The following is a 57,671-nucleotide window of genomic DNA, read 5'->3' on the forward strand; positions in this document are numbered from 1 at the left end:
ACATATATCCTCATCCTCTCTTTTCACAAATGGCTGTCATGCCTTCGATCTTGATCAACTTTAATTCCGGATTCGACTTAGCTAAATAACGCTCAATGTATTTCCGGAATAACCGGGGGCGGTCGTTCGCCCCATCGGTCATCCAGACGTAATGATGTGGTAATATGATCTTTATTTCGCGTCTCATTCAATCACCGATCAAAAGGGTAAATCATCTTCATTTACTTCTTCTCCTCCGCCTGCGAAGGGGTCGTCAGTCGCTTCTGCATTAGATGATGACTTATTGTTCCCTAACATGCCTTTAAGATCGTCACCGTCCGTCTCATTAAAGAGAGTGATCATGTCGCTTGCTTGCTGTTTAGTTAGTTTTGTTATCGAATCGACACGATGTAATTGCATTGCTAGTGCCTTCACTTCATCCTCAGACAACCCTTTTCGTTTACCGTTACTGAAAATGGCTTTTCGTTGCGCCTCAGTGCTTTCTCCGTTCATCGGACGACTGTTCCTATTGTTTTGTTGATTGCGTTGATTGTTATTTTGATAGTTACCACGATTATTGTTCTGTTGACGTCCTAAATCCATGTCCTCAGTGTCTTGTGTAAAGAGGCCGGATGCTCCTGTAGCTTGCAATGTAGCACCCACAAGCGCCCGTTTGATCGCCATCTTCTGAATTGTGTTCACTAACATATAAGCATCTTGATTTCTGTACCGCTTTTCTTTCGTATTCGCAGACCCTTCACATTCGCTCAGGATAGCTTCCTGTCCACCTTCTAGGATGCGATGGACTGTTACCTTATAGGAGAAGTAGAAAAAACCGTTGTCCCAATCCTTGACCTGCTCAATAGAGTGAATACGGTGCCCGAGACCGTAGAATCTGAGTAAGTTCTCAGCCCCAGACTTTAGTAAAGAGGGTTTTGGCGTACCTGGTACTGTTCCGTAATCAACATCCTTGACCAATACTTCCTTTGTTATCTCTTTCAGCGATCGGTAAGCCTCTAAAGCTTGTTGTGGTGTTACTTGTACCTTTGCAATGTAATTCTGTTGCTGATCAACTACTTGAAGTTGATTTTCTGCCATAGCCATCTACTCCACCTCCACTTTGAACGCATCATCACGGTATTCAATTGACACACCTTCAAGGACTTCGCCTGTATCGGGGTCAATGACTTTATCATCATGAACAGCAAATTTTTTCTTGACCTCCGCCTTGATCGGGTCTTCTTTTACCTTGATTAAATCTTCGTAACCTGCTTCTTTTAGAGCTTGTACAACTTTGTCGTTGTCGTAGTTCCATTTAGGCTGCTGTTTTCGAAATGCTAGTTTGCCGTTTGGTAGTTTAAGGGTCTTGAATTTAGGATCTTCCATACGCTTATTGAATGCATACTGAGCGAGCATAGATTGAAAGTAATCGCGGTTATTGTCCGCTTGCTTATTGACTTGTTCCATCCATGATTCGATTTTGTCAATTTCTGCTTGTGCAAGCGCCAAGTCCTCCATGCGCTTATCCTCAATCTGCTTCATCTTACGAAGCACCCAATTTGCCTTTTCATCATTATCCACGGTAAACCGATCTTGATTGACCCCTTCTTCTTGATCTAAATACTCATGTAGGTTTGGTAAATCATTCTGCATCATTGCCATTTTAAAATTCCTCCTTATTTGGATTAGATTTATGGTATAGAGTAACTAGCTCCGATTGATTTAATGGGCGAAACCTCATATAATAGAGATAGTTAGTTATTTATGAGATTCGCCTTTTCCGATCTGCCCCTCTGCAGGTCGGATTTTATTTTTCTTCATGAATAGAATCCTTTCGATAAATCACCATGATGTTGTCGTCATATTCGGTGGCAGAATACTTCATATCAAGGACCTCAACTTCTGGATATGCACTCAACCACGCTCGGATCATTCCTTCAGTACCGATATAAAAGTCAACATTTCCCGCTATTTCTTCAACCATTTTCCTCCCCCTATCTTCTTTTCGTGCAGAGCGTGAATAGCAATCCAAATGACCTCTTCTTTCGTCCATTCGTTTCCGTGCGATTTTGTAAGTGAGTCAACCAATTCGTTTAGCAATTCTTCTGCAAGTCCGGACACCGTAACTTCTACTTTTTCCATTGATTAAGTCTCCTTTCGTGGTTTATAAAAACAACAACCCATACCCTAACCCGATCAAAAACATCCAGAGTAACAAACCGCCTAGCACTTCCTGTTTTAAACTCATTGCGAGTCACCCATCGTGACAACAACCGTTTTCCCGGTTGCTAGATTCAACTCGCGCGCTTTCTTCATGAGCGATCTAACGCATCTTTCAACCTCATTTCGTTTGGTGTGTAGATCTCCCATGTCCCGCAGGGCCTTTTGAAGTTCGTTATGCTCTTTTAAGATGCGTTCGTCCATCTCGCGCATAAAATCATAGTTAAGATTGATCACTGCGTTATGTGCTGCTAATTCTAGGTGAGCAATAACGGAGCGCTGTTCGACGATGTAATCGTGCAATTTTTCCGCTAAGTATTGATCTTTTTCTAAAACTTGAAATTTCTGTTTCATCCTCTTAACCCCCTAACTGATGAATGGTGAAATGACTTCAATAACCTTCTGGATCACGACTGGATCGATACCGATCAAGGTGGCAATCATGATGTCTTGTGCGTTGGTGTGCTTTGCCCACTGTATGAATGTCGGTACATCCACTTTTAACTTGTCATTTTCCATTTTCGAGATAGCGCTCATTGAACAATGAAGTTTATCTGCTAATTCTTCTTGAGATATGCCTTTTCGTTTCCTCGCCATCCTTAAAACGGAACCGATTCCCATACCTTTCACCACCTTTCTGATATGGAAAGTTTTCTGGATCGGAAACCTTTCCGATATGGAAGAGATTTCTTGTTTTTACATCGTTATAATAAAATTAGATCGCTTGTTCCTTGACTGACTTTCGTTTCACCTTTTTAGGTGGAACCGCTTTGTGAGCTTGTTTCTCTTTCTCCGCTTCCTCGGCTAAGATGCGAGGTACAGAGGTTCGCATGAAGAAGTCAACAATGCCCTGTTGTGTGCGTTTGGGTATTTCTTTGGTCATACAAGAACACCCCATTCTTTCAACAGTTTGTTTATAAAGTAAGACTGACCCTTCCCGGTTACTTTGGGTGTGTACTTAGTTTTTGTATCACCATTGTCAGAAGTATGAATGTGAGTCTTGACTTCAAATAACTCCATGTCCATCGCCCTTTGAGTAGGTTTGTTGTAATAAGAACCTTTGGAGCAAAGGTACCCATTCTCTCGCATCCAGGCGAACAAGCGATTTTGACCAATGTCTACTCCTTTTTGCTTCAATAAGGTTGCAAGCTCTTTGACTAAAATAGCGTTCTTACTAATTTGGATCGCTTCGGCTAAGAACACTTTCGGTTTTTGATCTTCAATGGTTGTTTCTAATTCGATGATTCTCTTATCCGCAAATTCAAGTGCACGTTTCATAATCATTTCTGGACTGTTCCAAAACTTTTCGATTTTGAGGAAATACTGACGAGCTTGTTTACCTCGACTAGTGCGTTGAATCATAGAAATTTCTTTTGCCATGTCAAGTTTCAAATGGTGATCAGTAATATTCTGGAGTCCCCCAAGGGTCGGACTTTTTTGGGTCACCCTTACGAAATCAGTATTTTCGTCAAATCCATAAGCCGTCATTCTGCTAAACCATTTTTTATATTCAGTGGCCACTTCTAAAAATTCATGAAGCTCACGGCCGCTTACGATTACATCACCATCATTGTTTTGAGTTGTCTTGATTAATTCGTTCATGTTTGTTGCCTCCCTTATCCAGAAATTGAATGTCCATGTTAATTTCATCCGCTAATTTAATAAGATCGTTCACCGCATCTTCTCGTGTGTAGTGCTCGTCATCGTCCAGATTATGAGCGATCGCAAGCACTTGATGTTGGTATCCGGACAGTTGAAGAAGATCGGTTAGGTTCAGTTAGCTCACCTCCCAAGCGCTATTGTTTTGCATTCTTATGATAACGGATTCCGTTAGTTTGTTGTCAAAAAAAACTGCTGGTTCTTCTCCTAAAGATTGTGCAATTACTTTTAATCTTTCTGCATCCAGTCTTGTTTCTCCACTTTCGAGATATCGGTATCCTTGCAAGGACATCCCTAGTTTGTTAGCTAAATATGTTTTAGTTACGCCCTTTGACTTGCGTATTCTTTCAACGTTTTTGTGAATCAATGAAGTCACCCCCTGAACTAACGTTTTCCGTTAATTACATATTAATAACGAATACCGTTAATGTCAACAGTTTTTCATAAATAATTCTCAAAATCCGTTAATAATGTATCGAATTCCGTTATTAACTGTTAAAATAACCTTGTTCAAAGGAGGGTTGACCGTGGAAATCGGCAAAAGAATTAAACAAAAAAGAAATGAAGCTAATTTGAAACAAGCTGACTTAGCGAAGAAAGTCAATGTGTCTCCACAGGTCATTTCCAACTGGGAAAGAGGTTATACACACCCCAATCATGCTGATGTATCTAGACTGTCTGATGCACTGAACTGTTCAACAGAATACTTACACGGGAAAACGAAAAAACAAGATTACATAAAAGAAGAAAAGGACAACTACGATCCTCTCGAAGATCTCAAACAATACATGATAGAAAATAATCTTCAAGATATGGACTTCGGGTTTTATGACATCGAAAAGTGGAAGAAGCTTTCAAAAGAGGATATAGAGGAAATTAAACGTCACTTTGATTGGGTTGTTGCAAGAGCTGAACAAATGGAGAAAGAGGATAAAGAGTAACCTCTTTTCTTTTTTTACTTTTCACTGTTGAATTTTGTAATTGTAAGATATATTTACAGTTTTACGGTGATATTTGACATCTAAAATACAAGATGGTTTTGATAAAAAAGAATGAGTAAACACTTAATGATGGGGAGTGAGCATAATTAGCAGACAAAGTGATCTATTAGAATTTATGTATTTAGATATGGAGTTTGTTAACTCAATTTCTGCTCAATTTTTTCAGGGTAATATCCTTGAAATGTACCTTAAAGAAGAGTTAGGAATGGGACAAGAAGTAGTAGATCAGTACGGGACTAATCAAACTAAGAAATCGGGATACTCCTCGGGTATAAACTTAGCTGTTACTGGTAAACATGAGGGTTCAGAAGAATCAGGTTCACATGAATCAAAATCATTAAAAGAGCAAGAAACTCAAAATACATCAGAGTCAATGAAAATTGCAATTAATGAATATGCATATAACAATGTGGTTAAAAAAATGAGGGAAAATGATTTAATTAAAACATCAAAAATCTCCGAAAAATATGACTATTTAGAGACTGCAAAGACTTTTAAATATATCGATTTTAAAGCACATAGCAATATATATAATTTTGAAAAAATGATTGAGCTTGTAATGTATAATCATGAACACGGTTTTCTTCCTTTTGATAAAATAAGAGACCATATTAATCATGCAAAAGGGATGGTTAAAAAGAGAGCTAAAAAAGTAAAAGGGACAACAATTATACCAGACGAAAATGCAGCGCACTCATTCCTGGATCAGTTTAACAGTATGGCTATTTTTGAAACAATTGAAAAACTTTCAAACTATATGAATGATATCTTTAGTGATCATTTCATATTATTGTCGGAAGATAATGAATTAGTAATTTGCAAAAAACAAAATTTAAAAGTGCCTTCAATTACATTGACTTTATCAGGTGAAGTTGAAGTTAAAGTTTTTGGGAAAGTTTTAAATGAAAATACAAATGAAGTAGAAGTGGAGGACATTAATAGTCTGATTAAAAATGATTCATCAGAAGAACTCCTTTCAAAAGGAGCTGGATTTTTCATATCAATTTACTTAACATACATGTATGGATTAAAACCTAATAAACCTTTTAGTTTAGTACACCCTATGGGGATTCAATTTGAACGGTAATTATCCATTCTGCTCTTTATGCGATCCATTTTTTTAGAAATGTTACTGGTTGATTCCGCGCCATTTACTTTCTTCCCACGATCTTTAAAACGTCGACTATGGATGGTTTGCTTTTCTTTATTTTCTTTATCAATTCGACGTAAATTATTTTTAGTTTCTTTCATGAAAATCATTTTGCTCATTAAATTATCCATTATTCATCCTCCTTTCGTTAAGTATATATTAATCATATTGAATTAAAAAGGGATGTATAACTATTATTATCAATAAATTATTTAAATAAAACCGGCAATCAAGAATAAAATTCTTCTTTTTTTACCATCGAGGAAGTGGTGAATAGTTTTTATCCATCGACTCCATAAGTTCATCAAATTTAACAGCGATCTCTTTTTCATCTTCGTCCAAGTCCCATTCCGCATATAAACAATTTATGGCACTTGTTATTAACAATAAATCTTCTTTAGTCAGTTCAACATTAACTTTACTCATAATCATCACCTCTATCTATAGTCTAAAACATTTTATTCATAATATGTAGTTTTATTAAGTCCTGACAAGGGCTTTTCTTTTCAAACTCAAAAAGAACAAATGTTCTATATTTAGGAGGGAGGGGTAAAAAGATGGACAATAAAACAGAATGGATTAAGTTATCAGATTATAAATGCCACAACGTGGATGAAAACCATACAGCTATACCACTCTTTAACTCAATTAAACAATTTGACGGCGAATTATATGGAGAACTGGTTGAATATATAACAACACCGAATTTTCTTATCGAACCAGAGGAGTGATCATATGAATTATGTACATTCACACCGTGAAGAGTGGGTTCTCCGATTCTATGAAAGAATGAATATTTTCTTTCCTTCAGATATTGATATCCATTCTATAGCATATCATCATCGGATTTATATAAAATTTTGGGATAAACCTTCTAATTACAAACGTCTCGGGAGATTTCAAGCAATCTACCTGCAGTACGGTCTATCACCAGAAGAAGAAAGAATACAGTTTTTCCATGAACTCGGTCATCTGTTGAGACACTCCGGCAGTCAATTTTTTATGACTAGTAGCTTTGCTGAATTGCAGGAATGGGATGCTAATTTGTTTGCTTTTTATGCTGCGCTACCTTGGCATATGCTAAAACAGTATGACTTAAACAATTGTAATACAATCACACAGGTCAGCCAGGAATTTTGCGTGCCTATTGAATTCGTGGATAAGCGCATGCTATTTATAAAACAGAAAATAAAAGATTATGAGGTGGTTACATGACTGTAGGTATTTATGTAAGGGTATCAACAATCGAGCAGGCGAAAGAGGGGTATTCGATCTCCGCACAGCGCGAGCGGTTAAAGGCTTACTGTACCGTGCAGGGTTGGGACGACTATAAATTTTACGTAGATGAGGGCATATCGGCAAAAGACACCAACCGCCCGCAACTACAAGCGATGTTGAAGCACGTCGAGGAAGGAATCATTGACACGGTACTAGTCTACAGGCTTGATAGGATCACGCGTTCGGTCGTTGACCTGCATACACTCTTACAAATGTTTGAAAAACATAACTGTAATTTTAAAAGCGCTACTGAAATTTACGATACCACAACTGCAATGGGCAGACTATTGATCACAATTGTAGGTTCCTTCGCGCAGTTTGAGCGAGAGAACACCGGCGAAAGGGTGCGCATGGGGCAGATCGAAAAAGCCCGGCAAGGTCAATTCAGCGCCCCTGCCCCTTTTGGATTTAGGAAAAAAGATTATACACTTGTCGTGCATGAGGAAGAAAAAGAAGTCATTCTAGACATTGTTAACAGAGTCAATAAAGGAACATCGATCCGCCAGATTGCTAATTATCTAAACGGAAAGGGCTTGCAACCGATACGCGGCTATCAGTGGCACATCGGGACTATACTCTCATTACTTAAAAATCCGGCTCTATACGGCGCGCTGAGGTGGCTTGATGAAGTAGTTGAAGGTACACACGAACCAATCATATCGAAAGAAGAGTTTGAGCATATCGGAAAAATTCTACACAGTCGTCAGAACTTCAAAAAGCGCGAAACAGAAAATATCTTTATTTATCAGATGAAAATTACCTGCCCACAATGCGGTAATCGCCTTTCCTGTCAACGACAATACTATTATAGAAAATCAGAGGACCGTAAAGTGATTAACAATAGTTACCGATGCCAAGCATGTGCATTAAACAATAAAACAGGTTTAACGGTGAGTGAAATTAAAATCGATAAAGCTTTTACTGATTACATGAAGGACCATACGCTAGATGCTGCTCCTTCTCCCGAACAAAAGAAAGAAGAAGATGAAAAAGAGCGAATCCTCACCTCAATTGCAAAAATTGAAAAACAACGAGAAAAATATCAGCGCGGCTGGTCAAATGAACTTATAACAGACGAAGAATTTTCCGAGCGCATGCAAGAGACGAAAGTGATGATTGATGAATTAGAAAACGAGCTCGAAAAGATCGAGCCCGTCAAGGAGGTTTTGGACACGGAAAAAGTGAAAGTGATCGTCAAGAACTTCAAAATTAACTGGTTTAAGTTATCGTCTGTAGAAAAGCGGGAATTTATGAGTCAATTTATAGAAGATATTGAGTTCGAGAGAGTTGGATCGACTGTTCGGGTTCTTGACGTTCACTTCATTTAGGGTTTACGTCTAGTACATACAAACGAAATGTTCTTGCATCAAATGGCGCATATCGTCCATCACATAATTAGCCACGTCTTCCGGTGAACGAATGACGTAACGCTCTTCGGTTGGAAACTTATGAATACGTCTCCCTAGCTCAATCGCTGCTTTTAATTGCACCGCTTTAGCACTGCCAATCCCGTGAATATTTTTAAACTCATTGATCGACGCCTCTTTTAAAAGCTTTAATCCGTCAAAATGGCGAATCACCCGTCCCGATAATTGCAGCACCGATTCTTCTTTTGTTCCTGAACCTAAAATGAGAGCGATCAGTTCTTGATTAGACAAGACCGTCGCTCCTTCTTGAAGCATGCGTTCTCTTGGACGTTCACTCTTTGGAACGTCTTTAATCATCATTGCTTCTGCCAATGGATTCACCCTCTCATTTTTACGTGAAGTTGAAAGGTGGCGGCAGCACATCATGATGAAAACGACTTTACGAGGATTATGCTTTTGTTTGCCAATCACCTTCAATTCCGAACCCCTTTAATGCACGAACGGTTTTTGCCAGAGGCAATCCGACGATCGCAAAGTAATCACCTGATATACGTTCGACTAATACAGCGCCCAGGCCTTGTATACCATAGCTGCCTGCTTTATCAAACGGTTCTCCACTTGCAATATACGCATCGATCTCTTCAGCTGAAAGGTTAAAAAACTGGACTTCTGCTTTTTCAGAAAAGCCTATTGTTTTTTCGTCTGAATAAATAAACACACCGGTGAAAACTTCGTGTGTTCGTCCTGATAAGAGCTGGAGCATATTTTTGGCTTCGTCATGATTCTTTGGTTTACCTAACACGAGACCGTCAATCGACACAACCGTATCCGATCCAAGAACCACGTGATCTGGATGATCTTTGTACACGTCATATGCTTTTTGTTGAGCTAAAGAAACAACAAGCTCTTCAGGGCTTAGTGATGGATCTACTTTTTCTTCTACACGACTGGAAATAGTTTGGAAGGGAACCTGTGCTTGTTCAAGCAGTTCCTTCCGGCGAGGTGATTGTGAGGCGAGTATAAATTGTTTCACGAAGATCCCCCTAACAACATGCCAGTTCCTACATTAAGGGTATATTTATCATACCACAGAATTTGGTAACCGGCACGTTTAATTTTGATAATAAGAGAGTCAGGCCCCCTTGACTATTCTACTTTTCCGAATATCAGTTCTGAAGCGGCAATTCCCGGGTTAGTCATTTCTTTTGGGTCAAGAATGCGATCCAGTTCTTCTTTCGTTAATATTCCTCGTTCGATACAAATCTCCCGTACAGAAAGACCTGTCGAGATCGCTTCTTTTGCGATCCGCGCAGCCGTTTCATATCCGACGTGAGGATTGATCGCCGTAATAATCCCGACGCTTGTCTCAACAAGTTCTCTACAACGATCGATGTTTGCGGTAATCCCTTCAATCGCAAATTCACGGAAAACGGAAATTCCGTTTTGCAAAATCGTAAACGACTGTAACAAATTAAATACGAGTACGGGTTCCATGACGTTTAGTTCGAGTTGTCCTGCTTCCGAAGCGAGACTGATTGTATGATCATTTCCAATCACTTGGAAGGAAATTTGATTGATCACCTCACACATGACTGGATTTACTTTTCCAGGCATAATCGATGAACCTGCTTGACGCGGAGGTAAATTAATTTCATTGAGTCCTGTACGAGGACCTGAACTCATTAGCCTTAGATCATTCGAAATTTTCGAGAGGTTGATAGCGAGAATTTTCATAGCACCTGAAAGTTGTGTATACGCATCGGTATTTTGAGTCGCATCCACCAAATCTTCCGCACTGTGAAACGGCATCCCTGTGACTTCAGCCAAATATTCGGTGACTTTTCCGATATATTCCGGCATCGCGTTTAAACCGGACCCAACAGCTGTCGCCCCCATATTAATTTCATACAGCTGATCAACGGAATTCTGAATCCGCTTAAGATCTCTTGTCAACATTCTGCGATAGGAGCCAAATTCCTGACCTAGACGAATCGGGACCGCATCTTGTAAATGAGTACGCCCCATTTTGATCACATCATCAAATTCACGCTCTTTCTTTCTCATCGTCTCTACGAGTTCATTCAACGCAGTAATCAGACCTCTTGATAAATGTAAGCAGGCGATATGTATTGCGGTTGGAAAAGTGTCATTCGTTGATTGTGCCATGTTCACGTGTGTATTCGGGCTCACCATTAAATATTCGCCTTTTTTTCCTCCGAGAATTTCAATGGCACGGTTTGCAATAACTTCATTTGCGTTCATATTAAATGAGGTTCCTGCGCCTCCTTGAATGCTGTCAACAATAAAGTGATCATTGAATTTTCCTTCAATAACTTCCTCTGACGCTTGAACGATCGCATCAGCAATTCGAGGATTTAACACCCCGACCTTGTTGTTAGCACGAGCTGCTGCTTTTTTTACAAATCCAAAAGCACGAATCAATTCTTTGTGGGGGGGATATCCGGTAATCGGAAAGTTTTCTTTTGCTCTTACCGTCTGGATTCCGTAATAGGCACTATTCGGAAGTTCTTTTTCTCCCATTAAATCTCGCTCAATTCGCACATGTTCTGTCATAGATTTTCATCCTTCCGTATTCATTCCTGTTACACTTGTCCCTCCCTCTAGTGAAGGGAAATTTTCTAAAGTAAAAAAATATATCCTTTACTATTGTATAGAAACTTCTGCAGATATGTAAGACGAAGTTATTTTTTTGTATCCTCAAGAATAGTAGTGCGTGTTTAAAAAGGAGGACAAATAAGCCTGCGAAGATCGAGGCAGCGCAGAAGCAAGCTAACGAGCTTCCCCAGGGTGGGGTGATTCCTGCGTTGTCACAGGACGTGGCGGTATTTAGCAGGAGATCCTATTCTTCGACAGCTATTTTCCCCGGACTTTTTGAACATCCTCTAGGAGCGACTTTTATTCAAAGTGGTAAATTAAGGTCTTTCTTATCCTCTCCTAATCACAAAAAAATAGCCGACCTGAGTGGGTCGACCTACATCTATTTCATAAGGGTGGTAAAAACATTAGGATTCATTTAGCTGACTAACTAAATTTTCATAAAGGAGCACACTTTCTAATACGTGATGCTGTACATCCCATCCGGAAACAGAGTCATGCTGAAGTCCCTCTACAGCTTCACCGGTTTTGGCTGTCCACTCGTTAGCAGCAGTCACGACAGACTCTGACTCTGACAGGTCCTCAAGCTGATCTCTCCATGCATACCACTGCTCTGCTAAAGCGACAAGCTGCTCATCGGAAACTTCATTTCCTTGTAAAGTAAGGACAACACCTAGCTGAACGAGTTCATCTACTAATTGTGTACCCGAGTACAGGTATTCAGCTGTTGCTTCTGCTACAGATGATTCGCTTGTAACAATATGGACTTTCGTATACGTATCATAACCGGATTCGGTATACATCTCCGCTAATTGATTACTGTTGGATTGGGAAGGTGCAACACCAATAAAGAGATACATCGGATCTGTCTCTTCTGTTAATACCGCCGGATAACCATCAGACCTTAATTGCTGGATCGCTTCTTTTCCTTTTTCTTGAGTGGAATATGCCCCTCCTTGAACGACATGGACGGTTAATCCCGGGATCCCACCCGTAAACTCATCATCAGTTACTGAGGCAGCCTGCTGTGTGCCTTCTTGAGTGGCATCTACTGTCGCTTCTTCAGGAAGCCCTGCTGCTGAACTTGCTTGGTCAGTTGTACTAGAAGTAAATACGGTAAGCAGCATGAGTCCGAATCCTGAGCCTACTATGATTGCTGACAAGACGATCGCCAGCATTTTTCCTGGAAGCTGCGGCCAAGAAAAATTGTGACGGTTTGGACGCCTCTTCTTTCGTTTTGCTGGTGGTAGCTTTGGGCCTTTGTCCCTTTTACCATCATCCCAAAAAGGTAAGGATAACAAGTTTTTTTCTTTTTTTCGCTTTTGGAAATCCAAAATTTTATTCGATTGTTTATTTTCGCTACCAGAAGACTCTTTCTCAGCTAATACCCATGGAAAGTCAGACTCTCGCTCTTCTTCCCGTTCTTCTGCTGCAGCCACTTCGTCTTCGGACTGGACGTCTTCTTCCCGATAAAACACTTTCTTTTCGCCATTTACCCGAATCGTTATGACATTTTTTTTATCCAACACGTCCAAACTCCTTTCACGGTGATCGTTATAAGGATGTACAAAAAGTCCGGAAAAATAGCAATCACGACGTGGTGACCGGCCTCAATCTATTCGGCTCTTTTTGAACAAGTACTTATACTTTACTCTATTAACTAGCACCGATTGATAGAACTAAAAATTCTTTGAGAGGATGTTCTGGAGTTGTGTGTAAACCTATTGTTCGGCAATTCTAGACTGTTAAATCTCTAATTTCGTGGTAAAGTTCCTAACTACGCGGTTATAGGTTTAGTTTTACGAAAAAACCCTTTCGAGCTTTAAACGAAGATAATGGACTTCTACTATTCAAGGAATGGTTGTTCTCTTTCATCAATGGATGGGTAATCCATTTTCGGTGCTTCGGATTCTAAGTCTACTAACGGCGGATAGTAATAAGATGACGCCACCACTTGAAAATCTAATCGGTCTTCCCCATCGACAATCATTCGTTCTTCATCGTCTTCTTCTTTTTTAAAATAAACATACTCAATGTTAACAACGCGCGTCAGACGGTCGAGCTCGTCTAAGAAATTTACTAGATGTGCGTAAGTATCAACACGGACATCCATCGTAGCTGTTTGTTTATACATCGCTTCTATTTGGTCGCCTCGCCACTCATCCTCAACAAGGTCTCGTTCAGGTCCGATCGTAATCGAAGTGTTTTCATCTGTTCCATCGTCTTCAGCTCCACCCTCGTTTTCCTGATTATCTGTTTGGTCGGCTTCATCTCGTGTCCCTTCCGTCGCCAGTCGTTTATGAACGGCTTCGTCTTTATCCAAAGTCAAGTCCATAATCCGAACGCCGGAAACCTCTTCAGCCATGTTCACATCAAGTAAAAACTGATCTGTAAGTGGAATGACCGGTAATTTACGCTGAAGTGCCGTGGATGTCTCAAGACGACGTTCATTCTCTTCAATCGTAGCCTGTTTTTCTTCTTCCAACTGACTAATCAACTGCTCTTCTTCGTATTTCTGATCTGTTAATACTTGATGCTCCTTTAATCTGGGTTCCAAATAAAACAAATAAGCAACAAGAAATAAGAGCAGTACTGCAACAGTCGACGCTGCGGTATAAAGGAGACGGCGCTTCGTATGGTTCATTTATAGATCGCCTCCGTTCTCGTCGGTTTCATTATCCAATTCAAAATTTATGTCCACTTCATCATCAATCTCTACATCCGCGTCGATATCAAGGTCTAGATCAAAATCTGTATTTAAATCATCTTCAGTATCTTCTTCATTTGCCGGTGGTGCCTCTTCTGTGTCAACAGTCTCACCCGTGTCTTCCTCTTCACCATGAGTCTTTACCGCTTCAGGATTTAACGTAACCGACAATGCTGCGACATAATGAGGAAGGTATTGCTCTTGGTTTTGTTCTGAAGCAAAGGATTCATTGCTTTGTTCCTCTTCTTCCTCATTTTCGGTCATATCTTCGCCTTCAATTTGTAAAAGTGTAACCGAAGCAACTATGTCGGAATCTTCTATAGCTCGCAAATAGTAAGCGATATCTCTTATTTCGTAAAAGCCAGCCTCCAAATAAATTTCAAATGGAAAAGAGTACTCATACTCCAAAAAGTACCCTTCAGGAGGCATAAGAGAGACCATTTCTTGAAGCACTGCGGAACCAGGAATAACTTTCGAATCAAGCTCTTCAATCATTAAATTAAGCTTCACTTTATCCGCATCAGAGAGGCTATCAATCTCATTTTGCAGTTCAGCTGATTCAAGCCGTTTCTCTATTAATTCCTCTTCTACGGCAGCGGACTGCTCTTCGATATGACTTCCGTAAAAACCAACAGAAACTACCGCAAGCAAACTTAAAATTAAAAATCCGCCTAGAAAGTAGAGAATCGTGCGATCTTTTTTTTCTTGTTTTGGCATTAAGTTAATTTCTACAGGCATGGATTGACTACACCTCTTTTTTCAACAAAAGCCCTACCGTTTCGTGAAAACGTTCAGGTATGTTTATGTCTGAGTTTGAAATTCGTAAGTTGGTGCGATCGTATCGTTTTACGGGTATATCAAATTGCCGCCTGCAATCTTCTTCAAAGTGGGCAAGAAACGGGTGGTCGCCATCAATGCAGACTTTCGTTATATCTATTTCACCTTTATGGTAGGATGACTCATAATAATTTCGGAGTTTTCTAACATCAGAATATACAACTTGCCACGCCTGAAGCATGTCTTCTTCACTACCGAACCAAGTATATGTGAGCTCTCTCTCATTCGTCTCTAGCTGCCAAAGCTGCTCATCCGTTTCCCATTTAATATTTCTAGTAACGACAGGGTAGTCACCGTTAAAAACGGTTAATAAAACATGACTAGGATAGCATTGCACAGCGAGCAGGTGTTCATTGGCTTCTGGATAACGAGCTTCATGGTAAAAACGATAATAGGCTAACGGTGAGATATCAGCAGCCACAGGCTTCAATTTACAAGTCTCAAATAACGTTGTATACTCTGTAACAATTTCTTCTGGTGCTGCGACTAACAATAGGCGACGCTGGTTTCCTTCACTCTTCACTTCCTGCCAATCAAAGGCTGGTTCTTCAAACGGAAGTTGGAGCTTATCGCCTAGTTCTAAGTAGAGATGTCCGGTCGTTTCTTCGTCTTTCACATCCGATGAAATTATGTGCTCTTTTAGTACAAGTTGCCCATCCGGTACGTTAAACAAAATTTTTTGTTTTTTTAGCTTCCACTCTTCGACGCATTCCTCCAAAATCGTAACGAGGGTATCCCATTCTTGGATGCGCCCGTCTTTAATGACCCCTTTTGGTAAATGTCGTTCTCCAAAATCAGCGATATCATTTAAAGAGCTATTTTTTCCTCGTACATACCGAATTACATGGTCTTTTATTGAAATAGCGGTTAACGATTGTTTTTTTGTTTTTAGCATCGAATATCCTCACTTTCAATGAACAGAGCTGTCATGCTTTATAATCAATCTATTAAAAGAGTGGTCCAGCTTTTTTTCCCCCGGTTCCTTCAAACATCCTTTAAAAAAGGTACAAATACCATTGCCATATACGATCTCCATAAAAATAAACAATAATGGAAGCAGCGGCAATCGAAGGACCAAATGGGAGAGCAGATTTTCGATTTAGACGCTTCGTTAACAACCCTACTCCTCCAGCAATCGCACCAATCATCGAAGCGAGAAAAAGACTCATAAATACTCCTTTAAACCCTAATACAATGCCAATGACAGCGTACAATTTTACATCTCCGCCTCCCATACCGCCACGGGAAATGACCGCAATGAGAAATAACAAACCAAAGCCCGTAAGCATTCCGGCAATTGTCAGCCACCAGGGATCGAACTGAGCAAAGGTTATCCGAAAAAAGAGAAGAGGCACAAAGAAAAACAAGAGTACCTTGTTTAAAATAAGAAATGATGATAAGTCGCTTACCGTGATGATCACGAGCATGGAAACAAAGAGCAGACTGACGATCAACTCAGAGCTCAGCCCCCAATGGAAATAGCTTAGCAGGAACAAACCCGCTGTAATCGACTCGATAATTGGGTAAAGTATAGAAACTTTCGCCGAGCATCCTTTACATTTTCCTTTTAAAAATAAATATGAAAATACCGGGATGAGTTCGAGAGCAGACAATGTACGCTGACACTTCGGACAATGGGATCTCGGTCGGATAATCGACGCTTTTTGCGGCAGCCGTAAACCGACCACATTATAAAACGAACCTAGCATTAATCCTAAAACAGCAATGTATATCCCTATAAGTAGCTCCAAACGTCACCACCGACACTTTCTCTCTCATCTAGAAATCTATGGAATACTTCTATTATAGAAGGTTTCAACGTCGGAATAAACCGAAACTTGGGAGGTTTTGAAAATAAGTGACTGAATTCCTAAAAAATAAACCTAGGATAGAACATCCTAAATGAACGTTCTACCCTAGGGTAATTTTAAATATAATAGTGACATCTTAATCTTTTAATCTGATTTTATCCCACCATCTAACAATTTTATCCGAAACCCGCGGAATCATTGTTTACTAGTACCCTTTTATCGGGTCTCCGTTTTCATCAAGACCACTTTCCCATGGATCTGCATCCGCATCAGTTTCACCGGATTCGTTCGACTCTTTTTCATTTTCCGAGTCCCCGGCTCCCGAGCCCTCTTCATCTTTTTCATCAATACTATCGGAGCCGGTCGATCCAGAATTATTACCGTTATTTTCTCCCCCGGTCCAAGGATTTCCATCATCATTTTCACTTTCTTCGTTATCCCAAGGGTTTTCGTTTTCCTCATCTTCCCATGAGTCATCACCTTCATCAGGATCCCACGGGTCTGGAGTAGTGTCTTCTTCCTCTTCCTTAGCAAACCGTTCCTCGATACTCCATTCTTCCAGACGATGAACCGGTGGATAGTAATCTTCCGAAACAGTTTCTTCAATTCCTTCCTCACCTTCAATAGAGTCAATGGCACGAACAGTTTTTACTTGATAGCCTTGAGAGCCGTTTTCAATCACCTCCCGCTCACCTTCACTTCGTTCTTTTGTATAACGAACTCTCGTTTTCGGTTCGATTTGTGAAACCTGCTCCACATCAACTCGAATCGAATAAGGGAACGGGAGTCCATGAAGCTCAGCACGTAACTCATTATTATCAAAGTGTAATTGAAGTTCGTAGTCATGAGCATTCGGGTTAAAAAATACCAAGTCTTGCTCATCTGGGATCACATGAGCATCATAACCAAGAGGTACTCCATCATAAAGCTGGTGACGCTGAGACCGTTCAATCACTTCAAAGTTAGTTGATAATAAAACTTCATAAATAGCTGAAGCCAAAACTGTCAAAGATTCTCCTTCTACTGGTTGAATCTGGTGTTCATCCAGCGTTTGAAGAAGCGAAAAAGAACCTCCAGCAGGAATTATCACCGTAGATAAGGTTTGCAATAATTGGATAGAATCTTCGGCTTGCGGAATGTTTCGTTGCGCTGATTCCAACATCAAACTCGAAGGCTTTCTTTCTTCATACAAGTAATCGTGAATGTTTTTATCAACATCTTCAGCAGGAAGTTCCGATACACTCACTTCAAGATCTGCGACGAGTTCATCCATGTTCGTTTGCGATTCTACTTGCTCTTCAAAAACAAACAAGTTGAGTAGACGGACGATTTCTTCTCGATTGACAGTGACTTTAATTGCTTCTTCCCGACTTTCTCCTGAAAACATATGCTCTATAGATTGTTCAACTTCAAACGAAAAGGCTTCATTCGGAATCGTCACAGTCTCGTCATACCACTTCAGGTGAACCGAGGCTTCTGATTTCCATTGATTAATTTCAGCTTGTAAGGCAGATTTTGCTTCTTCTTCGCTCATTTCACTTACATCAACGGACGCTATTTGTGTCTCACGCTCTAACCTTTCTTCTTTCCACCACATGTCATACATGAGCGTTCCTGTATAGGAAAAAAGAGAAAGAAAAGCTACACTTCCTACGAGTACAAGTAGTGTTGCTGCAAACCATTCATGAAACCTCATCATTTTTCCTCCTGACTATCCGTTCACGGTGTTGGTCTTCGTCTTTGTATTCGACCGAATCGAACAATTACTGACGTTTTATTAATAATGACTGTTCTCCTATTTTAGTAATCGAATCTTCTTTATGGTACCGGACCTACCTTTTCTTATTGGTCGTTTTTGTATAACTTCTGCTCTGCTGACTTCTTCACCTCTGTTACCCTGTTCTCAGCTTGTACAATAGGATTTAGAAGTCTTTCTCTTTCAACATGTTGGTCTTTTCTCTCGTCTGAATCTCCTTTTTCTTTCCTCCATTCAATCAGTTCATCGTCAATAGCTGGAGAATTGGATTTCGCACCCTTTTCTAAATGGTCTGCTACTTGAAAAGACTCGGCGTTTTGTTTATCTTCTTCCTCATCAACACCTTCAGCGACGATCATTTGCTTGCCGATTAACCATGAAAAAACGAGCATGAAAACAAAAAGGGAAGTCACTGGTACCCACCATGGATAAAGGTGTAGAAGAGCGTATCCTCCAGCTGTCATTAAACCCGCCAATACAATAAGAAAGACTGTGAATGTTTTAGTAAATACTGATGGTAGCAAGATTAGCACTGGAATTAATAGAAGCATTCCTATGAAAACAAATAAATATTCTAGCAAAGTACTTCTCACCTACTTTATCTGAGTTAAGAACCTATTATCAAAATCTAGTTATTATTTTCATTTTATACCAGAGCTTACAACATTAAAAGGCTGCATGTCATCGATTTTTGTAATATTTGCACGATTAAAGGAACTTGCATCCCTTTATCACTAAAGGAAAATTGACTACCAATAACTCTTAGGAAGGTTATTTGACACGACTGATGGCGCCTGGAGCTAGACACCAGAACGTAGATTTTCTTAACTCTTAAAAAAACTGCATCAGCTCGCATGTTTTAAAGTCTCAAGGATGCTTTCCCCTTGAGACGAGCGGCGTGAAGGTAGCTGTCCTCTTATAAGTCTTATAAAATATACGTTTACTATACATATACGTACTACTTTTGAGAGGTTAGTAAGTACAAAAAGAAGCCTCTTATCCCTATTAGGATAAGAGGCTAAGAAAACTGGGCTACGCGGTTTCTTCCCTGTTGCTTTGCCCCAGTATACATGGCGCGATCAGCATTTCGTAACACAGCCATCGCACTTTCACCGGGCTCGGTTTTGCCGGCAACTCCAATGCTTGCTGTAACTTGTATACTTGTTTGTTTCCGTTCCTTTAAATCATCTTCAACAATAAAGATGTGGTTTTCTATAGCTAGTCGTAATGATTCCGCCATACTTTCTACAACGGTTAGATTTGTACCTTCTATTAAGACAACAAACTCTTCTCCTCCATAACGTGCCACCGTTCCGCAATGTCCAACCGTCTCCTCTAACAAATCAGCTACCTGGCAAAGAACTTCATTTCCACTATGGTGCCCGTATGTATCATTGACTCGTTTAAAATGATCAAGGTCGATGAGAATAATCGCCAATTGTCGTTCATTTAATTCACTTTTGCTTTCGTCAAATTTTTCTAACAGTAAATTTTCAAAGTAACGAAAATTATACAAGTTTGTAAGGGCACACCGTTCACTTTCCTGTTTCTTTTGAGCATAGTTTCGTGCATTCTGAATAGCAACACCCAGATAATTTGCCATAAACTCAAGGATCATCACATGCCGTTTCTCAAATGCTCGCTTTCTCTCGGAAGTCAAAGTGATAACTCCAACCGCCTCATGGTTTCGCATGACCGGTACACTAATAATCGAATGGGTGTTTGGATAATTATCATACTGACCCTGAGTCTCCCATTGCCTACGAGCATCATAATGAACTGAGCGGCCTTCATGAACGACCTTTTTACTTACAGCATCGCCATATAAGAGTGTCATTTCACTATAAGAATCTGGATGGAAAGAATCTTTCAATTTTAGTTGATTATCATTTCGCTCATATAAATAGATACGGTCTACTGGAAAAATCGCTTTCACATGCTCGAAAAATAATTCGATAATTCCTCTTACTGGTAAATTTTCGTTTATACGATATCCGTAGGCACTGACTTCCGTTAACAGCTTGTTCGTTTGTTTAGTATTATGAAATTGCTTTAATATGAGTGAAACACAAATAAAGGGGACACTCATTAACAAAATAGCAATAAAGCCGATCTGGTTGTACATCATCGTCAGGATAAGACCGACTGGGACAATCATCACAGCGGAAATTGCTTCCCACCGCAAGTCTTCATCCCAGAAATTGTGTTCTTTCTTTGTCATGTATTTTATCGCAAAATATATAAGGATATGGTTGGAAAAAAAGTATGTAACGGCATAACCAATGATCGGAATTCCATCATTAAAAAATGTCATTCTATCTACATTTCCAGTACTACCGCCTAAAAGGTAAAAAGCACCGGCTGCTAGAGCAGATGTACTTAAAAAGATAAGAGAGTTTAAAGGAATACGAAACAGTTCTTTTTTTGAAAGTTTTATTCTACTAAGTGCTGTGAATAAAGCTAGTTGAGTCACTGCCATTTCTACTATGATTCCAAATTGTAAAAACACGGCTAACGAAATACCGTGAAGTGGAATCAGTGACGTACTTTTAATACGAATCGGAAAGAGTGAAACGAGGAGAATGAGTACCGAAAATGCAATAACAGCAAAAACATTCTCTGTAGAGAACGCGACGATATGTTCATAAAACAAATAGATAAAGATTGGAAATACAAGAAACCAAAGTACCCAAAAGCTTTGCTTATTTTCCTCTGCCACAACTAATCCCCCCACTCCTACTTCCCCTATTAAAATCCTTTATTAGCTACGAAAGTATGATTTTTCCATCTAATCGTATTTTTATTCTATCATACCTCGTTCACTTTTGTTAATTCTATTATCTTAATTTTCAGATAGATAATAAGGTGTCAAGTAAAAAAAAGAGGACTAAACACTCAGTTTCTTTTGAAACAAAATGTGAATAGTCCTCGAAAATAGGTACTTTAGTCTATATCTTTTCTGTCATGCCATGTCGCATTCTCCCTACAAAATCTTGTGAACCGGTTATAATGATCCCATCTTCTTCTGCTAATCCCTGAAGCTTCTCTTCAAACCAATCGAGAGGGGTATCTGTTGTTTCAACGTACAGTGAATTATTCGTCAGTTCTGCTATTGAAGCTGCCCTCTTATGGTCAAATGATGTTACCACCACTTCCACAAAGGCGTCTTTTAACAGAGCGATCATCATTTGGTCATCTTTATCTTTCATTGCTGCAAACAAGACGGTAAATGTAGTGTTAGGGTACATCGTTTTAACTGATTTGACTAATGTTTCCACAGCCATTGGGTTATGTGCAGTATCAAGCAAAACAATTGGTTTTTCCTTTACCCTCTCCAGCCTTCCTGGGACCGCGGTTCTTTCGAGCCCAATTCTGATTGCTTCATCATCAATCATCATTGCATAATATTGTTTCATATAGTCCAATGCCATTAACGCTAAAGTAGCATTGATCACTTGATGGTCACCTAGCATCGTTAGTTTTAAGTTGTCCATTTGTTTGTAAGACGATTTATACTGGAATCTCGTTTCCATTTCCGTTCGGTTTTCGACTAGGTATCGTCCTTGTTTACCAGCTATGTAAAGTTTCGCATGCTTTATTCTAGATTCCTCTTCAATGACCGCAAAGGCCTCACCTTCAGCAGCTGTCATTACAGGTACACCTGATTTAATCACCCCTGCCTTTTCCCGGGAAATATCTCGAACGGTGTCGCCTAGCCATGCTTCATGGTCCTTACCTACGTTTGTGATAATTGTCACAAGAGGGGTAATTACATTAGTAGCATCTAGACGTCCTCCCATTCCAGTTTCAATAATAGCAATGTCTACTGGTTTAATTGTAGAGAAATAATAGAGGGCTGCTGTCGTTATCCGTTCAAATTCTGTTACTTCCGTTTGTAACTCCTGCTCCGTTTCCGTTATAGCTTCTTCGATTTCTTTTAAGCATTTGTGTAATTCTTCTTCTGAAATGTTTTCACCGTTAATCGAAATTTGTTCTGCAGGGGTTTCCCAATAAGGGGAGGTATACGTACCTACAAAGAAATTAGCTTCTTTTAACATTTCGCGTAGAAAAGCCGTCGTTGAACCTTTACCATTCGTTCCGGCAACATGAATCGTTTTCACTCTCCGTTCAGGATGACGGAGCTTTTCCATCAATCGTTCCATTCGTTCTAGTCCCATATTGATTGGCTGTTGTACGTCCATTCGTTCCATCTCCTCTTCATATCATTAAAAACCGTTGTACAGTGAAAGAATAACTTTGGTAAGATGAATACATTATGATACCCCCCTACATATTTTGAATAAACCTTCGACGAATTGCAATCGTTAATCAAAAACTTAAGGAGATCGCTTTCATGTATAATGGTTGGCTCGTTTATAACAGCAGTTTACAAACAGAAAAATTCATGGACTACGCGAGGTGGTTCCAAAAAGCAACGAAACAACTAGGTATGACAATGGATCTAATTCCAAACTGCGAACTACTTGTTACAATAATGAACGGTGAGAGTCAACTTAATGTTCCCCGTCAGTCAACATGGCCTGATTTTATCCACTTTGCAGATAAAGACATACACCTTGCCAAACAGCTAGAGCACGAAGGTATTCCGCTTTTTAACTCAAGTGAAGCCATCGCTCGTTGTGATAACAAAGCACTTATGCACCACTCCCTAGCAGGTCACAATATTCCAATGCCAAAAACAATCATTTCTCCTAAAGTGTTTGAGGGATGTGAACAGGGAAAATTAGACTACCTTCACACTGTAGTTGAGACATTAGGCTTTCCTCTCATTGTTAAAGAAGCCTTCGGATCGTTTGGACAACAAGTCTATAAAGTAGATACAATAGGAACATTAATGGAGCTTGTAAAAACGCTTAGTAGCAAAGAATTCATCTTCCAAGAAATGATTACTGAAAGTACAGGGAGAGATATCCGGTTGAATGTCGTTGGTGACCAAGTGATAACCGCTATGAAACGAACATCAGCAGTAGATTTTCGTGCAAACGTAACCGCGGGTGGTTCAACAACGCCATACAAACCTACACTTGAAGAAGAAGAATTAGCCATTCGCACAGCTAAAGCGATAGGAGCTGATTTTGCAGGTGTTGATCTGTTATTAGGGCAAGATGGACCCCTTCTTTGTGAAATCAATTCAAATCCTCACATCCGTAGTATTTACGAATGTACGGGAGTTGATGTTGCGCCAGCTATGGTTGAGCATATAAAAAATCGACTAACTTAGGACATCCCCCCTTACCTTGAAGAGCCCCAAATGATTACACATTTTGTGGCTCTTCCTTCTTATTTCTACTTGTTTTAACTTTTATTCTACCTTTATCAACCTCATCTGATAAAAACCACGTAGCTGCTTTTTATTAGGCTCTGTTAAAGTATTGTGATTCGCTTTCGGTGAACGCTTTCCGCGAGCACGACTAGAGCCTCCATGGCAGAAAAACACTGCCTGTGGAAAGCGAAGCCATGGAAGCGGCACCCTTTGTATTTGAGTTCTAGAGTTATTCAGCAATCCCTATTTTAATCCTTTAGAAAAGGCAAACTTTCTTAAATTAGAAAATAAGAAGCTGTCTCTATAGAGACAGCTTCTCCTACCAGGACCGTTATCCTTTTAATTCAGTAATACGTGCATCTACTTTATCTCGTTGTTCAAGATAATCTTTTTCTTTTGCACGTTCTGCTTCCACGACTTGATCCGGAGCTTTACTCACAAAGCCTTCATTTGAAAGTTTTTTCTGAACACGAGTAACCTCTTGATCGAGACGTTTCCTTTCATTTTCAAGACGGTCAATCTCTGCATCTAAATCGAGAAGTCCTTCTAGTGGTAAATACAATTCTACACCGGACAAAACAGAGGACATTGATTTTTCAGGTGCTGTTACGTCCACTCCCATCGTCAAGTCACTTGGGCGACAGAAGCGCTCCAAATAGGATTTTCCACGCACAAGTTGGGCTAAAACATCGTCATTGTCTGCTTTGATTTGTAGATCTACTTCCTTACTCATCGGAACATTTAGTTCCGCACGCGTGTTACGAACTGAGCGAATGATACTTTGAAGAAGCTCCATGTCTTTTACCGCTTGCTCATTCATGAGGTCTCTTTGTTTTTCCGGCCATTCTGCAACCGTGATGGACTCGCCTTCGTGTGGAAGGTGCTGCCAGATTTCTTCAGTAATAAATGGCATAAACGGGTGAAGCAGTCTAAGCGTATTATCGAGAACATACGCGAGTACTGAACGAGTGGTATGCTTTGCTTCTTCGTCTTCCCCGTTTAATGGAAGCTTTGCCATTTCAATATACCAATCACAGAAGTCATCCCAAATGAAGTTATAAAGAGCACGACCGACTTCGCCAAACTCATAAGTATCGATATGTTTTGTTACATGTTCCGTAGTCTCTTGTAGTCGCGTTAAAATCCAATCATCTGCAATAGATTTCTTTCCGCTCAAGTCTATGTCTTCATACTTCAAGCCATCCATGTTCATTAACGCAAACCTAGAGGCATTCCAGATTTTATTTCCAAAGTTCCAATTGGCTTCTACCTTTTCCCAATAAAAACGAAGGTCCTGACCTGGTGAACTGCCAGTAGATAGGAAGAAACGCAATGCGTCGGCGCCGTATTTATCGATCACATCCATTGGATCTACACCGTTACCAAGCGACTTACTCATTTTTCGTCCCTCAGCATCACGAACAAGGCCGTGAATGAGGACATCTTTAAATGGACGTTCACCTGTGAATTGAAGTCCTTGGAAAATCATTCTAGCTACCCAGAAATAAATAATGTCATATCCCGTTACAAGAACATCTGTCGTGTAGTAACGCTTAAAATCTGGTGCATTTTCATCTGGCCAGCCCATTGTAGAAAATGGCCACAATGCGGACGAGAACCACGTATCAAGGACGTCTTCGTCTTGCTCCCAGTTTTCAATGTCAGCAGGTGCTGTTTTTCCTACATATAGTTCACCTGTTTCTTTGTGGTACCAAGCAGGAATACGGTGACCCCACCATAATTGGCGTGAGATACACCAGTCGCGAATGTTCTCGATCCAGTGCATGTAGGTCTTTTCAAAACGGTCTGGAACAAAGTTAACTTTATCGTCAGCATTTTGCAACGCGATTGCTTGCTCTGCTAATGGGCCCATTTTAACGAACCATTGCGTAGAAAGGTAAGGTTCAACAACTGCACCGCTTCGCTCAGAATGGCCTACAGAATGCATGTGATCTTCAATTTTGAAAAGGACACCTTCATTTTGTAAGTCATTAACGATTTGTTTGCGGCACTCGAAACGGTCCATCCCTTGATATTTACCGGCATTTTCATTCATTTGTCCGCCTTCGTCCATTACAAGTACGCGTTCTAGGTCGTGACGGTTGCCGATTTCAAAGTCGTTCGGATCGTGAGCAGGAGTAATTTTTACCGCTCCAGAACCAAACTCCATGTCAACATAATCGTCAGCAACGATGTCAATTTCCCGTCCGACAATTGGCAGCTTTACTTTTTTACCAATTAAGTCTTGATATCGCTCATCTTTAGGATGCACAGCAACGGCTGTATCTCCAAGCATTGTCTCTGGGCGCGTGGTCGCTACTTCAATATGTCCGCTACCATCTGCTAGTGGATATTTCATATGATAGAAGCCGCCTTGAACATCTTTGTAAATTACTTCAATGTCAGAGAGCGCTGTTTTCGTTTGCGGGTCCCAGTTAATAATGTATTCACCACGATAAATAAGCCCTTCTTCATAAAGACGTACGAAAACTTCTCTAACCGCATTAGACAAACCTTCGTCTAACGTAAAACGTTCGCGGGAATAATCTAAAGACAAGCCTAATTTTGACCACTGCTGACGGATAAATTCAGCATATTCTCCTTTCCACTCCCAGGACTTCTCTAAGAATTTTTCTCTCCCTAGGTCGTGACGGCTGATGCCTTCCTCTTTAAGCTTTCCTTCAACTTTAGCCTGCGTTGCAATTCCCGCATGATCCATTCCAGGTAGCCACAAAGCATCATAGCCTTGCATTCGTTTTGTACGAGTCAGGATATCTTGAAGCGTCGTATCCCAAGCGTGGCCTAAATGAAGCTTTCCCGTTACGTTTGGCGGGGGAATCACGATTGTATAAGGCTCCTTATTTTCATCACCCGTTGCTTCAAAGAATTTTCCATTCACCCAGTACGGATACCACTTCGCTTCTGTAGCTTTTGGATCGTACTTTGGCGGCATTGAAACATTGTCATTGTTCATTGTTTTTCCTCCTTCATCTTCCTTTAATACACGTACGCTACGCATCTGCTGTTTTTGGAAACACAAAAAGCCCCCTTCGTCAAAGGACGAAGAGAGCTGTAGCTTCTCGCGGTACCACCTTTGTTTATTCTGCAAATGTCAACAAAAGACTCCTACAGAATACACTCAAGTGACGATAACGGCGTCATCCGGCTTTTACTAATAGTAACTTTCATCAAGACGTTCGCAAAAGCAACTCCGGGGCGACCTTCCATTTCTACATCCAAGAAAACCTCTCAGCACTTGGTTTTCCTCTCTTGTGGGCTCAAAATGTACTCTTCCCCTTCAAAGTATGTATACATGTGGTTTATTTTAAGTTAGAGGACGTTCAATAGTTGTCGAATCTATTCATTACGTAGCTACTCAACCCTCTTTTAAAACACATTATTACATCTATACGTTATTTTACTCTTTCTTCGTTTAATGTTCAATAGGCAGATATGGAATCTACCCTTTAAAAACATCTTCACCCTTCTGACGTTTTTTTATACTACTTTGTTGAAGTCTGTCCTACACAAACACACATTAAAGGCTTGCGCATAAAATAACATCACGAACAGTCTATAAGAGTAAAAAAAACGCTATGTAAATTTCTCATTCATCAAAGGAAGGGGGCAGAGTCAGTGAGTAAAAGGTTTAATAGAAATCGTTTGCCACTTTGGGGAAGGCGACTGATTGATGCTTTTTATCAATGCTTATTACCGATTATCTTCTTTCAGTTGATCAGGACCTTACTGTTTCCGAGTACCTTTGATGTCATCCTATTAGCAACGTTGGTTGTATTATACCTCTCTACAGTCCAAGGTTGGTTTAGCTGACATGTGAAATAAGAAGCTTCATGCCATAATATAATACTTTAGTAATTTAGTGACGCTTTATCGTTAGTGTTGCTATTTGTTTTTTGAGCGTTTTGGGCAAGCAAATGCTTGCCCAAAACGCTCAAAAAGCTATAAACAACCACCAGAGTTATTATGAATATTGTTCAGGTTCTTCTTTAAATAATCCACTCATAAGACGATGAATCCGATTCAAAGATAGAATCCGCCTTTCCAGGTGAGTAACGAGTTGAAGCTGCGATCGCTCCTGCTTTTCTTTTACATATAAGTCCACTGAATGAAAGACGCTTTCAGGAAAAGCTAGATAGCTAAGTAAAAGATGACGTTCTTCATCAAATAACGAAAAATGACGTTCATAAAGGTTTAACCAGTGCAGCCCTTCTGTTTCGTCCCATGGTTGGGTTTGAAAATAATGCCTGAATAAAATTGCTAATTCCCTTGCAGGGGTATCAAGGACAGCTTTTTCGAAATTTAAAAAGTAGCCTGAACCATACTGGTCAAATAATACATGCTTCCGGTTCAACTTACCGTGACAAAGAACACTTCTAAACCCTTTCTTTTCTTTGCATATGTCCACCCATGAAGAAAGGTGATTTTCAGCCTCTTCAGCCATTTGTACCATCCGTTGAAAGTGGGTTATAAAAGTTAATTCAAATGGAGACATATACATCTGGGTTTCAATTTGATCTGCAAATCGCTCCATTTCAAGCTTCCTTCGTTCCCACCTGTGCTGCAAAGTATCAAATGAAGCCTGGATGACCTCTTCTGTGTATTCCTGATTTTTTTCAGTTAAACCATGAAGTTTCGCTATCTCTTCAACCACGACATCCTCTTTACTAATAGGATGCTGGAAACGTTCATGACTTTGGTACCAGGGCATCAAATAATAAGCAAAATCCCCACGACGAACGAGGAAATCTCCATACTTGGTCTGCATGATAGGTACGACATAATGAAAACCAATCCGATCAAGTCTGCGCATAACATGGATAAACCAGTCGCCTTGTTCTTTTGACATTCGTGTTTGTTTTAAAGCAAACGTTCCTCTAGGTGTATAAACTTTTTTCACATTTCCGATTGTATCCATTCTCTCAGGATAAAGATCATACTGGAAAAGGACAGACCCTAAATGATCAAACGTTTTTGTTGTCAATTGGCCACCTTCTCTCTTTTCCCGTCTAACCATTGACTAAGGACAGTAACAAAAGCTCTTGACGCTTCCCACTGACGATACATTGCTTCGAGGTAAACATACGATTTTTCTTGGTTAACGGCTTTATTAATTCTGTCAACTGACTCAATAAAGTCCCACGGCATAAGGGCTTCTCGTAAAAGACAGATGGCAGTCTTGTCTCGAAAACCTTCCACTTTTTCTAGGGATGTTAACAACTGCTTAAACGATTTGCTCCCAAGCCTTTGTAAACAATCACTTAAAAAATACGCGAGAGATTTGTATCCTTTTTCCGGCTGAGAACCTTGAAACTCCCAAAACAGTTGACCATAAATCTCTTTACCTGCATCTAATGAAAACAATGGATCAATAACGATAGCTTTTGTTTTGAGAGGCAGCGTAAGCTTTTCTGCTTTTTGAAAACGAGTCACCGCTTCATCTAGCGTTTTTTTCAATATATTAACGACGATAGGATCTTGGTTAGTAGTGCATTCCTTCAGACAGTCTACAATCTTCTCCTCTGTTAAAGTCGGATTATGGGCGCAGCTGTCATCCATCTTCGTTCCAACGTGAAGGATCCCGCGAACAAATTCAGCTAATATCGCTTCTTTGTTTTGATATGAAAAAAGGGAAGTGACCTCATCGTGCAAGGTCAGCCACCCCTCCGAATAAAGAAAAGCCATGTCGCCATCTACAGTACGAATCATCCGGTTCGTTAAGCATACACCTTGATTATCAAACGCTTCACGCCACTGAATATGCCAATTCATCACCTGTTGCTGATCCCAAAAACGGACGATTTTGTTTCCTCTTTCCGTTTTTAACTTTTCTCCTTTTTGAATCCATTCCCCTGTTTCGAAGCCGTACGCTGCATTTAATTTCTCAATCTCGATCATCGAGCAGTCCCCCTATGAAGAGGATTGGGAGGTTTTTCTTGTTGGTATATATAATATTTGCCCCTCGTCAACTCTCTCTTCATTCAATTGGTTCGTTCTCATCAACTGACTTACCGGGATATCATAGCGTTCCGAAATGGTTTCAATTGATTCTCCAGGTTGAATAATACACATTCTCAAACGTGAAAACTCTTCTTCATTATCACGAGCAAGCATTTTTGTTAAATACAGAGCATTTTCTTCTCGTCCCTCATGTTCTTCTTCTTCAGTACTCTCTTCCTCCTCGTATTGATCTTCTACTTCCATTTTCGTTTCTTCTACGTACCTTACTTGTTCCATTCCTTCTTTATGATTTGTTTCAGGCTCTTCAAATTCGGGTTCGTTTTCTTGATTTTCTTCCTCAGTCGAACTTGAAAAATTGACAACCGGCTCATGATGAACTTCTTCGTGTTCCTCTTCTTCTTCCAAGTAATCACTGTTTCGCATTTCAGGCTGCGGCTCTTCTTCCAATGCTGGCCTTACCGATTCATAATGAAAGGACCGTTCCTCCTCCTCTTCTGCTTCTTCCTTTTTTTGCTCAGTTGTATTCGATTGGCTCGGGAACTCCCCTCGCATACCAGTAATGGATACATCCGCCTGAAGCTCAATACAGCCATTACCAGGCAAATCATAGTCAAACCCATCTACATTTACGTAAACGTCATCTAAACTGTGAATCCGATCTCTAGGAATAGTAACATCAATAGGAAACGGATGCTTGATTGTTCCTAAGCCTTCATCAGATATCCTTACTTCTTCAATAGATCTAAAAGACACTTGCTCAGATAAGCTCGCATCCCTTTGTTGTTGCGCTTCATCAACTTCTTTTCCTGGACGGTACTCTCCCGTTAACACGAGGTTTCCTTTTACAGTAACATGATCTTCCGCTTCATGAATTGAGATGTCAGGATCTAAAGATAAAGACAGGACATTTTCAATTTCCTGGCCTCGATTCAACCACACCGCTTCTTGAATCGAAAATGATAAGGTTGACGCCTGTTCATTGGCCACACAATTCTCCTCCTTTTATAAAAAAACTTGCTTTTTTCCGGTCAGTTCTTGATGTGATTATTTGTCCACTATGAAGACCATCTATGCCACTCATACGTTACACTTCTATGAGGTTAAAAAGATAATTATGCCTAGTTTTCAAAACTGGTGGGACGAGTTTATCTTTGGGTGATTTTTTCAGCTTTGAGTGTTTTTCTCACGAATTTAGAGCACTTTCTCACGACTCTGGGGCGCCTTCTTCCACCTTTGCGGGCCTATATCAGCGTAATTGGGACAGGTATCGGTGAAAAATAAAACTAATATCGAGGATTCAACAAAAATCAAGCCTCTCTTCTCCCGACTCTTGACGATACTCCTAACTTTCAGTGCATTTATCATTCCATCGCACAAAAAATATCCCACCTGTTAAAAAAACAGGTAGGATATCTTGATAGAAGGTGACCCGCACGATTATTGTTGGCGAATCTTTGCAAAAGCTTTTTCTGCTGCTTCAATTGTACGGTCTATGTCTTCTTCTGTGTGCTTCGTTGACAGGAACATTCCTTCAAATTGAGAAGGGGCAATGGAGATTCCTTCTTCAAGCATGTGGCGGAAATACTGCGTGAACATCTCCAAATCAGAGGATGATGCTTCATCATAGTTTGTAACCGGCCCGTCATTAAAGAAGAAGCCGACCATTGATCCTGCTCGATTTATCGTACAAGGGATCTCATACTTTTCTGCCGCCTTCGTCAAGCCGTCTTCCAAGCGCTTACCTAGCTGGGCAAACCTTTCATAATCCGCTTCACTTAACTGATCAAGCGTTTCGAAACCTGCTGTCATCGCAAGCGGATTTCCTGATAGTGTCCCCGCTTGATAAATCGGACCTGCTGGTGCTACGTGTTCCATTATTTCTTTTTTACCCCCGTAAGCTCCTACAGGAAGGCCGCCACCAATAACTTTACCTAGACACGTTAAGTCAGGTGTCACACCTAATTCACCTTGAGCACATTGATAGCCGACTCGAAATCCAGTCATGACTTCATCAAAAATCATCAGTGACCCGTAGCTCTCGGTGATTTCTCTTACTCCTTGTAGATAACCTTCCTTAGGTGGTACAACACCCATATTTCCTGCAACTGGCTCTAGAATAACGGCTGCAATGTCGTCACCAAACTCTTCAAACGCGTACTTTAGGCTCTCCATGTCATTGTATGGCACAGTGAGCGTGTTTTTCGCTACTGACTCCGGAACGCCAGGGCTATCTGGTAGACCAAGCGTTGCTACACCCGAGCCTGCCTTAATGAGTAAGGAGTCCCCGTGTCCGTGATAACACCCTTCGAATTTTACAATTTTATTTCTTCCTGTGTATCCTCTTGCAAGACGCAGCGCACTCATCGTTGCTTCGGTACCGGAATTGACCATTCTTACAATTTCAAAAGAAGGTACACGGTCAATAACTAGGTCTGCTAATTTCGTTTCAATTTCACTTGGTGCGCCAAAGCTTGTCCCTTTTTCAGTCATTTCTTTTAAGGATGCGACGACACGTTCATCCGCATGTCCTAATACGAGAGGTCCCCAAGACATGACATAGTCGATATATTCATTACCATCAATATCCCAAATGTGTGAGCCTTGGCCCTTCTCCATAAACACTGGATCCATCTTCACGGATTTAAACGCACGTACCGGGCTGTTTACACCTCCAGGCATGACTTTTTTCGCTTTTTCAAATGCTGCAATTGATTTATCTAGTTTCATATTATTCGCCTCCCTTATGATTCACCCTTTAACCACTTAGCTACGTCTTTTGCGTGGTAAGTTAAAATAAGATCTGCTCCGGCTCGCTTCATACTTAACAGCTTTTCCATGACGACCGCTTTTTCATCAATCCAGCCGTTTTCGGCAGCTGCTTTCACCATCGAATACTCGCCGCTCACATTGTATGCGACCATCGGGTACGGAAAACGTTCTTTCACTTCACGGATAATATCGAGATAGGAAAGCGCAGGTTTTACAATTAAAAAGTCAGCGCCTTCTTCGATATCAGACTCTGCTTCCCGAATTGCTTCTAAACGATTAGCAGGGTCCATTTGGTACGTTTTGCGGTCTCCTGATTTCGGAGAGCTGTGAGCTGCATCACGAAACGGACCATAAAAAGCCGATGCATATTTAACAGCATAACTCATTATTGGAATATCATGAAAGCCTGCTTCGTCTAACCCTTGACGGATCGCAGCAACAAATCCATCCATCATGTTGGAAGGCGCAATAATATCCGCACCTGCTTCCGCTTGAGAAACGGCTGTTTTAGCCAATAAAGTTAATGAATCATCATTAACAATTTCCCCTTCATGTACAACACCACAATGGCCGTGGTCTGTAAATTGACACAAACAAGTATCAGCAATGACCGTTGTTTCTGGGTACCGCTCTTTTATCTGCTGAATGCCACGTTGCACTATGCCATCCTTATCATATGCGGAAGAACCGACGTCATCCTTATCTGCTGGCACTCCGAACACAATAATCGTCTCAATGCCAAGTGCAATCACTTCATCGATCTCTTCATTTAACCGATCAAGAGACCATTGATACACCCCTGGCATAGATGGGACTTCATTTTTAATATCCGATCCCTCTATTACAAAAACCGGATAAATTAAATCTTCTGTATGAATGTGCGTTTCTCTTACAATATTTCGAATGCTGGAAGTACGGCGCAATCGACGGTGACGGTGAAAATCTAATGAATTCATCCTAATATCCTCCTAATCTTTTTTGATATACCTTAAATAGAAGGGCCTCTGTCGTATACTCTTCTGGGATGACCCATTGCTCTACTTGATACGACTCGAGGGCGGCGCTCGTAATTGGCCCAATCACGCTAAAACCATTATAATCTTGTAACTCATTTTTCTCCTGAGCTGATAGTGGTTTAAAAAACGCGTGTACTGATGATGGACTTAAAAAGGGGACGACATCGACTTCTTTTTCCACAATCATTCTATGTAATTCCAATGCCTGTCCTGTATTAAGCTTGGTGTAATACGCGATAGGTGCAATAACCTGAAATCCAGATTCCTTAAGTGTTGACTCTAGGACATCCCGGGCAAGACTGCTTCTTGGAAATAAAATCTTCTCCCCGTTATCAAGCTCATCAATTAAGACTTCAGCTAAATGTTCTGCATCAAAGCGGCGTGGCATAATCTCAGGAAAAAGCCCTTGCTCCTCAAGAAGTTGTTTCGTTTTTACCCCTACACAAGCGATCTTTTTTTGTTGCAGTTGTCGAATCTGACGATCAGATAAATGCCGAATAGTATAAAGGACTGCATTGGCACTTGTAAAAACAACACAATCCGTAGTGTTTAGTTTCTCTAGTTCAAAAGCTTTTGTAAAAGCAGAGTTACTCTCCGCAGGAAGGATCTCAAGCAAGGGAACCTCAACAGGAACACCGCCATGCTTTTCAATCAGACGGGAAAAGGGCTTCGCTTGATGCTTGGCCCTCGTGTTTGCGATCCGTAACCCGTCTAATGAAAAAGCCTCTGATCGTTTCATTAAAGATCGAGCTCCTGTTTAACTTTGTCCAAGACCTCTTTTGCTCCTTCATTCAATAAAAACTCTGCCACACGGTTTCCAAGAGCTACTGGGTCATCGCCAACTTCTGTACGCTTGAAAATCTGTTTTCCATCAGGAGAAGCAATGAGCGCTGTTAATGACACTCTTCCTTCATCTGTTAAAGTCGCATACCCTGCAATTGGTACCTGACACCCACCTTCAACAGTATGAAGAAATGCCCGCTCTGCAGCTACGGTTTTTGAAGTTACATCATCGTTAATCTTGGATAACAGTTCAATAAGTTCGTCATCATCTGCACGACATTCAATACCTAGAGCTCCTTGACCGACAGCTGGCAACGATATTTCAGGGTCTAAAAATTCCGTGACAATCTCTTCTGAACGGCCTACCCGCTCGAGTCCAGCAGCGGCTAAAATAATCGCGTCAAACTTTTCTTCCGTTAGTTTTCTCAGACGCGTATCAATATTGCCGCGAATCCACTGAATTTCTAAGTCTGGCCGTTCTGCAAGAACTTGAGCACTACGGCGCAAACTACTTGTTCCAACAATAGAGCCCGCTGGAAGGTCCTTTAACGTTTTATTGCTGTTCGAAATAAAGGCATCACGAGGATCAACTCGTTTAGGAACAGAAGCGATAGTTAACCCATCGGTTTCTCCAGCAGGTAAGTCTTTCATACTGTGAACAGACATATCGATTTCTTTATCAAACATCGCTTTTTGGATTTCTTTTACGAATAACCCTTTGCCACCGACTTTTGACAGAGTCACATCCAAAATCTTATCTCCCTTTGTCACAATTTCTTTTATCTCAAACTCAAAAGGTAAATTTAGCTTTTCAAGTTCTTGAATTACCCATTTCGTTTGTGTAAGTGCTAAGTTACTTCTTCTTGAACCGAGAACTATTTTTCGCATAAAAACCTCCACTGAACATTCGTATATTGAAACTTACGGGTTAATACCACAAGTGAAACTCTGAAAAAGAGCTGGACAAAAAGTAATTTACGAGCAGAACTAAAAAGGCTGCAATATTAAATAGCGCCAAACCGTACCCCCGTTTCTTTTTGACCACAAATTGAAAAAGGTACACTCCATAAACGATGATGACAACAAAGCTCGACATCACTTTTAAGTCATTCCAAGGAACCGTCCCGAATTCAATCCACGCCCATACAACGCCTAAAATTAACCCGACTACCATTAACGGAAACCCGACGAGTGTGAAAATGTAAGAAAACTTCTCAAGCTTGGCTAAGTCGCCAATTCGAAACATTCGTTTTCCCCATTGCTTTTCTTTTAACATATGGTGCTGAAGCATATACATAAATGAAAAGGCAAAAGAAAGTGTAAACGCCCCGTATGAAATTAAGATAACAGAAACATGTATGGCCAATAGCTCCAAAATCAATAAACTTCTAAGCTGTTCTGAAACATCGCCTGAGGGGGTAAAAACGCTAATTGTCATGATGATAAAGCCGACGATATTGACAAAAAAGATAAGAAAATCCATTCGGAACAGGCGATTAATGACTAAGGAAAAGCTTACCAGTATCCACGCATATAGAAAGAGCCCTTCAAATATGGTCATTAAGGGCAATCGATTAAACTCCAGCATTCTTAATATGAAAAAAACAAACTGAAGCAACCAGACAATAGAAAGCAACCAGAAGGCAATGCGATTCACCTTCTGGTTGTTTTGAATGAAATCAATGAAATAACCTAGGACACTTAATAAATACAATACGATGATCAACATATAAAGCGTGTTTAACAGCATATCCCAGCCCCCCCTTTTCCTCTAAGAGCGGACAAAAGCCTTGGTTGGTTCACGAGTGAGTTCAGCTTTTCTCTTTTGAAGATTCCATTCCCTTTCTGCTTTGTTAATGTAAATATCAAATTGAGGCTGATCACTTTCTTCAAGTTCTTTTTCAACACCAAATAGTTTCGTTACAAGAGCCAGTGATTCTGCGGCATCATCTTCTTCAGGTAATTCTTTTACTGCAGTTATAGGATCTCTTAGAATTTGGTTAATAACGCTTTTCATATGTTTTCTGATGACTTTTTTCTCGCGCTCTGTCAAATCTGTCAGTTTACGCTCTAAGCTCTCCATCGTGTCTGCTTGTATTGATAGTGCCTTCGTTCGGATAGCTGAGATGACCGGAACAACACCTAGTGTGTCTAGCCAATAGCTAAAAGCAATTAAGCCTTCTTCAATCATTAGCTCAATTTTTTCCGCTTCTTTTTGGCGTACTTCCAAGTTAGCAGCAACAATCCCTTGCAAATCATCAATGTCATAGAGGTAGACATTTTCTAAGTCTCCAATTGCCGGGTCAATATCTCTCGGAACCGCAATGTCCACTAAAAAGAGCGGCCGTCCGTTACGATTCTTCACCATATTCAGCATTGAATCCTTAGTAAGTACGTAATCTGAAGATCCAGTGGAACTGATAAGGATGTCTGCGGAACAAAGAGCTTCATCCATTTCATCCATAGAACGAGAGATCCCATTAAACTTTGTCGCGAGATCTGCTGCTTTTTCTTTCGTACGGTTCATGACTGTAATATCATTGACACCGCTCGCATCAAGGTGTTTCGCTGTAAGTTCACTCATCTTCCCAGCACCCAAAACTAAAACATCTTTTTGTTGGAAACCACCGAAAATCTTTTTACCTAACTCTACAGCGGCGTAGCTTACTGACACGGCATTTTCACCAATGCTTGTCTCAGAATGAGCTCTCTTGGCTAACGTAACAGCTTCTTTAAATAAGTGATTAAAAATCGTACCTGTTGTTCCCTGTTGTTGCGCTGTGGAAAAACTATTGCGGATTTGCCCAAGAATCTGAGTCTCTCCGACAACCATAGAATCCAATCCACACGTCACACGATAAAGGTGCTCAACAGCACTATCATCTTCACGGATTTGAAGGTATGGTGTGAACTCTTCTTTTGGCATATCAAACCACTCAGATAGAAATGCCTTTGTATAATAACGGCCGGTATGGAGCTGGTCCACCACCGCATAAATTTCAGTACGGTTACAAGTAGAAACAATCACACATTCCAACATACTTTTAGAGCCTCTGAGTTTATCCAAAGCCCCTTGAAGATCATCTTGGAACGTAAATTTTTCTCGAATTTCTACTGGAGTTGTTTTATAATTCAAACTGACGACAAGGATGTGCATCATTTCACCCCCGATAACGGTGTAAGTCTTTGTAAGCGACGTGCAGTAAAGCTGAATCAATTCGACTTCTTTAATGAACTCGCTAGTGTAATATATAACGAAAACGATCATTCATAATTTTTACACATACCTAAATCATTGTATCATGTAAAAACGGTAAAGTGGAAGGCTCGTTTTACATTCTGTCATTATTATAACATTCAAAAGGACGGTTACAAAAAGAAAGGTTTGAACAGATTATGAAAATTTCTTTGGTATAAAAAAAGCGCAAGGAGGACGCTTTCACCCAGGGCACAAGTGCGACATCCGTTCTGCCTTCACTTCGTTCGGATTCACGGTGTCTTCTTTGCTGCGAGGTCTTCAGCTGCTCCTGCGGTCCTCGTCGCAAAAAACCATTGTTGCTTTTCCCGCTGGAGTCGCCGTCTTCCGCTCTTTCCTTCTATAAATCAAAAATAACAATCTATACGAAAAGAACCCTTTTAAAAAAACGTCAGCTACCGGAGCATATTTTAAAGTCTCAAGGGCGCTTTTCCTTTGAGACGAGCGGCGTGTAAGGAGCTGTCACCTTATCAATTAGTACCTTTCAAACAAAGACAATCTGTAACCTTTGGACAAAATGGGGTCATTCAACATCACCTGGTAAAGTATTATTCCCGGCCCTCCCATTTTTATCCTTTCGCCGTGATTAGGAAAGTATCCACTTTTAACGTTAAAGCGCAACAAACTTTACGAAAACAACCTTTATATAAAAGTCTTTCAGAAAAGAGGTATCTTATGCTATGAAAAGAAATAATCTCATTCCCGGACTAGTTCTCATTGCAATCGGCTTTTATTTTTTCGCTAAACAAATGGACTGGAATATTCCATTTGCACAAGTTGTATTTGCTTGGCCTTCGATTTTAGTCGTAATTGGTTTGATGTTTTGCTTTCAGGCTTTCTCCAATAAAGACGAAAGTCAAACCTTTAGTGGCGTCACACTATTAGGTTTCGGCCTCCATTTTCACGCCGTTCATACGTTCTCACTTTGGTCCCACCATTGGGGTTACTTTACATTCATCCTCGGAGTCGCGTTTCTTGCCAAATATAGTGTTCGAAAAGCCGAGGGATTGCTTCCTGGGATTGTGTTACTTGCCATCTCGATATTGTCTCTCTTTTATCAAGGTGTATTTGACTGGATTAGAGAATCACTCGGTATCTTCCAGCAATACTGGCCTTTGATTTTTATCGTTATTGGAATTTACTTATTATTTTTCAAAAAAAAATAACCGAGCTTGGAATACAACCCAAGCTCAGTTATTTTAAGATTACAGGACTTTACTTAAAAATTCCTGTGTACGCTTTTCTTTTGGATTTTCAAACAACTCTACTGACTCGCCTGTTTCAACGATTCTTCCATCATGCATATAAACCGTATAATCCGCTACTTCTTTCGCAAACCCCATCTCATGAGTAACGACAATCATCGTCATCCCCTCTTTCGCCAGCGCTTTCATTGTTTCTAGCACTTCACCCACGAGTTCAGGGTCAAGAGCAGATGTAGGTTCATCAAAAAGCATGATGTCGGGCTTCATCGCTAACGCACGAGCAATCGCAACACGCTGTTTTTGCCCGCCTGAAAGCTTACCTGGATACACATCGTACTTATCTCCAAGTCCCACTTTGTCCAAAAGCTGTTTTCCTTCATCAGTGGCTTGATTCTTTGCTGTTTTTTTCACCATAATTGGGGCTTCAATAACGTTTTCAAGCACTGTCTTATGAGGAAATAAATTAAAATGTTGGAACACCATTCCCACTTTTTGACGTACTTCGTTGATGTTATGCGTCTTTGTTTCAATTTGTTCACCTTCAAAGATAATCTTTCCGTTATCCTTTACTTCTAAGAAATTCAAACAGCGAAGTAGGGTACTTTTACCAGATCCACTTGCTCCGATTAAACAGACTACTTCGTTTTCATTTACTTCTAGATCAACATCCTTCAAGACGTGAAGATCTCCAAAGGATTTATTTAATTTTTCTACACGTATCATTTCAGTCATGGCAAATCCCTCCTACCGATCACTCGCGGACAAGCGGTGTTCTAATCTGTTGACAACCCAAGTTAAAATCAAGACAAGGATTAAATAGTACAAGGCTACGATGACATAAGTTTCCATATAATTTAACGTCCCAGCAGCAACCCCCTGAGCGAGCCTGAAAAGTTCTGGTATGGCAACAAATGCAGCCAAAGATGAATCTTTTAAAGCAATAATAAATTGGTTTCCGAGCGGGGGAACTGCCCGTCTTAACGCTTGCGGCATAATGATTCTTCTCATTGTAAGCGCTTGTGTCATTCCTAACGAACGCCCCGCTTCCATCTGTCCCTTATCAATCGATTGGATAGCCCCTCGAAATATTTCGGCAATATAAGCTGAATTGTGAATAGCAAGGGCTAAAGATGCAGCCCAGAAAGAAGACAATTGAATGACATTTGAAAATCCGAAGTACAAAACAAAAATCTGCACAATTAACGGGGTACCTCGGATAATTGTAATGTATATATCAGACAAAGTTCTCATCCCAGGAATTCCTGAGAGCTTAACTAAAGCAACGAAGACCCCGATAACCATACCGATTAAAATCGCAGCAATCGTTATACGCAAGGTCACCCCTGCTGCTTCTAGAAACAATGGCGAGGTACGAATTAATTCTGAAAAAAATGTCTCTAAGTTAAATACATTTCCTAGGATCACTACTGTCACCTCATTCAAGTTATGTAGAAGGAAAAATGTGCACTAACAAAGTGCACATTTAACCAAGATTATTCTTGACTAATATCTTCATCAAAGTAACGACTGTTGATTTCTTCATAGGTGCCATTTTCTTTTAACGCTGCCAGCGCTTCATTGATCGCTTCTAGAAGCTCTTCTTCTCCGTTCCTTACAGCGACTGCCATCTCTTCAACATCGATAAGTTCTCCGGCTGTTTGAATTTCAAGACCAGCGTCTTCAATATTGATCAGCCCTACTAATCGATCGGTAATGACAGCATCATGTCTTCCTTGTGACAGTGCTTGAAGAGCGACTACATCTGAATCGTACACAACGACATTCGTTGTATAGTCTTCGATCATCGTTTGATATGTCGTTCCTTCTGCAACAGCAACCTCTGTGTCTTCATTTAAATCTTCTAATCCACTAATGTCACTATCAGGACGAACGAACACTTGAGCCCCTGAAATATAATATGGATCGGAAAAATCAACATTCTCTTGTCGCTCTTCCGTTATTCCCATACTGCCGATAATAGCATCGTAACGTTCATCTTGAAGACCTAAGATAATGGAGTTAAAAGTAATTTGATAAGGATCCCCTTCAAGCCCCATCTCTTCTGCTAGTGCCATGCCGATATCTACGTCAAACCCGGCTAGTTCTCCATTTTCATCGGTATAACTAAAGGGACGGTATTCACCAGATAATGCATAAACAAAAGTACCCTCGTCTAAAGTCAGTTCATCTGCTCCCCCTTCTCCATTATCACCGTTAGCATCGTCACCTGTTGCTTCTTCCCCTTCACCACAGGCGGCTAACACCATAGTCGCTGCTAAAGTCATTGGAACAAATCCTTTAAGTAATTTCTTCATCGTAATGTTCTCTCCCCTTTTTATGTTTTAACCCCAGAGATCGGAGTCCGTTCCAAAGCTGATCTAGAATCGGAAAATTGCAAATTTTAAAATGATTATTTATTTTACTATCATAGCAAAATATTAAATCATTACACAAAATGATGGGATCTGAATATTCAGTCAAATCAATCTTTGTCATGGGATTGATAGGGGTAGTATGTACTATTCTAAAAATCGCTCGATAATCCTTCCCAATACTCTTATTTTGAGTGTGATAAAATCATATAAGAAAAACAATAAACATCCCATTTAGCATAATATTAAGTAGCTTTTGCTTTATAGTTTATTCGCCATTTCCGAGCTGATTACCTTTAAATATGATATGAAGTTCATGAAGGGGCTCTCTTAACTCTGAGTAGATTTGATTCTCTTAAAAACAGGAAAAAGACCCCCGAGAGGGCCTTTACTTGGTAAATAAAAGATCGCTAATTTCACGCCACGCTTTCTCTTTTCCTAAACCCGTTTCAGAAGAAAATAACACGACGGGATCTTCAGACTCCATGTCTAATTCTCTTTTGATAACTGCTAATTGTTTTTGCTGCTTTCCTTTTGAAATTTTATCGGCTTTAGTCCCTACGACGATAACTTTTAACTCGTGATGCTTTAACCACTCATACATCATGATATCATCTTCAGTTGGTTTATGACGGACATCAACGAGTAATACTACGCCTTTGAGCTGCTCACGTTCTTCAAAATAACGCTCCATCAGACGGCCCCAAGCATCTCGTTCCTTTTTAGAAACCTTCGCATAGCCGTAACCAGGCACATCGACAAAATGAAAACGATCATTTATTTTGTAAAAATTAAGCGTTTGTGTTTTCCCCGGTCGCTGGGACGTTCTCGCCAGCGCTTTTCTTGCAAGTACCTTGTTAATAAATGAAGATTTACCGACATTCGAACGACCTGAGAGGGCCACTTCGGGAAATGGCCCAGGCGGAAACTGGTCGGCTCTTCCTGCACTAATGACTAAATCTGCTGTTGTTACTTTCATTTCTTCTCCCCTGCCAATGCATGCTTCAATACTTCATCTAAGTGCGAAACAGGAATAAAGGTAAGGTCCTGTTTCACGCTTTCAGGAATATCTTCTAAGTCTTTTTCGTTTTCTTTCGGCATGATAATAATCGATAACCCCGCTCGATGGGCACTCATCGATTTTTCTTTTAAACCGCCAATCGGAAGGACACGGCCACGAAGGGTAATTTCCCCTGTCATTCCTACTTCTTTTCGAACTGGGCGTTCTGTTAATGCGGAAATTAATGCGGTCGCCATCGTGATTCCTGCAGAAGGACCATCTTTAGGGGTCGCTCCTTCTGGTACATGGATATGGATATCATTCTTTTCATTAAATCCAGGGTCAATATTAAGCTCTTCGGATTTGGAACGGATATAGCTAAAAGCTGCTTGAGCAGACTCTTTCATTACATCCCCCAATTTCCCTGTTAGCGTGAGCTTGCCTTTGCCTGGAGATACTGAAACCTCGATGTTGAGGGTATCGCCCCCAGCTGTTGTGTAGGCAAGACCTGTTGCTGCACCGATTTGATCTTCGGCTTCTGCTTTTCCATAGCGGAACTTCGGCTTGCCCAGCAATTGTTCAACAGTATTTTCAGTAAGGATGACTCGTTTCTTTTCACCTGAAACAATCATTTTAGCGGCTTTACGGCATAATGTTGCCATTTGACGTTCAAGGCTACGAACGCCAGCTTCACGTGTATAATAACGGACCGCCTTAAGAATAGCCTCTTCTTTTACTTGCATGCGGCCTTTTGTTAGTCCATGATCTTTCAGCTGTTTTGGTAACAAGTAGCCTTTAGCAATTTCAAGCTTTTCAATTTCCGTATAACCCGGGATATGAATGATTTCCATTCGATCCATTAAAGGACCAGGAATCGTGGCGATATTGTTCGCGGTCGTAACAAACATGACTTTGGACAAATCGTACGGCTCTTCAATGAAATGGTCACTAAAGCTGTTGTTTTGCTCAGGATCAAGCACTTCCAAAAGTGCCGAAGATGGATCGCCTCTAAAGTCATTCGCCATCTTGTCAATTTCATCTAGTAAAAATACCGGGTTCATAGAGCCTGCTTTTTTCATTCCTTGGATGATTCGTCCAGGCATCGCACCGACATAGGTTCGTCGGTGACCGCGGATCTCTGCTTCATCCCGCACCCCACCTAGAGACATCCGGACAAACTTTCGATCCAGTGATCTTGCAATAGATCGAGCTAAAGAGGTTTTTCCCACACCCGGAGGTCCTGCTAAACATAATATTGGCCCTTTTAATTCATTTGTCAGTTCTTGAACCGCCAAGTATTCAAGTACACGCTCTTTTACTTTTTCCAATCCGTAATGATCTTCATCGAGGATCTTTTCAGAACGGTGAATATCTAATAAATCTTCCGTTTCTTTATGCCAAGGTACAAGCGCCAGCCATTCAATGTAATTTCGAATAACGGAGCTTTCAGCAGAACTCGAAGGAATTTTTTCATAGCGCTCTAATTCCTTTAACGCTTTTTCTTCCACGCTTTCTGGCATTTGTGCTTTTTCAATCTTTTCTCTTAGTTCAGCAATTTCGCCTTCTTTGCCTTCTTTGTCACCCAGTTCTTTTTGGATCGCTTTCATTTGCTCTCGGAGATAGTATTCCTTTTGCGTTTTCTCCATCGACTTTTTTACTCGCTGGCCAATTTTCTTTTCTAAACCGAGGACTTCTTTTTCATTACTTAAAATACGTAGGATACTCGTTAGGCGCTCTTCAACTGAGAACGTCTCTAAGATGTCTTGCTTCTGTACGATTTTCAGAGGCAGGTGAGACGCGATAATATCTGCGAGCCGTCCTGGTTCTACGATATCAGAAACAGAGGCAAATGTTTCTTGAGAAACCTTTTTAGACAGCTTGATGTACTGTTCAAATTGTTCTAAAACATTTCTCATTAGCGCTTGTTCTTCAACTGTCGCTTCTTGACGCTCATCTATGAGTTGTATATCTACTTCATAATAATCTTCATGATCATGAAAACCTTTTATTTCACCACGAGTTACCCCTTCGACTAAAACACGAATCGTTCCGTTCGGTAATTTAAGCATTTGTTTCACTTTAGCCAATGTTCCAATATGATAAATATCATCGGACTCAGGCTCGTCAACCGATATTTCTTTCTGCGTTGATAGAAAAATTTCATGATCTTCTATCATCGCATTTTCTAACGCTTGCACCGATTTTTTCCGCCCTACATCTAAATGAAGGACCATCGTAGGGTATACGAGTAATCCTCTCAAAGGGAGCAAAGGCAAGGTACGTTGCACGTCGTTACTCATATGTAGTCCACCTCCACACCATTTCTATTCCTTAACATATATCTACTCTATTCGATAAAGTTTAAATATGATTACAATATTCAGCTTATCCATTCCTATTATGAATCTTGTTCAATTTTATCCTATTGCTTCTTCAATGTCTAATAATCACCAATTTAGAAAAGCAAATCCATTTTGCTTCGAGGGAGCCTCAAACGGTCAAAGACCTTTTATTTTTATTCGCAATGGCTTCGCTCATTGTTTCAAGGGAGCCTCAAACGGTCAAAGACCGACCGTTTGAGGCTCCCTTTTATATTTGTGCTTGGCCCATGGAAACTGCAGCGGCTGGCATGACGTTTTCTTCTTCTTTCTCTTCTTCTTGTCTTAGAGACAAAGTCAAAACCTCAGAAAACGATTCTACCGCATGAATCGTAATTCCTTCTACCTCTGTTAAGATTGCCTGCATGTTTTCTTTTGGAATAATGACTGAACTTGCCCCTGCTTGCTTTGCTGCTTCTACTTTCGCTACGACTCCGCCAACCGGTTTTACATTACCATGTATACTCAATTCTCCGGTCATTGCTACTTGGTGGGAAATTGGTATTTCATGAATGGCTGAATAGATCGCTGTAGCAATTGAAATACCTGCAGAAGGTCCATCAACGGGAGCGCCACCAGGGAAATTTACATGAATGTCGTAATCGTACGTTGCGATTCCCATGTGCCTAAGCACAGTGACAACATTTTCTACGGATCCCTTCGCCATACTTTTTCGTTTAATCGTTCGTGTATGGTCACCCGTACTTTCTTCCTCAGCAATACCTGTAATGTTTATCGTTCCTTTTTCAGTATTTTTCATTACAGTCACTTCAATTTCAAGTAATGCACCTAAATTAGGGCCAAATACAGCGAGTCCGTTCACAAACCCGACTTTGTCCTGGGGATGAATTTTTCGTTCCGGTCTTGGAGCACGTTGACTTGAGTGAATCACCCATTCAATATCACTAACAGTAATAGAAGTGCGTTTTTCACTTGTCGCCATACCGGCAGCAATTTGCATAATATTAACGGCTTCACGACCGTTCGTTGCATATTTTGCGATGACTCCAAAGATCTGTTCATCAACGTCACAATGAATTCGTGCCGCTGCTTTCTTTGCAATCGACTCGATTTCAGCCGGCGTGAGTGCTCTGAAATAAACTTCCATACACCTGGAACGGATCGCCGGAGGGATCTCCTGTGGATTACGTGTCGTTGCTCCGACTAAACGGAAGTCCGCCGGAAGTCCATTTTTAAAAATGTCATGAATATGCTCTGGTATTTGTGGGTTTTCTTCACTATAGTAAGCACTTTCTAAATAAACTCTGCGATCTTCAAGCACCTTTAACAATTTATTTATTTGAATTGAATGCAGTTCTCCAATCTCATCAATAAAGAGGACACCACCGTGAGCTTTTGTTACAGCTCCTTGCTTCGGCTGGGGGATTCCCGCTTGTCCCATAGCTCCGGCACCTTGATAAATTGGATCATGCACAGAACCAATCAGTGGATCTGCAATTCCTCTTTCATCAAAACGAGCGGTTGCCCCGTCTAATTCCACAAAAACTGATTTGTTACGAAAAGGAGTATGCTCGCTCTTTTTTGCTTCTTCTAACACAAGTCGTGCAGCGGCCGTTTTCCCAACTCCAGGCGGACCGTAAATAATGACGTGCTGTGGATTAGGGCCACAAAGAGCAGCTCGTAATGAACGAATGCCATCTTGTTGACCTACAATATCTTCAAAGGACTTTGGTCGAACCTTCTCAGCTAACGGTTCACTTAAGGTGACCATCCGCATCCTTCTCAATTGATCTAATTCCTTTTTGGATTCCTTATCGACAGTCGTACGTTGTGAGCGCTGATTTCGAAGTAAATTCCAAAAATACATCCCAATGACCACACCGAAAAACAATTGAATTACAAACGCAAAACCTGTAAATGACATTTTGGTTCCTCCCACTGCTTTATTATGTGGTGTTAGTATTGGCCTGTTGTTCCATGGATAACCTGAGTTGTGGCACTAGGCAATAATTAGCATCGGAACCAATCTCTCATTAAAACAGCGTTAGCTTCCGCCGCATGGATTTTACTCTCAACGATGTTTTCCCCTTGAGACGAACGGTGTAAAGGTAAGGTAGCTGTTCTCTACACTTTCTTATCTCAACATAATAACCCCCCTGGGATATCATCACCAGGGGGGTTCCTTTAAGCACTTTCTTTCGGTTTTTGCTTTTTCTCTTTTACTACTTTACCATCTGATGTTTCTAACCGTGGACGATGTTCATCTCTAACCGTCTCAGGTGTAATGATACATTTTGCAATGTCATCCCTAGACGGTAATTCATACATGACATCGAGCATTAAGTTCTCAATAATTGATCGCAGTCCACGTGCACCTGTTTTTCGTTCAATTGCTTGTTTCGCTACTTCTGTCAACGCTTCCTCTTCAAACTCAAGCTCAACATCATCGAGCTCGAGGAGCTTTTGATATTGCTTTACGAGAGCATTCTTTGGCTTGGTGAGAATCTCAATCAATGCATCTTCATCTAGAGGACGAAGGCTGGAAATAACCGGAAGACGTCCGATAAACTCCGGAATGAGTCCGTAGCGAAGCAAGTCTTCAGGAAGTATTTTCCCAAGGTATTGACCTTCCTTCAAGTCCTCTTGAGTAGAAACATCAGAACCAAAACCAATGACTTTTTTACCTAAACGGCGTTTAATGATTTGTTCAATACCATCGAAGGCACCGCCACAGATAAATAAGACGTTGGTTGTATCAATTTGAATGAATTCTTGATGAGGATGTTTTCTGCCGCCTTGTGGAGGAACACTTGCTGTTGTTCCTTCGAGAATTTTAAGAAGCGCTTGTTGTACACCTTCACCAGAAACGTCACGAGTAATAGACGGGTTTTCTGACTTCCGAGCAACTTTGTCTATCTCATCAATATAAATAATGCCGCGTTCTGCTTTTTCTACATCGTAATCGGCTGACTGGATGAGTTTGAGCAGAATATTTTCAACGTCTTCCCCTACATACCCCGCTTCAGTTAACGATGTAGCATCTGCAATAGCAAATGGTACATTTAGAATACGAGCTAATGTTTGGGCTAGTAGTGTTTTACCGCTACCTGTCGGCCCAATTAAACAAATGTTACTTTTCGCAAGCTCGACTTCATCGTTCTTTTGTGTGGAGTTAACACGCTTATAGTGGTTATATACTGCTACAGACAATGATTTTTTCGCTTGATCTTGACCGATAACATAGTCGTTTAAAATATCACGAATTTCCTGCGGCTTTGGAATATCTTCCATTTCCACTTCTTCTTCGCTGCCTAGTTCCTCTTCTACAATTTCGGTACATAATTCGATACATTCATCACATATATACACGCCAGGACCGGCCACGAGTTTGCGGACTTGGTCTTGCGTTTTACCACAAAAGGAACACTTAAGTTGACCCTTCTCTTCATTGAATTTAAACATTCCGCTTCACCCCTTGTCTTTTTTCGAGGACGTACAGTTTATTGAGACGGCAAAATCCGTATTTCACTTCAATCATTTGTATGTTCTCATTGTACGTTCACGTTCCTGTTTTTAATCACAGGAAACCAAATCAATTTTTATTTAAAGGTTTATCTCTAACTAGTATGTGTTCAAAAAGGAGGATAGCGCATCAAGCCTGCGAAGACCTGAGGTATAATCCCTGACTTTTTAATCACCACTGATTACACCTTCATTGTATCACAGGGAACCCGCTAATCCGAAATAGAACGATTTCTCTGAATTGATATTTTTCAAGCATAAAGCAGTGAATTTCCCCTGTCAAATATTATTACCTTTTCTTATGTATCCATTTCCACATTTGGATGTATTTAACCTTTTAGTTGTTAGAAATAATTTTCTACAAATACCGCCGAAAACTGCATCCTGCTTGTTACCTATTTACTCTTATGTATGTTTAAAGCAAGGTACGAGTGTGCCGTACCTTGCTCATTAACTGCTTAGAAGATAAGACAGATAACTGTCTTTTTCCTCATTTATAAAAACAATTTATGCTTTTGTTTTGGCTTCTTCGACAAGAAGGTCAATCGCTTTTCTTACTTTAAGATCACCTTTCATTGTCTCGATGCCGCCTTGCATGTCTAAGATTTGCTTGAGTTCCTCTTTAGAACGCTGGTATGTTTCAGCCATTTTATCCAACTCAGCATCGACATCATCATCAGATGCTTCGAGTTCTTCAGCTTCAGCAATCGCTTCGAGCGTTAAGTTCATGCGTACACGCTTTTCAGCATCGTCCATAAACTGGGCTTTCATTCCTTCTTCGTCTGTACCAGAGAACTGATAATACATGTCAAGGGTCATCCCTTGAGCTTGAAGGCGCTGACCAAATTCTTGAAGCATACGATCTGTTTCTGTTTCGGCCATCGCTTTAGGAACATCGATCTCTGCGTTCTCTGTTGCTCGTTCGACAAGAGAGTCACGCTTTTTCATATCCGCTTCTTGCTCGCGGCTTGTTTCTAGTTTTTCTTGCAAGTTTTTCTTAAGTTCATCTAACGTTTCAACGTTTTCATCTACGTCTTTCGCAAACTCATCGTCAAGCTCTGGGAGCTCTTTACGCTTGATGTCATGCAATGTCACTTTAAATACAGCAGGCTTACCAGCAAGCTCTTCTGAATGATAATCCTCTGGGAAATTAACGTTTACTTCTTTTTCATCTTCCGTTTTAGTTCCGATTAATTGCTCTTCGAAACCTGGGATGAACTGGCCAGAACCAATTTCTAGTGAATAGTTTTCAGCTTTTCCACCTTCAAACGCTTCACCATCAACAAAGCCTTCAAAGTCCATAACAACAGTGTCGCCATCTTGAACTTCGCCTTCTTCTACAGCGACTAAATCTGCGTTTTTCTCTTGTAATTGCTTGATTTCATTTTCAAGGTCTTCTTCTGTTACTTCTGTGCTTTCTTCTTCCACTTCTAAGCCTTTATACTCACCTAGTTTTACCTCAGGCTTAACCGTAACCGTTGCTTTAAATACAAGAGTTTCGCCTTTTTCCATGTTTTCGATGTCAATTTCAGGACGATCGACTGGTTCAATACCTGTTTCTTCGATTGCTTGTGAGTAAGCTTCTGGTAAGAGAATATCCAGTGCGTCTTGATAAAGAGACTCTACACCAAAGCGTTGTTCAAACATAGAACGAGGTACTTTACCTTTACGGAACCCAGGTACGTTTACTTTTTTAACCACTTTTTTAAAAGCTTCATCTAGAGCTGTATCCACACGTTCTTTTTCAACTTCTACCGTAAGAACGCCGGAGTTGCCTTCTAATTTTTCGAATTTTGCAGTCATTTATTGTTCCCTCCAACATCTGTAAAAATACTACTTTCTTAATAAACACGCAGTTTGCAACCATTTTATTATAACACACGTGCTTTTCATTTCAATCATTTCTAACAGGGGATGTTCAAAAAGTCTAGAAACACACAGACTACTTTTGGGTTATGTAATCGAATCAGTAGATTGGAATAAATGAGATTCAATCGATTGGATATGCTTTACTGCTTCTTTCGTCGGTTTAGGTGAAGCTTCATATAAATCAATGATTTCATCGAGTTCCAACCTTCCGTTATCATTTTCCATTAAAAGCTCAAGGCCTAAGTAATGAAGAGCAGCTGACCATACTTTTGTATCTAGTGGTATAGGAGCCTTTGGATACAAGGCAAATAAATAATGCCACCAGACTTGCATAACCATTTCGACTAATGTTGGGCTCTCCTGGCCTAGGCGTCCGTCTAAAACTTGTGCTACTTCATTTCCAAAGCGTTCGTGAAATACATCTTCTAATTCTGTTATATGTATCGTATATGTATCGCCAAACTTATGTACAACAAAACTTCCTTCTATGTTCATATCTTTCATCATTTGGAGCACGTAGCTTTTTAATACAGGGTCATTTTCTTTCTCTCGTAAAAAAGCACGATATGCTTCGACGACCTTTTCCGTGTTAACTTGGCTTAGCTTTTTCAACGCTCCCCATTGCTGATTTGCGTCTCCTTGTTCTAATATTTCGATCCATTCATCTGGAGAACTGAACTGATCAAGGGTCTCTTCTTCTTCTGCGACATCAATTTGATGATGCGATGTCATTTGCCGTGAAAATTCAAGGAGTTGGTAAAAAGATTCGGCCATTTGCGGCGGCAATTTATCCTCTTCCATAACGGATTCTAGCATCATTACGACTTCTTCGTATTTTCCTAATTGAACTAGTAGGGAGACATATACTTGGAGAACTTCATAATACTGACCAATGCCTTCTTTTAACATTGCTTCACAATGCGTCTTCGCCTCATCCAGTCGGTTCAGCTCAATATTTGTTATTACAAGGCCATACCTTGCCTGTGGATGCGTGGGTTCCAACTCGGTTGATTGTTGGAAATATTGAAGGGCATCATAGTGCTTTTTTTCTTTTAATGCCGCCATCCCCTTATCCACAAGTCTCGCCACTAAGCCTGGAAACATAATGACGTTGTCGTGATGACCCTTTTTCTCATTTCCCATTCCACGTGCCACCTTTTTGTCAAGTGCGGATTATTACCTTTCAGTTTATCAATTTAAAAAGCGAAAAACAAATAATTCTTTAATAAGATAGAGGTTTTTAAATCTCGTTGAATATTGGTTTATTTGTAGCACCATCGATATCCGACTCAAGTCAGACGGTATATTAATCATAACCGATATACGAAAAGCCTCGAGGCGTTTTGTATCGTCTCGAGGCTTTTCGTATTTATGTACGTTTATAATTATCGCTTTAATGGCGTCCCAGGAGAGATTCGAACTCCCGACCGACGGCTTAGAAGGCCGTTGCTCTATCCTGCTGAGCTACTGGGACTCTGGAGCGGGTGATGGGAATCGAACCCACATCATCAGCTTGGAAGGCTGAGGTTTTACCACTAAACTACACCCGCATCAACTATATTAATTTTGCGATGCGACAATAACTAATATAGCTGATTATCAAAGAAAAGTCAACAGATTTTTTTCAAAAAGCTGTTCTTGTAAAGGTTGTTGATATTTGAGCTTTGAAAGACGCTTAAAAACAGCAAGACATTGAAACGTGGGTTTTTTACTCTTAAAAAAGCCATTCAAAAACATCAATACTATCTTTGGAATGTTTCACCTAACTCTTTCACTTCTTCTCCTTCAAGAGAATAAAAGGTGACGTCTGCTTTTTCTGCAGTAATATCTGCAATGACATAAGTACCCACTGTTACTTGCCTTGGAAGTCGGATGCTTCCGGGATTAATAAAAACCATTCCATCTTCCGTAAATGCGGTGGGGACGTGGGAGTGTCCGAAGCAAATCACATCTGCATTGCTTTCTTCGCCTTTGTATTTAAGTTGGAGTGAGGACATTTTCACGTTTAAGAGGTGGCCGTGGCCTGCAAAGAAACGAACGCCTGCTGTTTCTTCTACGATTTCCTCAGGAAAATCTTTATAAAAATCACAATTTCCCTTCACTGTTTTTACACCTGATAATTCTGGTGATCCCGGTTCGATTTCAGAGTCTCCACAGTGAATCATAATATCCACTTCTTCTTGATGGCGGTCGATCACTTGCTTTAATTCCTCTCGCCACCCATGACTATCACTAACAATTAATGCCTTCAAGTTTTCTACCCCCAATTTAGTGGTTTAGGAGTGAGTCCCATTGGTTGTCTAATTGTGTTAAGGCGTTTGCGCGATGGCTGATTTCGTTTTTCTCCTCTCGAGTCAACTCCGCCATCATTTTATTTTTGGACGGAACGTAAAACAGAGGGTCATAACCAAATCCGTGCTCTCCTTTTTTTTCTTCTGCAATTTTTCCTTCACACGTTCCTCTGAAAACAGATGAATTAGTTCCAGGAAGGTATACCGCTAAAACACATACAAACCTGGCTGTCCTCTCTTCTCCCGGTACACCTTTTAGTTCACGTAAAAGCTTTTCATTATTTGCCTGATCACTTTTCATATTCCCTGCATATCGGGCGGAATAAACACCAGGGGCTCCGTTTAAAGCATCCACTTCTAGGCCGGAGTCGTCAGCAATGACTGGCTTACCTAAAGCTTTACCGATCGTTTCTGCTTTTTTTATTGCATTGTCTTCAAATGTTTCACCATCTTCTACGACATCGTCTAGCTCTTCCACATCGAGCAAGGAAGTAACCTGAATACTTCTCTTTTCAAAAAAAGCTTGAAATTCTTTGACCTTACCAGGATTTTTAGTCGCAATTATGACTTCTCTCACGCTCATTGTTCTGACTCCTTTTTGAAAACAGGATCTTCAATATGAAGAGCGGCATCCCCTAGTGTTTCTTTTTGCAAGACAAACAGTTCTTTTAGTCCTTTTTCAGCTAAATCAAGCATGTCGTTTAATTGACTTCTTGAGAATGTTGCTTCTTCTCCGGTTCCTTGAATCTCTACATATTCACCTTTTCCGGTTAAAATCACATTCATATCAACTTCGGCTTTAGAATCTTCAGTGTAATTCAAGTCCAAGATCGAGCCTTGATTCGAATCTACGCCAACAGAAACGGCTGCTAAGTATTCTTTTACCGGAAATTCTTTAAACATTTTTTGTGTCATTCCTTTTTGAAACGCGAGACACATTGCGACAAATGCTCCTGTAACGGAGGCTGTGCGAGTCCCACCATCTGCTTGGATCACGTCACAGTCAATCCAAACCGTTCTTTCACCAATGACATCAAGGTTAACAACTGAACGAAGGGCACGTCCAATGAGACGTTGAATTTCCATTGTTCTTCCAGAAAGTTTTCCTTTGGAAGATTCACGAATGTTTCGTTGTTCAGTTGCTCGTGGAAGCATGGAATATTCAGCAGTAATCCAACCTTTTCCCTGACCTCTCATAAATGGGGGAACCCTGTCTTCTATACTAGCGGAGCAAATCACTTTCGTATCCCCAAAAGAGATCAAAACAGAACCTTCTGGGTGTTTTATGTAGTTTGCTTCTATCTTTACATTACGCAATTCATCGTTTTGTCGACCATCAACACGCATCTAACCACTCCTGACTTATTGTTACCTATAGCGAGCGTTCAAATCAGAGCAGCAAGTGCTTCTCAAATCTCTTCGAACAACTCTTTTAGCATTAACTTTCCTTACTATGTATACTCTTTACTTACGTGTCACAATTAAAAGATAAAGAGGTGGCTTGAAACGCCACCCCCTTATGATAATCGTTTCTGTATCCAAATTCAAATCAATTCGTGATTAGATTTAGTATTTTCCAGTGTTCACTGTGACGGGTCTTGTAACCGGTTCTGTAATCGTTTCACCTGAACTCACCATCAATTGATCATCATGCTCATCTACTTCAATGGCGACTTGTTCAACCTCTTCTTGTTCAGTTAACGAAAGAACAAGCATATTGACTACATGCTCTGATAGTGCCGTGCCTTCTAATTGGCTTAACAATCCATCGTTAAAGTTTAGCGTTACTGTACCGTCCCGATATGAAGGCTCCTCAACTAGCTCTGCTTCATTTCTAAAGTCAGTTAAAAGTGACGTTAACATATCAGGTCCTTTTAACAGTTCATCTACAACTGCCGTATAGGTGTCATCAGTTGAAGATACACGGCGAGTAACCGGAACGTAGTAAGTTTGATCTTCATTCTGAGAAAGGAAATATACAGTGACTGGCTTCGTATTTGAAAGATCACTTAAGTCACCCGTTTCAAGGTTGATGCCATGGGAACGTGTATACCCTTCTGCCACAGGTGTCCCATTTTGTGGCATCACTTCTTGCTCCTCTCCGCCAATTTTAATTTGCACACGATCAATATCATCGAATTGGGTCAATGTCCACGTAACCGACTGTAAGATTTTCAACTCATCTTCAGCACGGTATTCTTCAAAATCAGAAGAAAAGTCAACGACCGCTACACCCTCTTCTGTAATATTAGCATCAAGAACTTCTGTACCTGAAGGTAATACTGCTTGAAAACCATTTGGCAAAAGTTCCGTAACTGGCCCGTCTTTAACTAAATAAGCCATCGATTGAAGGACATCACTTTCTGAACTTGGCAAATCTAAGGCTTGCGGCGTCACCATTCCGTTTTTATCCATTAAGTAAAGCTCAAGCATGGCTGTCTCTTCAGCAGTTTCACCTTTGTCTTCACCCTCTACGGCAGTGCCACCTTTTTCTTCAGTCTCTTCCGCCACTTCCTCGTCCCCATTTAACTCTTGTTCTAATTCTTCTTCCAATTCCTCATCTAATCCTTCAAATAGCTCTTCGTCCATTTCTTCTTCAAGTCCTAACTCTTCCTCATCCTCCACATATTGCGGCGGATCTACTTCCTCTAAAGTTTCTTGCGCCTCATCTACTGATCCGCAAGCTGCAAGGACAGCTGCTGACAGTAGTAGCATCCACCATGATTTTCGTATTCGATGAAGCATACTTTTCCCTCCTCAGGCAGTTTGTACTATCATATATACGAGCCCCAACTCGTTTTAGACCAACTTGTTTTATATCAAATTGTGCGGGGACTGTCCCCGCACAATTTAAAGACGGTTGTTGGTATTGTGATTCGCTTTCGGTGGACGCTTTCCGCGGGCATGGCCTCAGCTAATCGATATGGAGCCTATCTTCGGATTTCTGAAGGCTAATTTGCATTTCACCCGAATATCGGTGATATGCAAAAATCAGTTGGCGGTGAGCTTGAGAAAGTACACCGCCCGACAGACAACCTCATCAATCATATTTGCTAAGTAAAAACGGTCCCAATTATCGAATGCCGATAATTGGAACCGTTTTTTTCTTAATTAGAGACTGTTTTGCCCCAGCCTCCTCTTTTTATTTATTCTTTGATACTGTTTGTAAGACTAATTTCGTGGACGACTTCTACCGAGATTGATAACCACTGATTGGCAATATTTTTAAATGTTTCACTCGGTCCTGTTGAGTAGAACTGATGCTTTGGCTTGCGATCACCTGTATATAACAGGTCATTATGATAGAGGAGTGCACTCACTTCTCGAGCGGTTTCATCGCCTGAGCAAATGACCTTGATGTCCTCACCGACAACTTTTTGAATTACACTCTCAAGAAGCGGATAATGAGTACAGCCTAAAATCAGACTGTCGATACCAGTTTCAACGATCGGTTCGAGGGTCTCCGCCACTACCTTTTCAGCAACCTCTCCAGTAATAATCCCTTTTTCTACAAGAGGAACGAATCTCGGACAAGGAAGACTCTCTACCCTCACTTTATCATGAATGCTTAAAAGCGCTTTTTCATACGCTTTGCTTAAAATTGTCCCTACTGTTCCGATTACTCCTACGTGATCATTCTCCGTCACTTTTAAAGCTGCAATAGCCCCGGGATGGATAACACCGATCACAGGTATAGAAAGTCTTTGCTTCGCCTCTTCTAATACGACCGCTGTAGCCGTATTACAAGCAATAACGAGCATCTTCACGTCATTACGAAGCAAATAATCAATCATTTCCCATGTGTAGGTTCGAACTTCTTCAACATGTCTGGGGCCATAAGGGCACCGTGCAGTATCCCCAATATAAATAACTTCTTCTTTCGGTAATTGGCGTAGCAATTCAGAGACTACAGTTAGCCCACCTACCCCTGAATCAATTACGCCTATTGGTTTTTTCAAAACTGATAATCCTTCTTTCTCTCATTAGCTCTCGTTCAATCACTAAGTTATTCTAATTTTAAAAACTCTTTAAGAGGATGTTCAAAAACCGCTAAAAATAGCTGTCGTACCTCTTCGTTGGCTCACTTCTCCGCCTCGACCTAATCGGCTCTTTTTATGCTCCTTTTGAACACGCACTTTAAAAAGTTGTTGCTCTTTGTTTTTTAGAATGACTTCCATGTTTTAGCATCTTTTTTCATTTCGTCAAAAAGATAAGTTAAACTACGATCCAAGAAGTCTACTTGTTCTGGTGAAAAATCGTCTAGAATTCCTTGTAAATAAGCTTGCCTCTGATTGATTACTTCTTTAATAATTGTCGCACCTTTATCTAATAAGTGAATTCTCACAACTCGACGGTCATTAGAATCTTTCACTCGCTCAACTAATTCATTTTTTTCCATACGATCAACGAGATCTGTCGTTGTACTGCACGCTAAATACATTTTTGAGGACAATTCACCGATTGTCATATCACCATATTCATGAAGCCATTGAAGCGCGACAAATTGAGGAGGAGTGATCGGAAATTCGTTAAGAATCTCTCTCCCTTTTTGTTTGACAATGTCGGCAATCATTCGTAAAGATTTTTCAATTTGAGCGACTTGCTGTGTATTCATTGTTTGTTCTGGCATTGTCTTCCCCTCCTAATGACCCTATCGGTCTTCTCAATTAATATCCCTTTTTCTTTATCATTATGTAAGAACCCTCTAGTTGATTAGGTCATACGGTTTATTTTTTAAAACTATACATTACTCTTATTTTCTTAGTTTTTCTTCCTCTTTTCAAGTCTTTCTATCTAAAAGTTAGAATAAACTTTTAACCACAAACCTGAACACGTCATTTAAAAGCCTCTATAGCAAGGCTATAGAGGCTTTTTTCAAGAAAGGAATAAGCAGACAATTACCTTTACAATGCTCTTCACAGCAAGTAAGGCTAAAAGCTGTTCTTTATTTAGGCGGCATATTTATTTGTCAATGAAAGTCTCTTCAACAAGTGCTTTCACATCATCAGACGTTTGCATGTTAAGAGCTCTTTCAGCGACTTGTTCTGTTTCTTCCTTTGTCAATTGAGCAATTTGACTACGGGCAGGAAGAACAGATGTTGCGCTCATACTAAACTCGTCCAGGCCAAGACCGAGCAGAAGTGGGATAGCTACTTCATCTCCAGCCATTTCTCCACACATGCCGGCCCACTTACCCTCTTGGTGAGCAGCATCAATTACAGACTTGACTAAACGAAGGATAGCTGGGTTGTATGGTTGGTACAAGTACGACACTTGTTCATTCATACGGTCAGCCGCCATCGTATATTGAATTAAATCATTCGTACCGATACTAAAAAAGTCGACTTCTTTTGCAAATGTATTCGCCATAACTGCAGTGGATGGAATTTCAACCATAATGCCCACTTCGATTTCATCACTTACTTCTGTTCCACCTTCTTTTAGCTTCTCTTTCTCTTCAGAAAGCATTGCTTTTGCTTGACGGAACTCATCAAGTGTCGCAATCATCGGGAACATGATTTTCAAGTTACCAAACGCACTTGCTCGAAGAAGCGCCCGGAGTTGAGTTCGGAACATCTCGTCTTTTTCAAGACATAAACGAATC

57 protein-coding genes, 2 tRNA genes, 1 pseudogene and 1 other annotated feature (1 of these 61 running past the window's edge) are annotated in these 57,671 nt (G+C 40.5%); of the genes and pseudogenes, 8 read left to right on the plus strand and 52 right to left on the minus strand.

Going from position 1 to position 57,671, the window contains the following annotated elements; all coding sequences use genetic code 11:
* Positions 1–10 precede the first annotated feature (10 nt).
* The 10 genes from CDZ94_RS21250 to CDZ94_RS07840 all read right to left on the minus strand — a co-directional run bounded on the left by CDZ94_RS21250 (position 11) and on the right by CDZ94_RS07840 (position 4,225).
* Entirely contained in the window at positions 11–187 is a 177-nt protein-coding gene (locus CDZ94_RS21250) for a hypothetical protein (RefSeq protein ID WP_157911711.1), read from the minus strand.
* An 11-nt stretch (positions 188–198) separates the two neighbouring features.
* The gene (locus CDZ94_RS07815) at positions 199–1,083 is read right to left on the minus strand and encodes a hypothetical protein (RefSeq protein ID WP_096435939.1); all 885 of its coding nucleotides are present in this window, start codon (positions 1,081–1,083) and stop codon (positions 199–201) included.
* A complete protein-coding gene (locus tag CDZ94_RS07820; RefSeq protein WP_096435940.1) occupies positions 1,084–1,641 on the minus strand; it encodes a host-nuclease inhibitor Gam family protein in 558 nt (185 codons plus the stop codon).
* Between the two features lie 145 nt (positions 1,642–1,786).
* The gene (locus CDZ94_RS21255; protein WP_157911712.1) at positions 1,787–1,963 is read right to left on the minus strand and encodes a hypothetical protein; all 177 of its coding nucleotides are present in this window, start codon (positions 1,961–1,963) and stop codon (positions 1,787–1,789) included.
* A complete protein-coding gene (locus tag CDZ94_RS21260) occupies positions 1,948–2,121 on the minus strand; it encodes a hypothetical protein (protein WP_157911713.1) in 174 nt (57 codons plus the stop codon). Before CDZ94_RS21260 ends, CDZ94_RS21255 begins: the two co-directional genes overlap by 16 nt.
* Positions 2,122–2,223: 102 nt before the next feature.
* Complete coding sequence (locus CDZ94_RS07825) at positions 2,224–2,553, minus strand: hypothetical protein (protein ID WP_096435941.1); 330 nt, start codon at positions 2,551–2,553, stop codon at positions 2,224–2,226.
* A 12-nt stretch (positions 2,554–2,565) separates the two neighbouring features.
* Positions 2,566–2,820: a helix-turn-helix domain-containing protein gene (locus CDZ94_RS07830; protein WP_245415714.1), complete on the minus strand. Its 255-nt coding sequence runs from the start codon at positions 2,818–2,820 to the stop codon at positions 2,566–2,568.
* Between the two features lie 94 nt (positions 2,821–2,914).
* On the minus strand, positions 2,915–3,082 hold the full coding sequence (locus CDZ94_RS21265; protein WP_157911714.1) for a hypothetical protein: 168 nt from the start codon (positions 3,080–3,082) through the stop codon (positions 2,915–2,917).
* Entirely contained in the window at positions 3,079–3,801 is a 723-nt protein-coding gene (locus tag CDZ94_RS07835; protein WP_096435942.1) for a phage antirepressor KilAC domain-containing protein, read from the minus strand. The genes CDZ94_RS21265 and CDZ94_RS07835 overlap by 4 nt, the downstream gene beginning before the upstream one ends.
* Positions 3,802–3,976: 175 nt before the next feature.
* Complete coding sequence (locus CDZ94_RS07840; protein WP_096435943.1) at positions 3,977–4,225, minus strand: helix-turn-helix domain-containing protein; 249 nt, start codon at positions 4,223–4,225, stop codon at positions 3,977–3,979.
* Between the two features lie 160 nt (positions 4,226–4,385).
* Here CDZ94_RS07840 and CDZ94_RS21270 point away from each other — a divergent pair, with 160 nt between their 5' ends.
* Both CDZ94_RS21270 and CDZ94_RS07850 read left to right on the plus strand, forming a co-directional pair.
* Positions 4,386–4,799, plus strand: coding sequence for a helix-turn-helix domain-containing protein (locus CDZ94_RS21270; protein WP_245415715.1), 414 nt, complete (start codon positions 4,386–4,388; stop codon positions 4,797–4,799).
* Positions 4,800–4,935: 136 nt separating this feature from the next.
* Positions 4,936–5,946 carry a DUF6414 family protein gene (locus tag CDZ94_RS07850; protein ID WP_198546701.1) on the plus strand — a complete coding sequence of 337 codons (1,011 nt, stop codon included), beginning with the start codon at positions 4,936–4,938 and terminating at the stop codon, positions 5,944–5,946.
* Here the strand turns inward: CDZ94_RS07850 and CDZ94_RS07855 are convergent.
* Entirely contained in the window at positions 5,931–6,140 is a 210-nt protein-coding gene (locus tag CDZ94_RS07855; protein WP_096435945.1) for a hypothetical protein, read from the minus strand. The two genes, CDZ94_RS07850 and CDZ94_RS07855, sit on opposite strands and share 16 nt — an antisense overlap.
* A gap of 121 nt (positions 6,141–6,261) precedes the next feature.
* The gene (locus tag CDZ94_RS21275) at positions 6,262–6,435 is read right to left on the minus strand and encodes a hypothetical protein (protein ID WP_157911717.1); all 174 of its coding nucleotides are present in this window, start codon (positions 6,433–6,435) and stop codon (positions 6,262–6,264) included.
* Between the two features lie 131 nt (positions 6,436–6,566).
* Between CDZ94_RS21275 and CDZ94_RS21280 the strand changes: the two genes are divergently transcribed.
* Genes CDZ94_RS21280 through CDZ94_RS07865 form a run of 3 tightly spaced genes read left to right on the plus strand, consistent with a single transcriptional unit; the run spans position 6,567 to position 8,615 of the window.
* Positions 6,567–6,740, plus strand: a complete 174-nt coding sequence (locus CDZ94_RS21280; RefSeq protein WP_157911718.1) for a hypothetical protein — start codon at positions 6,567–6,569, stop codon at positions 6,738–6,740.
* A gap of 4 nt (positions 6,741–6,744) precedes the next feature.
* On the plus strand, positions 6,745–7,224 hold the full coding sequence (locus tag CDZ94_RS07860) for an ImmA/IrrE family metallo-endopeptidase (RefSeq protein WP_096435946.1): 480 nt from the start codon (positions 6,745–6,747) through the stop codon (positions 7,222–7,224).
* The gene (locus CDZ94_RS07865; protein WP_096435947.1) at positions 7,221–8,615 is read left to right on the plus strand and encodes a recombinase family protein; all 1,395 of its coding nucleotides are present in this window, start codon (positions 7,221–7,223) and stop codon (positions 8,613–8,615) included. The genes CDZ94_RS07860 and CDZ94_RS07865 overlap by 4 nt, the downstream gene beginning before the upstream one ends.
* A gap of 12 nt (positions 8,616–8,627) precedes the next feature.
* Here the strand turns inward: CDZ94_RS07865 and CDZ94_RS07870 are convergent.
* From CDZ94_RS07870 to CDZ94_RS07925, 12 genes and pseudogenes are all read right to left on the minus strand, one after another.
* Positions 8,628–9,014: pseudogene (locus CDZ94_RS07870) on the minus strand (UPF0758 domain-containing protein); the annotation flags it as partial.
* A gap of 88 nt (positions 9,015–9,102) precedes the next feature.
* Complete coding sequence (locus CDZ94_RS07875) at positions 9,103–9,687, minus strand: Maf family protein (protein ID WP_096435948.1); 585 nt, start codon at positions 9,685–9,687, stop codon at positions 9,103–9,105.
* A gap of 113 nt (positions 9,688–9,800) precedes the next feature.
* Entirely contained in the window at positions 9,801–11,228 is a 1,428-nt protein-coding gene (gene aspA, locus CDZ94_RS07880; RefSeq protein ID WP_096435949.1) for an aspartate ammonia-lyase, read from the minus strand.
* A 449-nt stretch (positions 11,229–11,677) separates the two neighbouring features.
* Entirely contained in the window at positions 11,678–12,796 is a 1,119-nt protein-coding gene (locus CDZ94_RS07885) for a hypothetical protein (protein WP_096435950.1), read from the minus strand.
* 320 nt (positions 12,797–13,116) lie between these two features.
* Positions 13,117–13,914 (minus strand): hypothetical protein, encoded by a 798-nt coding sequence (locus tag CDZ94_RS07890; RefSeq protein ID WP_096435951.1) that lies wholly within the window; start codon positions 13,912–13,914, stop codon positions 13,117–13,119.
* Positions 13,915–14,715: a PilN domain-containing protein gene (locus CDZ94_RS07895; RefSeq protein WP_096435952.1), complete on the minus strand. Its 801-nt coding sequence runs from the start codon at positions 14,713–14,715 to the stop codon at positions 13,915–13,917. It abuts the gene before it with no gap.
* A 7-nt stretch (positions 14,716–14,722) separates the two neighbouring features.
* A complete protein-coding gene (gene pilM / locus CDZ94_RS07900; protein ID WP_096435953.1) occupies positions 14,723–15,709 on the minus strand; it encodes a type IV pilus biogenesis protein PilM in 987 nt (328 codons plus the stop codon).
* A gap of 100 nt (positions 15,710–15,809) precedes the next feature.
* Entirely contained in the window at positions 15,810–16,565 is a 756-nt protein-coding gene (locus tag CDZ94_RS07905) for a prepilin peptidase (RefSeq protein ID WP_198520816.1), read from the minus strand.
* A gap of 265 nt (positions 16,566–16,830) precedes the next feature.
* Positions 16,831–18,321, minus strand: a complete 1,491-nt coding sequence (locus tag CDZ94_RS07910; RefSeq protein ID WP_157911720.1) for a VanW family protein — start codon at positions 18,319–18,321, stop codon at positions 16,831–16,833.
* A gap of 146 nt (positions 18,322–18,467) precedes the next feature.
* Positions 18,468–18,962, minus strand: a complete 495-nt coding sequence (locus CDZ94_RS07915) for a hypothetical protein (protein ID WP_096435955.1) — start codon at positions 18,960–18,962, stop codon at positions 18,468–18,470.
* 437 nt (positions 18,963–19,399) lie between these two features.
* Positions 19,400–21,115 (minus strand): sensor domain-containing diguanylate cyclase, encoded by a 1,716-nt coding sequence (locus CDZ94_RS07920; protein ID WP_096435956.1) that lies wholly within the window; start codon positions 21,113–21,115, stop codon positions 19,400–19,402.
* A gap of 214 nt (positions 21,116–21,329) precedes the next feature.
* A complete protein-coding gene (locus CDZ94_RS07925; RefSeq protein WP_157911721.1) occupies positions 21,330–22,583 on the minus strand; it encodes a bifunctional folylpolyglutamate synthase/dihydrofolate synthase in 1,254 nt (417 codons plus the stop codon).
* 152 nt (positions 22,584–22,735) lie between these two features.
* On the opposite strand from CDZ94_RS07925, the gene CDZ94_RS07930 reads away from it, so the two are divergent.
* Positions 22,736–23,623, plus strand: coding sequence for an ATP-grasp domain-containing protein (locus tag CDZ94_RS07930; RefSeq protein WP_198520815.1), 888 nt, complete (start codon positions 22,736–22,738; stop codon positions 23,621–23,623).
* A 373-nt stretch (positions 23,624–23,996) separates the two neighbouring features.
* On the opposite strand, the gene CDZ94_RS07935 is transcribed toward CDZ94_RS07930, so the two are convergent.
* Positions 23,997–26,639, minus strand: a complete 2,643-nt coding sequence (locus tag CDZ94_RS07935) for a valine--tRNA ligase (RefSeq protein WP_096440662.1) — start codon at positions 26,637–26,639, stop codon at positions 23,997–23,999.
* Positions 26,640–26,718: 79 nt separating this feature from the next.
* Positions 26,719–26,976: a binding site (T-box leader), on the minus strand.
* A gap of 325 nt (positions 26,977–27,301) precedes the next feature.
* Here CDZ94_RS07935 and CDZ94_RS07940 point away from each other — a divergent pair.
* Positions 27,302–27,496, plus strand: coding sequence for a hypothetical protein (locus CDZ94_RS07940; protein WP_096435959.1), 195 nt, complete (start codon positions 27,302–27,304; stop codon positions 27,494–27,496).
* Between the two features lie 151 nt (positions 27,497–27,647).
* Here the strand turns inward: CDZ94_RS07940 and ysxE are convergent, their stop codons facing one another.
* From ysxE to hemA, 9 genes are all read right to left on the minus strand, one after another.
* Positions 27,648–28,667 carry a spore coat protein YsxE gene (gene ysxE / locus CDZ94_RS07945; RefSeq protein WP_157812137.1) on the minus strand — a complete coding sequence of 340 codons (1,020 nt, stop codon included), beginning with the start codon at positions 28,665–28,667 and terminating at the stop codon, positions 27,648–27,650.
* The gene (locus CDZ94_RS07950) at positions 28,664–29,581 is read right to left on the minus strand and encodes a hypothetical protein (RefSeq protein WP_096435961.1); all 918 of its coding nucleotides are present in this window, start codon (positions 29,579–29,581) and stop codon (positions 28,664–28,666) included. The genes ysxE and CDZ94_RS07950 overlap by 4 nt, the downstream gene beginning before the upstream one ends.
* A gap of 12 nt (positions 29,582–29,593) precedes the next feature.
* Positions 29,594–30,631, minus strand: a complete 1,038-nt coding sequence (gene spoVID, locus CDZ94_RS07955; RefSeq protein WP_096435962.1) for a stage VI sporulation protein D — start codon at positions 30,629–30,631, stop codon at positions 29,594–29,596.
* A gap of 450 nt (positions 30,632–31,081) precedes the next feature.
* Entirely contained in the window at positions 31,082–32,371 is a 1,290-nt protein-coding gene (gene hemL, locus CDZ94_RS07965; RefSeq protein WP_096435964.1) for a glutamate-1-semialdehyde 2,1-aminomutase, read from the minus strand.
* A 14-nt stretch (positions 32,372–32,385) separates the two neighbouring features.
* Positions 32,386–33,369: a porphobilinogen synthase gene (hemB, locus tag CDZ94_RS07970; protein WP_096435965.1), complete on the minus strand. Its 984-nt coding sequence runs from the start codon at positions 33,367–33,369 to the stop codon at positions 32,386–32,388.
* Position 33,370: 1 nt separating this feature from the next.
* Complete coding sequence (locus CDZ94_RS07975; RefSeq protein ID WP_096435966.1) at positions 33,371–34,168, minus strand: uroporphyrinogen-III synthase; 798 nt, start codon at positions 34,166–34,168, stop codon at positions 33,371–33,373.
* Positions 34,168–35,100, minus strand: coding sequence for a hydroxymethylbilane synthase (gene hemC / locus CDZ94_RS07980; RefSeq protein ID WP_096435967.1), 933 nt, complete (start codon positions 35,098–35,100; stop codon positions 34,168–34,170). Before hemC ends, CDZ94_RS07975 begins: the two co-directional genes overlap by 1 nt.
* Before the next feature lie 40 nt (positions 35,101–35,140).
* Positions 35,141–35,962, minus strand: coding sequence for a cytochrome C assembly family protein (locus tag CDZ94_RS07985; RefSeq protein WP_096435968.1), 822 nt, complete (start codon positions 35,960–35,962; stop codon positions 35,141–35,143).
* A gap of 21 nt (positions 35,963–35,983) precedes the next feature.
* Entirely contained in the window at positions 35,984–37,369 is a 1,386-nt protein-coding gene (gene hemA / locus CDZ94_RS07990) for a glutamyl-tRNA reductase (RefSeq protein ID WP_096435969.1), read from the minus strand.
* A 779-nt stretch (positions 37,370–38,148) separates the two neighbouring features.
* Between hemA and CDZ94_RS07995 the strand changes: the two genes are divergently transcribed.
* The gene (locus CDZ94_RS07995) at positions 38,149–38,634 is read left to right on the plus strand and encodes a LiaI-LiaF-like domain-containing protein (RefSeq protein ID WP_096435970.1); all 486 of its coding nucleotides are present in this window, start codon (positions 38,149–38,151) and stop codon (positions 38,632–38,634) included.
* Positions 38,635–38,673: 39 nt separating this feature from the next.
* Here CDZ94_RS07995 and CDZ94_RS08000 read toward each other — a convergent pair whose 3' ends face one another.
* The 18 genes from CDZ94_RS08000 to ptsP form a co-directional block, all read right to left on the minus strand.
* On the minus strand, positions 38,674–39,405 hold the full coding sequence (locus tag CDZ94_RS08000; protein ID WP_096435971.1) for an amino acid ABC transporter ATP-binding protein: 732 nt from the start codon (positions 39,403–39,405) through the stop codon (positions 38,674–38,676).
* A gap of 12 nt (positions 39,406–39,417) precedes the next feature.
* Positions 39,418–40,098, minus strand: a complete 681-nt coding sequence (locus tag CDZ94_RS08005; protein ID WP_425352527.1) for an amino acid ABC transporter permease — start codon at positions 40,096–40,098, stop codon at positions 39,418–39,420.
* Between the two features lie 68 nt (positions 40,099–40,166).
* Positions 40,167–40,988, minus strand: a complete 822-nt coding sequence (locus CDZ94_RS08010) for a transporter substrate-binding domain-containing protein (RefSeq protein WP_096435972.1) — start codon at positions 40,986–40,988, stop codon at positions 40,167–40,169.
* Positions 40,989–41,433: 445 nt separating this feature from the next.
* Positions 41,434–42,024, minus strand: a complete 591-nt coding sequence (yihA, locus tag CDZ94_RS08015) for a ribosome biogenesis GTP-binding protein YihA/YsxC (protein WP_096435973.1) — start codon at positions 42,022–42,024, stop codon at positions 41,434–41,436.
* On the minus strand, positions 42,021–44,345 hold the full coding sequence (gene lon / locus CDZ94_RS08020) for an endopeptidase La (RefSeq protein ID WP_096435974.1): 2,325 nt from the start codon (positions 44,343–44,345) through the stop codon (positions 42,021–42,023). The genes yihA and lon overlap by 4 nt, the downstream gene beginning before the upstream one ends.
* Positions 44,346–44,634: 289 nt before the next feature.
* Positions 44,635–46,308, minus strand: coding sequence for an ATP-dependent protease LonB (gene lonB / locus CDZ94_RS08025; RefSeq protein ID WP_096435975.1), 1,674 nt, complete (start codon positions 46,306–46,308; stop codon positions 44,635–44,637).
* Positions 46,309–46,568: 260 nt separating this feature from the next.
* Positions 46,569–47,846, minus strand: a complete 1,278-nt coding sequence (gene clpX, locus CDZ94_RS08030; protein WP_096435976.1) for an ATP-dependent protease ATP-binding subunit ClpX — start codon at positions 47,844–47,846, stop codon at positions 46,569–46,571.
* Positions 47,847–48,413: 567 nt separating this feature from the next.
* Complete coding sequence (gene tig / locus CDZ94_RS08035) at positions 48,414–49,709, minus strand: trigger factor (RefSeq protein WP_096435977.1); 1,296 nt, start codon at positions 49,707–49,709, stop codon at positions 48,414–48,416.
* 150 nt (positions 49,710–49,859) lie between these two features.
* Positions 49,860–50,918 (minus strand): tetratricopeptide repeat protein, encoded by a 1,059-nt coding sequence (locus CDZ94_RS08040; RefSeq protein WP_096435978.1) that lies wholly within the window; start codon positions 50,916–50,918, stop codon positions 49,860–49,862.
* Positions 50,919–51,172: 254 nt separating this feature from the next.
* Positions 51,173–51,249: transfer RNA gene (locus tag CDZ94_RS08045), tRNA-Arg, on the minus strand.
* 2 nt (positions 51,250–51,251) lie between these two features.
* Positions 51,252–51,325, minus strand: a tRNA-Gly gene (locus CDZ94_RS08050).
* A gap of 192 nt (positions 51,326–51,517) precedes the next feature.
* The gene (locus CDZ94_RS08055; RefSeq protein WP_096435979.1) at positions 51,518–52,027 is read right to left on the minus strand and encodes a metallophosphoesterase family protein; all 510 of its coding nucleotides are present in this window, start codon (positions 52,025–52,027) and stop codon (positions 51,518–51,520) included.
* 16 nt (positions 52,028–52,043) lie between these two features.
* The gene (locus tag CDZ94_RS08060; protein WP_096440666.1) at positions 52,044–52,643 is read right to left on the minus strand and encodes an XTP/dITP diphosphatase; all 600 of its coding nucleotides are present in this window, start codon (positions 52,641–52,643) and stop codon (positions 52,044–52,046) included.
* A 2-nt stretch (positions 52,644–52,645) separates the two neighbouring features.
* Positions 52,646–53,413, minus strand: coding sequence for a ribonuclease PH (gene rph / locus CDZ94_RS08065; protein ID WP_096435980.1), 768 nt, complete (start codon positions 53,411–53,413; stop codon positions 52,646–52,648).
* Between the two features lie 219 nt (positions 53,414–53,632).
* Complete coding sequence (locus tag CDZ94_RS08070) at positions 53,633–54,811, minus strand: GerMN domain-containing protein (RefSeq protein WP_096435981.1); 1,179 nt, start codon at positions 54,809–54,811, stop codon at positions 53,633–53,635.
* A gap of 401 nt (positions 54,812–55,212) precedes the next feature.
* Positions 55,213–56,025, minus strand: coding sequence for a glutamate racemase (gene racE, locus CDZ94_RS08075; protein ID WP_096435982.1), 813 nt, complete (start codon positions 56,023–56,025; stop codon positions 55,213–55,215).
* Between the two features lie 203 nt (positions 56,026–56,228).
* A complete protein-coding gene (locus CDZ94_RS08080) occupies positions 56,229–56,681 on the minus strand; it encodes a MarR family winged helix-turn-helix transcriptional regulator (RefSeq protein ID WP_096440668.1) in 453 nt (150 codons plus the stop codon).
* Between the two features lie 347 nt (positions 56,682–57,028).
* On the minus strand, positions 57,029–57,671 hold the 3' end of the coding sequence (gene ptsP, locus CDZ94_RS08085; protein WP_096435983.1) for a phosphoenolpyruvate--protein phosphotransferase. It continues 1,079 nt past the right edge of the window; 643 of the gene's 1,722 nt are visible here — the last part of the coding sequence; its start codon lies off the right edge, out of view; its stop codon occupies positions 57,029–57,031.

It is taken from the genome of Alteribacter populi (assembly GCF_002352765.1).
GTDB lineage: Bacteria > Bacillota > Bacilli > Bacillales > Salisediminibacteriaceae > Alteribacter > Alteribacter populi.

What these genes read in the sequence shown, in the direction of transcription:
- CDZ94_RS21250 (WP_157911711.1), bottom strand. Translation starts at nt 187, where the DNA reads ATGAGACGCGAAATAAAGATCATATTACCACATCATTACGTCTGGATG.
- CDZ94_RS07815 (WP_096435939.1), bottom strand. Translation starts at nt 1,083, where the DNA reads ATGGCTATGGCAGAAAATCAACTTCAAGTAGTTGATCAGCAACAGAAT.
- CDZ94_RS07820 (WP_096435940.1), bottom strand. Translation starts at nt 1,641, where the DNA reads ATGGCAATGATGCAGAATGATTTACCAAACCTACATGAGTATTTAGAT.
- CDZ94_RS21255 (WP_157911712.1), bottom strand. Translation starts at nt 1,963, where the DNA reads ATGGTTGAAGAAATAGCGGGAAATGTTGACTTTTATATCGGTACTGAA.
- CDZ94_RS21260 (WP_157911713.1), bottom strand. Translation starts at nt 2,121, where the DNA reads ATGGAAAAAGTAGAAGTTACGGTGTCCGGACTTGCAGAAGAATTGCTA.
- CDZ94_RS07825 (WP_096435941.1), bottom strand. Translation starts at nt 2,553, where the DNA reads ATGAAACAGAAATTTCAAGTTTTAGAAAAAGATCAATACTTAGCGGAA.
- CDZ94_RS07830 (WP_245415714.1), bottom strand. Translation starts at nt 2,820, where the DNA reads ATGGGAATCGGTTCCGTTTTAAGGATGGCGAGGAAACGAAAAGGCATA.
- CDZ94_RS21265 (WP_157911714.1), bottom strand. Translation starts at nt 3,082, where the DNA reads ATGACCAAAGAAATACCCAAACGCACACAACAGGGCATTGTTGACTTC.
- CDZ94_RS07835 (WP_096435942.1), bottom strand. Translation starts at nt 3,801, where the DNA reads ATGAACGAATTAATCAAGACAACTCAAAACAATGATGGTGATGTAATC.
- CDZ94_RS07855 (WP_096435945.1), bottom strand. Translation starts at nt 6,140, where the DNA reads ATGGATAATTTAATGAGCAAAATGATTTTCATGAAAGAAACTAAAAAT.
- CDZ94_RS21275 (WP_157911717.1), bottom strand. Translation starts at nt 6,435, where the DNA reads ATGAGTAAAGTTAATGTTGAACTGACTAAAGAAGATTTATTGTTAATA.
- CDZ94_RS21280 (WP_157911718.1), top strand. Translation starts at nt 6,567, where the DNA reads ATGGACAATAAAACAGAATGGATTAAGTTATCAGATTATAAATGCCAC.
- CDZ94_RS07860 (WP_096435946.1), top strand. Translation starts at nt 6,745, where the DNA reads ATGAATTATGTACATTCACACCGTGAAGAGTGGGTTCTCCGATTCTAT.
- CDZ94_RS07865 (WP_096435947.1), top strand. Translation starts at nt 7,221, where the DNA reads ATGACTGTAGGTATTTATGTAAGGGTATCAACAATCGAGCAGGCGAAA.
- aspA (WP_096435949.1), bottom strand. Translation starts at nt 11,228, where the DNA reads ATGACAGAACATGTGCGAATTGAGCGAGATTTAATGGGAGAAAAAGAA.
- CDZ94_RS07890 (WP_096435951.1), bottom strand. Translation starts at nt 13,914, where the DNA reads ATGAACCATACGAAGCGCCGTCTCCTTTATACCGCAGCGTCGACTGTT.
- CDZ94_RS07895 (WP_096435952.1), bottom strand. Translation starts at nt 14,715, where the DNA reads ATGCCTGTAGAAATTAACTTAATGCCAAAACAAGAAAAAAAAGATCGC.
- pilM (WP_096435953.1), bottom strand. Translation starts at nt 15,709, where the DNA reads ATGCTAAAAACAAAAAAACAATCGTTAACCGCTATTTCAATAAAAGAC.
- CDZ94_RS07910 (WP_157911720.1), bottom strand. Translation starts at nt 18,321, where the DNA reads ATGAGGTTTCATGAATGGTTTGCAGCAACACTACTTGTACTCGTAGGA.
- CDZ94_RS07925 (WP_157911721.1), bottom strand. Translation starts at nt 22,583, where the DNA reads ATGGACGTACAACAGCCAATCAATATGGGACTAGAACGAATGGAACGA.
- CDZ94_RS07930 (WP_198520815.1), top strand. Translation starts at nt 22,736, where the DNA reads ATGTATAATGGTTGGCTCGTTTATAACAGCAGTTTACAAACAGAAAAA.
- CDZ94_RS07935 (WP_096440662.1), bottom strand. Translation starts at nt 26,639, where the DNA reads ATGAACAATGACAATGTTTCAATGCCGCCAAAGTACGATCCAAAAGCT.
- CDZ94_RS07950 (WP_096435961.1), bottom strand. Translation starts at nt 29,581, where the DNA reads ATGATCGAGATTGAGAAATTAAATGCAGCGTACGGCTTCGAAACAGGG.
- hemL (WP_096435964.1), bottom strand. Translation starts at nt 32,371, where the DNA reads ATGAAACTAGATAAATCAATTGCAGCATTTGAAAAAGCGAAAAAAGTC.
- hemB (WP_096435965.1), bottom strand. Translation starts at nt 33,369, where the DNA reads ATGAATTCATTAGATTTTCACCGTCACCGTCGATTGCGCCGTACTTCC.
- CDZ94_RS07975 (WP_096435966.1), bottom strand. Translation starts at nt 34,168, where the DNA reads ATGAAACGATCAGAGGCTTTTTCATTAGACGGGTTACGGATCGCAAAC.
- hemC (WP_096435967.1), bottom strand. Translation starts at nt 35,100, where the DNA reads ATGCGAAAAATAGTTCTCGGTTCAAGAAGAAGTAACTTAGCACTTACA.
- CDZ94_RS07985 (WP_096435968.1), bottom strand. Translation starts at nt 35,962, where the DNA reads ATGCTGTTAAACACGCTTTATATGTTGATCATCGTATTGTATTTATTA.
- hemA (WP_096435969.1), bottom strand. Translation starts at nt 37,369, where the DNA reads ATGCACATCCTTGTCGTCAGTTTGAATTATAAAACAACTCCAGTAGAA.
- CDZ94_RS07995 (WP_096435970.1), top strand. Translation starts at nt 38,149, where the DNA reads ATGAAAAGAAATAATCTCATTCCCGGACTAGTTCTCATTGCAATCGGC.
- CDZ94_RS08000 (WP_096435971.1), bottom strand. Translation starts at nt 39,405, where the DNA reads ATGACTGAAATGATACGTGTAGAAAAATTAAATAAATCCTTTGGAGAT.
- CDZ94_RS08010 (WP_096435972.1), bottom strand. Translation starts at nt 40,988, where the DNA reads ATGAAGAAATTACTTAAAGGATTTGTTCCAATGACTTTAGCAGCGACT.
- yihA (WP_096435973.1), bottom strand. Translation starts at nt 42,024, where the DNA reads ATGAAAGTAACAACAGCAGATTTAGTCATTAGTGCAGGAAGAGCCGAC.
- lon (WP_096435974.1), bottom strand. Translation starts at nt 44,345, where the DNA reads ATGAGTAACGACGTGCAACGTACCTTGCCTTTGCTCCCTTTGAGAGGA.
- lonB (WP_096435975.1), bottom strand. Translation starts at nt 46,308, where the DNA reads ATGTCATTTACAGGTTTTGCGTTTGTAATTCAATTGTTTTTCGGTGTG.
- clpX (WP_096435976.1), bottom strand. Translation starts at nt 47,846, where the DNA reads ATGTTTAAATTCAATGAAGAGAAGGGTCAACTTAAGTGTTCCTTTTGT.
- tig (WP_096435977.1), bottom strand. Translation starts at nt 49,709, where the DNA reads ATGACTGCAAAATTCGAAAAATTAGAAGGCAACTCCGGCGTTCTTACG.
- CDZ94_RS08040 (WP_096435978.1), bottom strand. Translation starts at nt 50,918, where the DNA reads ATGGGAAATGAGAAAAAGGGTCATCACGACAACGTCATTATGTTTCCA.
- rph (WP_096435980.1), bottom strand. Translation starts at nt 53,413, where the DNA reads ATGCGTGTTGATGGTCGACAAAACGATGAATTGCGTAATGTAAAGATA.
- CDZ94_RS08070 (WP_096435981.1), bottom strand. Translation starts at nt 54,811, where the DNA reads ATGCTTCATCGAATACGAAAATCATGGTGGATGCTACTACTGTCAGCA.
- CDZ94_RS08080 (WP_096440668.1), bottom strand. Translation starts at nt 56,681, where the DNA reads ATGAATACACAGCAAGTCGCTCAAATTGAAAAATCTTTACGAATGATT.